Origin of the sequence: Nocardioides sp. zg-1308, from assembly GCF_013155375.1 — a bacterium.
GTDB lineage: Bacteria > Actinomycetota > Actinomycetes > Propionibacteriales > Nocardioidaceae > Nocardioides > Nocardioides renjunii.
The window spans coordinates 2,251,526-2,308,941 of the sequence record NZ_JABJQY010000002.1 but is presented as its reverse complement, the minus strand read 5'-3'; the positions used below and the strand labels follow the sequence as shown (position 1 = coordinate 2,308,941).

Below are 57,416 nucleotides of genomic sequence, written 5' to 3'. Positions count from 1 at the left end.
TGCTGGAGCAGCACGGCGACGACGATGATGATCCCCTTGGCGACCGCCTGCGTGGAGCTGTCCTGGTTGTTGAGGACGAAGACGTTGCTCAGGGTGCTGAAGATGAGGACGCCGAACACGGTGCCGACGATGGTGCCGCGCCCGCCGGTGAGCAGCGTGCCGCCGATGACGACGGCGGCGATGGCGTCGAGCTCGATGAGCGTGCCGTGCGTCGAGCTGCCGGTGGACGTGCGGCCGATGAACATGAGGGCCGCGAGGCCGCAGCAGAGCCCGACCAGCACGTAGAGCATCATCGTGTGCCGGTTGACGTTGATGCCCGCGAGCCGTGCCGCCTCGGGGCTGCCGCCGACGGCCAGGGTGCGCCGACCGAACGTGGTGCGGTTGAGCAGCACCCACCCGCCGACCGACACGACCGCGAAGATGACCACCAGGATCGGGACGCCGAGGATGTCGGCCGTGAAGACGTCGCGGAAACCCTCGACGGTGACGATCTGGGTGCGTCGCTCCGAGATGATCTCCGCCAGTCCGCGCGCGGACGCCAGCATGGCGAGCGTCATGATGAAGGGGACGATCTTGCCGTAGGCGATCAGCACGCCGTTGATCAGCCCGCAGGCCCCGCCCACCGCCATGGCCACGAAGACCATGACCAGCCAGTGGGTGTCGGTGGCCATCGTCTGCGTGGCGAAGGTGGTCGCCCACACGGACGCGAGCGCGAGGATCGCACCGACGGACAGGTCGATGCCGCCGCCGATGATGACGAAGGTCATGCCGATGCTGACGACCCCGACGATGGACGCGAAGCGCAGGATCGTCAGGACGTTGTCGATGCTGGCGAAGCGGTCACCGGTGGTGGCGACGCCGACGACGCAGATGATCAGCAGCGCGACGACGAGGCCGAGGTTGCGCCCGAAGGGGCCGCTCATCAGTCCCGCGCCCCGGTTGGCCGACTCGCTCTCGGCGGCGGCCTGCTCCACCTTGATGGTGTCGCCGGACGGAGCCACGGTGTTCTCCACGGCACCCAGGTCGGGCGCCTCGTGGGCCCCGGGACTCGTGTGGTGCTCGCTCATGCGGCAGTTCCTTTCATGACCAGATCAAGGACACGGGACTCGTCGATCTCGCTCGACGGTCCCTCGTGCACGACTCGGCCCTCGCGGACCACCAGCACCCGGTCCGCGAGCCCGAGCACCTCCTCGACCTCGCTCGAGACGACGACGACGGCGACGCCGGAGTCGGCCAGCGCACGGACGACGGCATAGATCTCGGCGCGGGCGCCGACGTCGACGCCCCGGGTGGGCTCGTCGAGCAGCAGCACCTGGCACTCCCGGAGCAGCCAGCGCGCGAGGACGACCTTCTGCTGGTTGCCGCCCGAGAGCAGCCGGACCAGCCGGTCGACGCCCGCGGGGCGTACGTCGAGCGACTCGGTGACCTCCTTGGCGCGGCGGCGTTCCTCGCCGCTGTCCAGGAAGCTCAGGCGGGCGAAGCGGCCCAGCGTCGAGATGGTGATGTTGCTGTAGACGGCCTGGTCGAGCAGCAGGCCCTGGCTCTTGCGCTCCTCCGGGGCCAGACCGAGTCCGGCCTTCACGGCGGCGGGGACCGACCCGCGGCGCAGCTCGCGCCCGTTGACGCGCACGGTGCCGGCGGAGGGACGGCGTGCGCCGTAGACGGTCTCGAGGATCTCGGAGCGGCCGGCGCCGACGAGCCCGGCGAGGCCGACGATCTCGCCCGCGTGGACGCTCAGGTCGACACCCGAGAAGACGCCGGGGAGCTCGAGGCCGCTGACCTCGAGGACGGGCTGGCCCGAGACCGGCGCGGTGCCGGAGCGCGGGGGGAAGACGTACTCGATCGAGCGCCCCGTCATCAGCTTGATGAGGTCGGCGGTCGGGGTGTCGGCCACCGCGAGGCCCGAGGCGACGGTGCTGCCGTCCTTGAGCACGGTGATGCGGTCGCCGATCTGGCGGATCTCCTCGAGCCGGTGGGAGATGTAGACGACGGCCACGCCCTCGGCGGTGAGGTCGCGGATGACGCGGAACAGGTTGTCGACCTCGCCCTGGTCGAGCACGGCCGACGGCTCGTCGAGGATGAGCAGGCGGGTGTCCTGCGAGAGCGCGCGGGCCATGCTGACGATCTGCTGGGCGGCGGGGGTGAGCCGGCCGACCTCCCGGGTCGCGGGGATCTCGCCGTGCCCGAGGCGCGCGAGCAGGTCGGCTGCCGCGCGGTTGGTCTGGCCGCGCTGGATCATGCCCGCCGAGGACAGCTCGTGGCCGAGGAAGATGTTCTCCGCGACGGTGAGGCCCGGCACGAGGTCGAGCTCCTGGTAGATCGTGGAGATGCCTAGTTTCATCGCCGACTGGGTCGTGGTGAGCGTGACCGGTCGGTCCTCCCAGAGGATCTCGCCCTCGTCGGGCTGGTAGCTGGCGGACAGCACCTTGATGAGGGTCGACTTGCCGGCACCGTTCTGCCCCAGGAGGCAGTGCACCTCGCCGGCGCGCACGTCGAGGTCGACGCCGCCCAGCGCGAGCACGCCCGGGAACCGCTTGACGATGCCGCGCATCTCGAGGAGCGGGGTCGAGGAGGATCGAGGAGCGCCGGCCGACGCGGACGCGCCGCTGACCGGCCCGGCCTCGCCCCGCACAGGCTCATGTGAGGAGGACACGGGCAGAACTGTGGCATGCGTCACCCGCTTTTGTCGAGCACCCGTCAAAAGACTCACCTCTATTGCGGAAAGCGCTGCATGTGCTTGACTCACTCCGTGCGCACGGGTGAACTCTTCGATCTCCTCCGCGACGGAAGACCGTGGACCCGGGCCCAGCTGGCCGAGGCGACCGGCCTCGCCCGCTCCACCGTCACCGCGCGGATCGACACGCTGACGCGGCTCGGGCTGGTCGCGCCCTACGGCGGTGCGCGCTCGACCGGCGGCCGTCCGCCGGCCCTCTTCGCGCTGAACGCCGCCGCCAAGCTGGTCGTGGGCGTCGACATCGGCGCCACCCACGCACGCGCCGCGCTGACGGACCTCAACGACGTGATCCTGGGCGAGGTCGACACCCGCATCGCGGTGGCCGACGGCCCGGACGCGGTGCTGTCGTGGGTGGTCGAGTCGGTGCGCGACCTCGTCGAGGCGAGCCAGCGGCCGATCGAGGACCTCGCCGCGATCGGCATCGGCCTCCCCGGACCGGTCGAGCACTCCACCGGCCGGCCGATCAACCCGCCGATCATGCCCGGGTGGGACCGCTACGACGTCCCCGGCCACCTCCAGCAGCACTACCCCGTGCCCGTGCTCGTCGACAACGACGTCAACATCATGGCGCTGGGCGAGCGGCGCCGGCACCTGCGCGACGTCGACGACCTCGTGCTCATCAAGGTCGCCACCGGCATCGGCGCCGGGATCGTCTCCGGCGGGATCCTCCAGCGCGGCGCGCAGGGCACCGCCGGCGACCTCGGGCACGTCCGGGTGCCCGGCGCCGACGACGTGCCGTGCCGCTGCGGCAACTCCGGCTGCCTCGAGGCCGTGGCCGCAGGGCCCGCGCTCGCCGCAGCCGTCCGCGCCCAGGGCGAGCCGGCCGAGACCGGCAGCGACGTGGTCGAGCTGGTCCGCTCCGGCAGCCAGCCCGCCATGGCCGTCGTCCGCCAGGCCGGTCGCGACATCGGCGAGATCGTGGCCACGATGGTCAACCTCATCAACCCGTCGGTGGTCGTGATCGGCGGCCAGGTCGCCGGCGCCGGCGAGCACCTGCTCGCCGGGATCCGCGAGTCGGTCTACCAGCGCTCCCTGCCGCTGGCCACCGAGCACCTGCGCATCGTGACGTCCCGCGCGGGTGGCGAGGCGGCGGTGCTGGGCGCCTCCGCGCTGGCCATCGAGCACGTCCTGTCCCCCGACGTGGTCGAGGCGGCCAGCGAGGCCCTGGCCGCGGCCGACGCGGCCGCCGGCATGCCCGTCGGTGTGGCCGTCGCCCAGTAGGGCGTGGTGCCCGACCCGGACGCTCAGCGCAGCTGGTAGTCCTTGAGCAGGCTGCGGCCGATGATCATCTTCTGGATGTCGGAGGTGCCCTCGCCGATGAGCATGAACTTGACCTCGCGCATGAGGCGCTCGATCTCGTACTCCTTGGAGTAGCCGTAGCCGCCGTGGATGCGGAACGCGTCCTCGACCACCTCGTTGGCGTACTCGCTCGCGACCATCTTGGCCATGCCGGCCTCGACGTCCATCCGCTGGCCGGTGTCCTTGAGGCGGGCGGCCTTGACCATCATCGTGTGCGCGACCTCGACCTTGGTGGCCATCTCCGCGAGCCGGAACAGCACGGCTTGGTGCTCGGCGATCGGCTTGCCGAAGGTCCTGCGCTGCTGGGCGTAGGCGATGGCGAGCTCGAAGCCGCGCCACGCCAGCCCGCAGGCACGGGCCGCGACGTTGACGCGGCCGACCTCGACGCCGTCCATCATCTGGAAGAACCCCTTGCCGGGCTCGCCACCGAGGACCTGGTCGGCGGCGATCCGGTGGCCCTCGAGGATGAGCTCGGTGGTCTCGACGCCCTTGTAGCCCATCTTCTCGATCTTGCCGGGCACGGTGATGCCCTGGGCGGTCTCGCCGAACCCGGCCTCCTTCTCCACCAGGAAGGTCGTCATGTTCTTGTAGACGCTCTCGGCGCCCTCGTCGGTCTTGGTGAGCACCGCGACGAGCGTGGAGGTGGCGCCGTTGGTCAGCCACATCTTCTGGCCCGTGATGGCATAGGACCCGTCCTCGGCCTTCGTGGCCTTGGTGCTGACGGCGGACACGTCGGAGCCCAGCCCCGGCTCGGACATCGAGAACGCGCCCCGCACCTCGCCGGTCGCCATCCGCGGGAGGTACTTCTGCTTCTGCTCGTCCGTGCCGTGCTGGATGAGCATGTAGGCCACGATGAAGTGGGTGTTGATCACGCCCGAGACGCTCATCCAGCCCCGCGCGATCTCCTCGACCACGAGCGCGTAGGTCAGCAGCGACTCCCCCAGCCCGCCGAACTCCTCGGGGATCGTCAGCCCGAACACCCCGAGCTCCTTGAGGCCCTCGATGATCTCGGTGGGGTACTCGTCGGCGTGCTCGAGCTCCTGCGCCACTGGGATGATCTGCTCGTCCACGAACTGCCGTACGGCCTTGAGGATCTCGATCTGGTCCTCGGAGAGGCCGTCGGTCTGGCAGAGGCGGGGCATGGCGTGGCTCCTGGGCGCTCGCGGCTGGATCGCTCGGAGTCTAGTTACTGGTCGTTCACCTGGGCAGGGCTCGCGTCCGAGACCGTTGTCACACGCCTGCGTGAGACACTCGGGGCATGCGACTGCACCGTGCGATCGGACCGGCCCTCGGCGTCTCCCTCGTCCTGCTCGCCGGCGCGTGCGGCGACGACACCGGCTCCTCGGCCGACGACCCGGCCGCGTCGGAGACGCCCTCGGCGAGCGAGTCCCCCGCGCCGGTGGAGCCCGTCGACTTCGGCGACGAGCCCGCGCTCGAGCCCCGCTACAAGAAGGCCGCGCTCCGGGCGGTCGACGACGACCTCATCACGATGGTCCCGACCGTGTTGCCCGAGGGCTGGGAGACGATGGGCGGCGGCTACACGCCCGACCCGCAGTGGTGGCGCATGGAGTTCACGGCGCCGACCGGCGAGGTGGTCCTCGACCAGATGCCGGGCAAGGCCGCCGACGTCCTCGCCGAGGCGGGCCTCACCGCCGGCGACGACGTGGACCTCTCGGACTGGGGCACCGGTCCCTGGTCCTCGTGGGACCACGACGGCGCGTCCGTCCTGGCCTACGACCTCAAGGGCAGCACGGTGGTGCTGCAGGGGCCCGACCAGGAGACCGTGCGCGGCCTGGCCGAGTCCCTCCTGCCGGCCGAGGACGCGGGCGAGCAGGAGGGCTGAGGGCCGACCCTCAGTCGTTCTCCCAGGTGGAGCCGCCACCGCGGAGCCCGTCGGGCTCGACGGTCACCATCGGGTCCACCCCGACCCGGCGGCCGTCGACCATCCGCCACGACGAGTACGTCGTGGTGTAGGCGTCGCGGCTGAACGGCTTCTTCCACATCAGGTTGAAGTTGTCGAGGTAGTCGCGGACCACGCCACGCCCGTGGATGGTGAAGAGGATCTCGTCCTGCGGCGTGCCGAGGCTCGACCAGTTGGTCGACCCGGTCCACACGATGTTGCTGTCGATGACGCCCTTGTAGGAGCCGCGCAGCACGAAGTACTTGTGGTGGGTGTAGCGCTCGATCGCCTCGGGCATGCTGTCGATCTCGGGGTCACCCGTCGGCACGTCGTCGCGGAGGTTGAAGCCGGTCGACCGCAGCGGCACGCGGCCGCGGGCCGTCGGCGCACCGATGTGCTGCTTGGTGTGGAAGCCCATCAGGCCGTAGTTGACGCGGAGGTTGCACCCCTGCGCATAGAGGTCGCGCAGCTTGTCGGCGATGTAGTTGCCGCGACCGCCGCGCATCGTGTGCATGGACAGGCGCAGCATGGTGCGCTTCTGGAAGCCGCCCGGGTCGGTGTAGACGCACTGCACGTTGTTGAGGATGTCGAGGACGACGTCCTTGGTGGGCGTCGTGTGCCGCGGGAAGACGACGTTGTGGTACTTCTGCATGTCGCCGGCCGGGCACACCCGCCCGCTGTCGCAGAACGTGTAGGACGCGCGGCGCTTGTCCCAGTCGGGGCGCATGTCGTTGAAGAGGGCCTCGAACTGGTCGAACAGGGTCTTCTTGCCGGCCGTCGTCCAGAGGTCGTTCCACTGCCAGCGCACCGCGTTGAGCGTCATGTTCTGCGAGCCCAGCATGACGACGTTGCGGTTCCGGCCGGTGCGGCTGAACAGGTAGAACTTGCTGTGCAGGTTGTTGTACTCGTTCTCGTCAGCGCGGCAGCCGGACACGCAGCGCTTGAGGAAGCTGGACTTCTTGGTGTTGTTGCCGAGCACCCGCTGGATGCGGACCTGCGCGCCGGTGACGAGGTGGTCGTTGAGCAGCACCTGCACCTTGACGCCGCGCTTCTTGGCGCGGATGAGCGCGTCGGCGAACGCGCCGCGGTCGAGGGAGTAGGCCGAGATGATGATCTTCTCGCCGCGCGGCGTGTTGCGGATCGCGCGGAGCAGGTGGCGCTCGATGACGAAGCGGTCCTTCGGGACCATCGGGTTGTTGAACTTGGTCCCGACGGGGACCTTCCACTTCTTGTTGGGCTTCCCGGGCTTGCGTGCCGTCGCGGCGGCCAGGCCGGCGGCGGCCGGCTGCGCGGCCGCGGCGGCGCCCGCCGCAGGACCGGCACCGGCCCACGAGGACCCGCTGACGGGCGCGACCAGCGCGGCCGTCAGGCCACAGGCTGCGATCAGGGCAATGAACTTGGAACGCACGCGACAACTCCCTCGGGGTGCCCCTCGGCACCCGGGTCAGTGACTTCCCCGGGTCCGCGGCGGCACGTCACCCGTGCTCGCGCGGACGTCTGCGACGATATCAGCGACCAGGCGGGAGGCCGATTCGAGAAGCTCCTCGGCGGTGACCGTGCCGGGCAACCGGCCCGCGCCGCCCGGCCCCCTCCCCACCCCCAGGGAGGAGAGGTCGCCCAGGACGTGGAAGCCGCGGTCGGTGACGATCTCGACGGCGGCGCGGTCGAGCTCGGCGAAGCGTGCCAGGTGGTGCTCGGGCAGTCCGCCGCGCTCGCGCGGCTGGCGCGCCAGCAGGTCCTCGGCGAGGTAGCCGCGGATCCAGACGCCGCGGTCGTGCGCGGAGTACGACGGCAGGTGGCGGTTGACCAGCCGCAGCGTCTCGATCTGCACGATGCCGAGCGCCGGGTTGGCGGCCTCGGTCGGTGCGTCGACGGCCTCGGGGTCGACGCCCAGCACCTCGGCGAAGTGCCGCCAGTGCAGGTCGCGGGGCTCCCCCGGTCCGGGCATCACCAGGACGTGGACGCGCTCGCCCGGCAGGTCGGGAGTCCACCGCTCGAGGACGCCCGCGAGGTCCCAGGTGCGCATGCTGAACTCCGGGCCGCCGGCCGCCGTGCCCGCCATCACGGAGTCAAGGTCGACGGTGCTGCCGTTCTTGACCGACTCCTGCCACCCCGCCGACACCACGCTCGCGGCGTCGCGAGCGGTGACCACGAGGTGCACCTCGGCGCCGGGGAAGCTCGCGAGGGCATGCGCCGCCTGCGCCCGGCTGGCGCCGCAGAAGAACTCGTGGGTCAGCAGGACGTCGCCGGGGTGGGCGGACGCCTGGTCGACGAGCCGCTGCCAGGCGCCCGGGGCGTCGGGGTGGCGGCGGGCCAGCCGCGGCCGCTCCTGGAGGTCGAGCGCGGCCCAGAGGTGCTCGCGGTGGCCGAAGCCCGGCACGAGCACGCCGGCCTCGCGCAGCCGCTCGCGGTTGCCCCAGACCACCTGCTGGAGGTACGTCGTACCGGTCTTGGGGAGCCCGATGTGGAGGAACACCCGGCGCGGGCCGCCGGCTGTGCTCACGAGAAGTCCCCGCGGTACTTCCCCAGCAGCTCCTCCAACCTCTCCTCGTCGCGGGCGGCGACGGGCAGCAGCAGCTCGCTCACCACGTCGGTCAGCTCGGCCAGGCGCACGTTGAGCGCCCGGTTCTCCTGCACGGCCTCCTCCAGAGCGGCGACCCTCTGCTCGAGGTCACCGCCCTCGGAGCCATGCCGGTTCCTGCGTCCGAACATGTCTGCTCCCACCTCACGCGTTCCAGTCGATGATCATCCGGCAGACCTGCGATCCGTCCGGGCCCGGCGAGACGCGCTCGCGCACCTGCTCGAGGACCCGGCCACCGGACTCGGCCACCTCGGCGGCGACGACGGCCGGGTCGAGGGCCTTGCGGGCGCCCGTACGACGAGGGTAGCCGTCGCGGCCGCGCTCGCTGAGGAACTGCAGGTGCAGGGCTCCGGAGGTGCCGGCGAGCATCATCCGCGCGGAGCGGAGCATGTTGAGCCTGCCGCGCCGCCCGAGCCGCTCGATGACGTGGACGCAGCCGACGGCACGCGGACCCGGCGTGCGGGCCACCCACGCCGAGACGGCGAGCACGTGGCGCAGCTCGAGCAGGTTGAAGAGCTGGAAGGTGACCCGCGGGTCGTCGGCCCGGCGCTCGGCCTCCTCGGCGTAGGCGAAGGGCTGGAAGTCCAGCCCGATGGCCGAGGTGCCGCGGTCGGCGAACCAGGCCACGTCCGCGCCGCGACCGCAGCCGATGTCGACGTACGTCGCGAGGTCGGGGTGCCGCTCGGCGACCTGGTGGGCGACCGCCGAGACGGGAGCCGGCTGGTTGATCGTGCGCTTGTGGTAGCCGTGCCAGCCGGCACGACCGGTGCGCATGCCGCGGAACCAGCCGTTGAACAGCTCGATGGTGCTGGCCGGCGTGGTGAACTTGTAGGCCGGGTCGGGCACGCGCCAGTGGGGACCGTAGGTCGCGGTGAGGAAGCGGTCGGTGTCGGCCGGCACCGGGAACTCGCGTCCCTCGAGCAAGGCCGTGCCGAGGGGGTGGATCCAGTCGCGCTCGAAGGGGACCGCGATCTCGCCCATGAGGTAGAGGACCCCGTCGCGCATGAAGCCGCCGAAGACGTCGAGGCCACGGTCGAGGCCGTCGCTCTCCGCGACGTGGACCTTGAGCGCGATGGCGGAGTAGCGGGTCACCCGGTAGCCCATGTCGGTGAGCGCCCGCTGGATCCGGAACGACTCGCGGATCACGTCGACCGGGTGGTCGTGGGCGCTGACGTAGCCGAGGTCGGCGTCGCTGTCGTGGCCGATCAGGCCGCCGTCGCGGATGGCGCCGAGGGCGGTGCCGTAGGCGAGGAACGCGTCGAGCCCCACCTCGCGCAGCGCACCGAGCACCTCCTCGATGGCGTCGAGCAGCGGCTCGACCTGGGCGGCGTCGCGGGTGTCGAAGGTCTCGACCAGCTTGAGCGACTTGTCGAGGCTCAACGGCCGGCCGGCCGGGTTGACCACCTCGATGCGACCCGGGTGGTCCCCGAACTGCACCGTCTCCTCGTGCAGGACCGTGCCCGTTCCGGGATCGGTCAGCGTCACCTCGGTGACGCCGTCGAGGAAGGGCCGCAGCGGCTTGGGCCACCGCGCGAGGACGCCGTCCTCGCGTTCCTCGCCGTCGCGGTGCAGCCAGAACGACCAGATGCGCCGGCCGTCGAAGGCGACGTCGACCAGCTGCTCGCGCGGGCTGGCCATCAGGACCCCGTCGACGTCGATGCGGTGCACGTCCAGCCCGCCCGAACGCCGTAGCTGGCCCAGTGACTTCACGCGGCGGAGTATATCGAGCGCGGACCCGCTCACTCGACCTCGGTCAGCGTGGCCTGCGCGTGGACCAGGTTGTGGTCCGAGGCCACGCCGGTGCCGGTCACGGCGTAGCCCTCGAAGGCCACTCCGGTCGACCCGAAGATCCAGTCGACCTGCATGCTGGGCGGCGGGGCACACCCACCGGCGGAGCTGCCGCCCGCCGCTGCGCTGAAGACGCCGCCGGCGGTGAACCGGCAGAAGATCTCCGAGCGCTCGTTGAAGTCGCCGGTGACGATGACGGGATGGCCGTCGCGGGCGTGCAGCTCGGTGAGGTGGGCGATCTCGATGCCCGCCGCCATCGAGCGCCAGTGCGCGTTGTTGCCCAGGCGCGGCGTGTCGGCGGGGTTGTGGAAGTTGGCGAACCAGGCCCGCCGGCCGGTCGTGGTGGACTCGAGCAGCACCACCGGCATGTCGATGCGGCTGCCCCCGGCGTAGGGGATGGACAGCGTGTGCGCCTCGACGAGGCTCCACATGCTCGAGCGCCACGCGATGTTGAAGCGCACGGACTTGTCCCCGAGCGCGAGGCCCGGGTAGAGGGCGTACTCGCCGGCGCGGGAGGTGAACATGTTGTGCTGGGTCGACTCGAACTCCTGGAAGCCCACCACGTCGATGCCGTTGTTGCGCAGCGCCGCGATGGCCATGTCCATGCGCGGTCCGGCGTCGGGGAAGCCGGGCTTGTTGCCGCCCGGACCGGTGTGGGAGTCACCCAGCACGTTGTAGGTGGCGACCCGGAACTCCAGCGTCTGGGCGCGACGCTCCTGGCGCTCGAGCTGCCGGGACACCTGCTGGGCCAGCCGGCGCTGGGCGGCGCGGAAGCGGCGTACGGACCGGTCGAGCGCCGCGGTGGCCGACTTGCCGTCCGCGGTCCCGGGCTCCGCCTCGGGTCCGACGTCGAGGCCGTCGTCGGAGCCGGACTGCCCGTCGCCCCCGTCACCCCCGTCACCGTCCGGTCGCTCGGACCGCGGCACCTCGGTCGGCTCCGCGCTGGTCCGGTCGGTCGCGGTGCTGCCGGGTCCGGGACCCGCGAAGAACGAGGTCCACACGACCACGACCACCAGCACGATCGCCAGGACGGGTGCCCACACGCCGGGCGGGGGCCACCGCAGCCCACGAGCGCTCAGGGAGAACCGACTGACCTTCACGGACACCTTCTGGGGGACGTGAGCCGCACGTCGCGGCCACGTCGCCAGGAGCGCGCGACCGGCTCTGGAGGGGCCAGCCTAACGGGAGCCCACCACCACGTCCCAACCTTTGCTCAGGAGCCGGGCACCGCCAGCGGGTCGAAGGCCGAGAAGCGCTGCTCGGGGTCCATGGTCGCGCCCGGCACCGGCGGGAGCCCGAGGGAGCGCGTCACCAGGTTGGCGAGGTCGCCGACCCGGATGGGCTGGTCACCGGAGTAGGGCACCTGCGCCTCGCCGGGCTCGGTGAACGCCGGGTTGAGCGAGTACAGGCTGCTGCCGGCAGCGACGCCGGGGCCGGTCACCCACATCGGGACGCGGTAGCTCTGCTTCCAGGTGGTCGAGGAGCCCTTCGACCGCTGCGCGCCACCGGTGCCGGTGACGACCAGGAGCGTCGTGCCGGCCATGGCCGGCTGCTTGTCGATGCCGCGACGGATCGCGGCGACCTTCTGGAAGGCCTTGCGGACGGCCTTCTGGTAGGCCGGGCCGTTCCAGCCCTCGGCCAGCGCGGTCTTCGCCACCCCGCCGAGCTCGATGACGCTGAGCTGGCTCGGCTTGCGGGCGATGTTGTCGCGCCACCAGCCGACGGAGGCGGCGTCGTCGCGCTTGACCTTGAACCGGTCGATCTTGGCGGTCCCGTCGTCCTTGCCGTAGGGGTCCTTGCCGCCCGTCTGCTTGTTCCAGCTGCGGCGGAGCAGGTCGGTCTGCGAGCGGCTCGAGACGAACGTCGTGCGGTAGGAGTTGTTGTGGGCGAGGTCGAAGATGCCGGAGACGTACTGCCCGGCCGACTGGTGCACCGTCGAGGGGAGGGCCTTCGTGGAGCCGACGCCGTGGCCGCCCTGCTTGGGGAACACGCGCCGGCCGGTGAGGAGCGAGACGAGGTTGGCATCCGGCCCGGTGTTCTCGGCGACCGTCCTGGCGTTCAGCGTCGAGGCGCCGTTGGCCGACAGGCGGCCGAGCTCGGCGACGTCGGGAGCGAGGCTCCGCGCGACGGTGGACGTCAGTCCCGGCACCGCCACGACGACGACGTGGTCGACGGCCGGCGGGGCCGAGGCCGGGACGACGGCGTTGGCGTAGTAGAGCGGGTGGTCGCTGGTCTGGGAGACGTAGTCGTTCCACAGCCGGGTGTAGCCGTTGAAGTAGACGTTCTTGGTGCCGAGGATCCAGTCGATCGCGCCGCCGGCCGGCGCCGAGCAGCTCGTGCCGTCGGTCCAGCCGCCGCTCGCGGACCACATGTCGGCGGCCATCGCGACCGAGCAGTAGTAGCGGGCGCGGTCGTTCTTGTCGCCCAGGGAGATGAACGCCGCGTCCGGGTGCGTCGCCCGCAGCTCGTTGGCGAGCGCAGCCTCCATCGCGAAGCCGGCGTCGCGCCACTGCTGCGCCGGGCCGCGGACGTCGGCGGGGTTGTGGGTGTTGAAGAACCACACCCGACGGCCGGTCTCGATGTTCTGCAGCAGGACGGCCGGCATCCGGCTGGGCGCGCCGGAGAAGTACGGGATCGGGAGCGTGCGGGACTCGAGCAGCTGCCACACGTCCGTGCGCCACCCGATCGAGTTGACCGAGGGCCCCACCGTCGCGTCGAGGCCGGGGTAGGTCTGCCAGGACGTCCCGGTCAGCTCCTGGAACCGCGTCGCCTGCGGCGGCTGGAACTCCTGGAAGCCCACCACGTCGAGCTCGTGCTCGCCGATGAGGCTGACCACGCGGTCCATCCGGACGACGCCCGGGTCCCAGCCCTTGCGGTTGCCGCCGGGGGCCGTGTGGTCGGCTCCGAGGACGTTGAATGTGCCGACGCGGAACGCCGTGGCCGGCGTGGTCTGGAGGGCATCGTCGGTGACGGCGACGGCGGAGGCGGACGACACCCCGCCGGCGGGGGCGAGGGCGAGCCCGGTCGCGAGCGTCAGGGCCACGGCGCCGAGGCGTCGGGCGGGACGGGACGGGCGCGGGAGGCGGAACAGGGACGAGCCGAACATGACGTGGGGCCTCACAGTCGTCGGGGAAGTGGCGTTTGTCGAGGTGACCCGACCGGGCCCCGGAGCACACGGGCCCGGGCTCGATCGATGTGACAGGAGTGACTCCTGCGGCGCAAGCGTAACATCCGGTGCCCGGTGTGGGCCTGACTCCGCGCGTTGCGCGCACGCTACGGTTGCGGACGTGAGCACCACCCCGACCCGCGTCTTCGTGGCCCGGCTCGTCGGGCTGCCGATCTTCGACCCCCAGGGCGACCAGGTGGCCAAGGTGCGCGACCTGGTCGTCGCGCTCCGCACCGAGACGAGCCAGCCGCGGGTGCTCGGCATGGTCGCCGAGGTCTTCGGCCGGCGCCGGATCTTCGTGCCGATGACCCGGATCACCGCCATCGACAGCGGCCAGGTGCACACGACGGGCCTGCTCAACATGCGGCGCTTCGAGCAGCGCTCGACCGAGACGCTCGTCATGGGGCAGATGCTCGACCGCACCGTGTCGATCAAGGACCCGGGCAGGGGCGAGCCCATCACGGGAGTCGTCTACGACGTCGCGATGGAGCAGGCCCGCAACCGCGACTGGGTGCTGTCCCGGGTCGCCGTCCGCGAGCCGAGCAAGGGCTTCCGGCGCCGCGGCCAGACCCACGTCGTGGAGTGGCGCGACGTCACCGGCCTCACCCGGCAGGAGCCGACGCAGGGCGCCACCCACCTCATCGCCGCGCTCAACGACATGCGGCCGGCCGACGCCGCCAACATGATCCACGACCTGCCGCCCGAGCGGCGTACGGCCGTGGTGGCCGCCCTCGACGACGAGCGCCTGGCCGACGTGCTCGAGGAGCTGCCCGAGGAGGACCAGGTCGAGATCCTCGAGCACCTCGACTCCGAGCGCGCCGCGGACGTGCTGGAGGAGATGTCGGCCGACGACGCCGCCGACCTCATCGCCGACCTCAACCCGGAGACCGCGGCCACCCTCCTCGGGCTGATGGAGCCCAACGAGGCCGAGGACGTCCGGCGCCTGATGTCCTACGAGGACAACACCGCCGGCGCGATGATGACGCCGGAGCCCGTGATCCTCTCCCCCGACGCCACCATCGCCGACGCGCTCGCCCACGTGCGCAACCCCGAGCTCACCCCCGCGCTGGCGGCGCTGGTCTACGTCTGCCGCCAGCCGCTCGAGACGCCGACGGGCAGGCTGCTCGGCGCCGCCCACATCCAGCGGCTGCTGCGCGAGCCGCCCTCGACCCTGGTCGCGGCGGCGCTCGACGACTCGATGGACCCGCTGCGCGCCGACGCCTCGATGGACCAGGTGGCCGCCCACCTGGCGACCTACAACCTCGTCGCCGCCCCCGTGGTCGACGACGAGGGCCGGCTGATCGGCGCGGTCACCGTCGACGACCTGCTCGACCACATGCTGCCCGAGGGCTGGCGCGACCGCGCCCCGCGGCCCGGGCCCATCGCCGGGGGCACCCGATGACCGATCGCCGGGTGCGCCTCGACACCCCCCGCGAGAGCCGGCGCCAGATCGTGCGCCGCCCCACCGTCGACGCGGACACCTTCGGCGTCTTCGCGGAGTCGTTCGCCCGCTACATGGGCACGGCGAAGTTCCTGCTGTGGATGACGATGTTCGTCGCGGCCTGGGTGCTGTGGAACGTGCTCGCGCCCGCGGACCTGCGCTTCGACGAGTTCCCGTTCATCTTCCTGACCCTCATGCTCAGCCTGCAGGCGTCGTACGCCGCTCCCCTGATCCTGCTCGCCCAGAACCGCCAGGAGCAGCGCGACAAGGTGGTGGCCGAGCAGGACCGCCAGGCCAACGCCCGCGCCCACGCCGACATGGAGTTCCTCGCCCGCGAGGTCGCCTCGCTGCGCATGGCCGTCGGCGAGGTCGCGACGCGCGACTTCCTCCGCTCGGAGCTGCGGGGCCTGCTCGGCGACATCGAGGAGCTCTCCCGCACCGAGCCGGAGGACCCGGCCCAGGCTCCGCCGGACCGGGTGCAGCGGCCGGGACAGTGATCCTTCGGGGTCGGCTCGTAGACTGGACCATCATGAGCACCCCCACGCAGCAGCAGGTGATGGACGCGCTGGCGACCGTCGACGACCCGGAGATCAAGCGCCCCATCACCGAGCTCGGGATGGTGGACTCCGTCGAGGTCGGGCCGGACGGATCGGTGCAGGTCCACGTGCTCCTCACGGTGGCGGGGTGCCCCCTCAAGGACACGATCAACCGCGACGTCACCGCCGCCGTCACCAAGGTCCCCGGCGTCGCCGCGATCGACCTCACCCTCGGCGTGATGAGCGCCGAGCAGCGCGCCGGCCTCAAGGAGATCCTCAGCGACGGCCGTGCCCAGCGCGAGATCCCCTTCGCCCAGCCCGGCTCGCTGACCAAGGTCTACGCGATCGCCAGCGGCAAGGGCGGCGTCGGCAAGTCGTCGGTCACGGTCAACCTCGCCCTCGCACTGGCCCACCAGGGCCTCAAGGTCGGCATCGTCGACGCCGACATCTACGGCCACTCGGTCCCGGCGATGCTGGGCATCGCCGACGCCCGTCCGACGCAGGTCGACGACCTGATCATGCCGGTGCCGACGGCGAGCGGTGTCTCGGTCATCTCGATCGGCATGCTCAAGCCGCGTCGCGACCAGGTGGTCGCCTGGCGCGGCCCCATGCTCGACCGGGCGCTGGTCCAGATGCTCGCCGACGTCTACTGGGGCGACCTCGACGCCCTGCTCCTCGACCTGCCCCCCGGCACCGGCGACGTCGCCATCTCGCTCGGCCAGCACCTGCCCAGCGCCGAGGTCATCGTGGTCACCACCCCGCAGGAGGCGGCCGCGGAGGTCGCGGAGCGCGCCGGGACGATGGCCTCGATGATGCACCAGCGCGTCATCGGCGTCGTCGAGAACATGAGCTACCTCCCCTGCCCCCACTGCCCGCCGGAGGACGACCACCGGCTCGAGGTGTTCGGCACCGGCGGCGGCACCCGCGTGGCGCAGACGCTGTCGGAGCGCTTCGGCTACGACGTGCCGGTGCTCGCACGGATCCCCCTCGACATCTCGCTGCGCGAGGGCGGCGACGTCGGCAAGCCGATCATCGAGGCCGACCCCGCCGCCCCGGCAGCACGCGAGCTGGCCTCGGTCGCCCAGTCGCTGTCGGGCCGCGGTCGCGGGCTCGCGGGCATGCAGCTAGGCCTGACGCCCTCCAGCAAGTTCTGACCCAGTAGGTTCTGGGGCATGTTCGACGTCGGGCTCCTCGAGCTGGCCGTGATCGCCCTGGTGGCGGTCGTCGTGCTGGGTCCGGACAAGCTGCCCGACCTCGCCCGTCAGGCGGCCCAGCTGCTCCACCGCGCGCGCGGGCTGGCGCACAACGCCCGCGACGAGCTCCGCAACGAGCTCGGACCGGACTACGCCGACCTGCAGCTGCGCGACCTCGACCCGCGCACGATCGTCCGCAAGCACATCACCGAGGCGATGGCCGAGGTCGACCGGGAGCAGGCCAGGAAGCCGACGCTCCCCGAGGGCCAGGTCCCGCCCTACGACGTCGAGGCGACCTGATCCTCGCGGCTCTGCACCGCGACCAGCGCCGAGAAGGGCACCAGCAGCACGCCGGCCGGCGCGTCCCCGGCGGTGCGGCAGTCGGCGAAGTCCGCGCCCACGCGGTCGACGTACGCCTCGTGGCGGGTGCCGTCGGTCAGGTGCACCAGGCACCGCTCCCCGGCCTCGGCCAGGCGGCGCAGCGCGGCCCGGAGCCCGAGCCGGTCCACCGGTGACCACGCGACCTCCGGCACGGATCGCGCGCTGGCGCCGCGGACGCCGACCACCGCGCCCAGCGGCACCAGCCAGTCCTGGCCGGTGCCGCTGAGCAGGCACCACTCCGACGCCACCCGGTCGAGCCGGCCCTCGATGCGGCCGAGGTGCGGGAGGTCGAGGGCGACCACCTGCCCCCGGGACGCCATCAGCCGGCTGGCCAGGGTGACCGCGCCGTACTCGCTGCGGGCCCGGTCGGCGAGCTCCGCCTCGCGGTCGGCCTCCCACGCCGCTGCCGCCTGTCCCTCGAGGTCGTCGAGGAGGGCGAACAGCTCGTGCTCCCAGGGCATGCAGGGACTGTAACGACGCGGGAGGTCGGTCGGGAGGCCTGTCGCGAGGACGGCCGGGTGGAGGGGGTCAGAGGTTCACGGGCCGGAGCACGAAGGTGATGCCGTGCGCGATCTGTGCGTTGCCCCGGTTGATGTCGAGCGCGAACGGGTTGACGATCGGGTCGGCATCGTCGGGGTCCTGGTCGCGCAGGCCGATGAGCGGCAGGTAGCGGCTGTAGACGCGGACACCGATCACGGGGCCGAGGGCGGTCGTCAGCTCCGCCCCGTCGGCGCGGACGGCGTCACGGGCGGTGATCGTCGCCCCCGGCACGACGTGGTAGAGCAGCACGTCCTCCACCGTCTCGACCCCGAGCCCGGCCGTCGCGGCGAACACGTCGGCCTCGCTGCGCACCCACTGCCCGGTGAGGTCCTTGACGAGGAGCTGGAAGGCCCGGTCGTTGGGCAAGAAGGCGGTCAGCGGGACCGTGCCGTCGGTGAGCAGTCGCACCGGGCTGTCGGCATCGGCGTCGGCCGCGATCACGGCCAGCACGGCCTCGGTGACGATGTCGTAGTCGTGCCAGTTGCGGTCGAACTGGTTGCCGTCGGACGTCAGCACGGCGGCGAGGCTGCGAGTACCAGGAGGCCCGTCGCCGGTGGCGCCGGCAGCACCTGCGGGTGCGACCAGCGCGGCGGCGAGGGGTACGGCCAGGCTCACGGCGAAGCGGCGGAACAATCTCATGGTCTCGTCCTCTCGTCAGTGACCGCGATCTGCGGCACACCTGCTTCTCCGTCCGAAGTGCGCGGGTGGATGCACTCCGGGTCGGCTCAGGACGCCCTCGTGTGCTGGCCCTCCCCCTCCACAGGCCACGCGCAACCGTTGACCGGCTCATGCTGTCGGGCGTTGAATGATGCAAACACACGCAAACGAAGGGTTCGGCGGTGTCTCGGGACAGCAGCAGCAAGGGACGACCCGTGGTCGTCTGGGGCGCGGTGACCGCCGCGGCGGCCATAGCGGCCACCGTGCTGCCCGGCTCGTGGCACGCGGCCGCGAGCGGCGTGGGTGCCGGCCGCGTCGTGGACGTCGTGGTCGCCGGGTGCGCCCTCGCGCTGTGCGCAGCCCTCGCGTGGCTGTGGGCGGTGACCACCGCGACCGTCGTCGGGCTGCTGACCGGCCGGCTCCGCGAGGACGCAGCCGGCGCGACCCGGCGCCTCGTGCTCGCCGCGTGCGGTGTCGCCGTCGTGGCCGGCACCGCGACCCCGGCCGTCGCCGACGGTCCCGAGCTGCTCGTCGGCCTGGCGCTGCCGGAGCGCGCGGTCGAGCCAGCGCCGCCGACCCCGTCGATCCGCCCGTCGCGGCGGCCGGGCCCGGCGGTCCACGTCGTCCGGTCCGGTGACTCGCTGTGGTCCATCGCGCGGGCGCACCCGGACGGCGGCTCCGTGGAGGCGCGGTGGCGCGCGATCTGGCGGGCCAACCGCGGCGTCGTGGGCGACGACCCCGACCTGATCCTCCCCGGGCAGGTGCTGCGCCTGCCCGACCAGCAGCCCCGCCAGCAGCCCGACGACAAGCCCGACGAGAAGGACGGAGCACGATGATGAGCACACCCGACACCGCTGACGCCGAGGTCATCGTCCTCAGGCCGCCGGCCGCCCTGGCCAGCGTGCAGGGGTCGCTGGCCCTGGACCTGACGCCGCGCACCGCTCCCCCGCGACCCCGGTTGCGCAGCGCCCACGCCGTCGACCTCGTCGACGTCGCGGCCGCCGAGCGCCTCCAGGTCGACGCCTTCGTCGGTCGGTGCCTGCAGGCACTGGTCGAGATCGCCGCCGGCGACCGGCCGGTGAGCCAGCTGCTGCGCCACACCGTGCCGGACGTCTACGAGGACCTGTCCGAGCGCGCCCGGACCGTCCGCGCCGCCGCCGGTCTCACGGCCGGGCAGGTCCGGGGACCGAACTCGGCCCGGCCCGTCGTGGTGGGCGTCCGGACCGCGCTGATCCGCCGCGACGCGGTCGAGGCCAGCGCGCACGTGCGCTACGGCCGTCGCTCCCGGGCGGTCGCCGCACGGTTCGAGGTCGTGCGCGACCGCTAGCAGTGCGTCGCGATCAGCTGGGGCTGACCGCTCGCACCGACCGCCGGGTCAGCCGCCGACCGTGGCGCGACCGCTCGCGCCGCCGGGAGCGCCGTGGCAGCGCTTGAACTTCTGCCCCGAGCCGCACGGGCACAGCGAGTTGCGACCGACGCCGGCGAACGGGTCGTCGCTGTCGGCCTCGGGAGCGGCGTGCACCTCGGCCTCGCCGTCCTCGGACGGAGCGCTGTAGGACAGGTTCTGCGTCCGCTTGGGCTTGTCGAGCCCCTTGGCCCGGATGGTGGGCTGCTGCGGCTGAGCCGGCTGAGCCGGCTGTGCCGGCTGGGCCCCCGGTGCGTGGGCGGCGGCCTTGGCGAAGTCGATCTGCGGGGTGGCCACGGAGATCTGGGGCGCCTGCGGCGTCGTGACCTGGGCCTCCGGCTGCGCGTCGACGGCGGCGGCGTCGTCGTCGCCCTCGTCGTCGACCTCGACCTGGAGGTTGAACAGGAAGCCGACCGACTCCTCCTTGATGCCGTCCATCATGGCGGTGAACATGTCGAAGCCCTCGCGCTGGTACTCCACGAGCGGGTCACGCTGGGCGTACGCACGCAGCGAGATGCCCTCACGGAGGTAGTCCATCTCGTAGAGGTGCTCGCGCCACTTGCGGTCGAGGACCGAGAGCACGACGCGGCGCTCGAGCTCGCGCTGCACCTCCTCGCCCATCTCGTCCTCACGGCGGTCGTAGGCCTCCTGCACGTCCTTCTGCAGGTCCTCGATGAGCTTCTCGCGGCTGATGTTCTCGAGGCCGCCGGCCTCCTTGATCACGCCGTCCTTGGTCAGCCCCACCGGGTAGAGCTGGCCGAGGGCGGTGAACAGGGCGTCGAGGTCCCAGTCCTCGGCGTAGCCCTCCGTGGCACCGCGGACGTAGCCGGTGATGACGTCGTCGATGAAGCCGCGGATCTGCTCGCCCAGGTCGGCGCCCTCGAGCACGCGGCGGCGCTCGGCGTAGATGACCTCGCGCTGCCGGCTCATCACGTCGTCGTACTTGAGCACGTTCTTGCGCGACTCGAAGTTCTGCGACTCGATGTTGGCCTGCGCGCCGGCGATGGCGTTGCTGACCCGCTTGGCGTCGATCGGCACGTCGTCGGGGACCTTGAGCACGGTGAGGATCCGGTCGACCCACTCCGACTTGAAGAGCCGCATCATCTCGTCCTGCAGCGACAGGTAGAACCGGGACTCCCCCGGGTCGCCCTGTCGGCCGGACCGACCGCGGAGCTGGTTGTCGATGCGGCGCGACTCGTGGCGCTCGGTGCCGACGACGTAGAGGCCGCCGAGGTCGCGGACCTCGTCGTGCTCGGCCGCCACCTGGGCCTTGATGCGCTCGACGGTGGCCGGCCAGGCCGCGTCGTACTCCTCCGGGGCCTCGACCGGGTCGAGGCCCAGCTGGCGCAGCTCCTGGTCGGCGAGGAAGTCGACCGACCCGCCGAGCATGATGTCGGTGCCGCGGCCGGCCATGTTGGTGGCGACGGTGACCGAGCCCTTGTGGCCGGCGAGCGCGACGACCTTGGCCTCGTCGGCGTGCTGCTTGGCGTTGAGGACGGTGTGCGGGATCCCGCGCCTCTTGAGCAGGTTGGAGAGGTACTCGGACTTCTCGACCGACACGGTGCCGATGAGGATCGGCTGGCCCTTGTCGTGGCGCTCGGCGATGTCGTCGGCGACGGCCTCGTACTTCGCCTCCTCGGTCCGGTAGACCAGGTCGACGTTGTCGACGCGCTGCATCGGGCGGTTCGTGGGGATCGGGACGACGCCGAGACCGTAGATCTTGTCGAACTCGGAGGCCTCGGTCATGGCCGTGCCGGTCATGCCGGACAGCTTGGAGTAGAGGCGGAAGTAGTTCTGCAGGGTGATCGTGGCGAGGGTCTGGTACTCCTCGCGGACGGTCACGCCCTCCTTGGCCTCGATGGCCTGGTGCAGGCCGTCGTTGTAGCGGCGGCCGGCCAGGATGCGGCCGGTGTGCTCGTCGACGATGAGCACCTCGCCGTCCATGACGACGTACTCCTTGTCGTTGCGGAACAGCTCCTTGGCCTTGATGGAGTTGTTGAGGAACGAGATGAGCGGGGTGTTGACCGAGTCGTAGAGGTTGTCGATCCCGAGGTGGTCCTCCACCTTGGTGATGCCCGGCTCGAGCACGGAGATCGTGCGCTTCTTCTCGTCGACCTCGTAGTCGGTGTCGCGGACCATCGAGCGCGCGATCTTGGCGAACTCGGCGTACCACTTGACCTCGTCCTGGGTCGGGCCGCTGATGATGAGCGGGGTCCGCGCCTCGTCGATGAGGATGGAGTCGACCTCGTCCACGATCGCGAAGTTGTGGCCGCGCTGCACGCACTCTTCGACCGAGTCGGCCATGTTGTCGCGCAGGTAGTCGAAGCCGAGCTCGTTGTTGGTGCCGTAGGTGATGTCGCAGCCGTAGGCCTCGCGGCGCTCGGCCGGGCGCATCGACGGCAGGATCACGCCGACGGTCAGGCCGAGGAAGTGATGCACCCGGCCCATCTGCTCGGACTGGAACCTCGCGAGGTAGTCGTTGACCGTGACGACGTGCACGCCCTTGCCCTCGAGGGCGTTGAGGTAGGACGGCAGCACGGCGACGAGGGTCTTGCCCTCACCGGTCTTCATCTCGGCGATGTTGCCGAGGTGCAGCGCGGCGGCACCCATGATCTGCACGTCGAAGGGGCGCATGCCGAGCACCCGCTTGCTGGCCTCGCGGACCGTGGCGAAGGCCTCCGGCATGATGTCGTCGAGGGTCTCGCCGCCCGCCAGCCGCTCGCGGAACTCGTCGGTCATCGAGCGGAGCTCGTCGTCGGTCATCTTGACGAAGTCGTCCTCGATGGCGTTGACGGCCTTGGAGATGGCTTCCAGCTCGCGGAGGATCTTGCCCTCGCCGATGCGGAGCAGCTTGTCGATGATGGCAGGCACGAGTGGTAACTGTACCTACCGCTCCAACGCTCGACCCAATGCGTGCGACAGCGGCCCGGACAGGTTCCCGCGCTCGCCCACCGTCACGTCGTCGAGGCCGAGCCAGCCGGCCAGTCGGCGCAGCTCGGCGGCGAGCTCCTCGGCGGTCTCCGGGGGCGCGGCCTCCTCGGCGAAGGCGCCGCGGACGAGCAGCACGCGGCCGGCCCGGTCGGCCTTGAGGTCCACCCGGGCGACCAGCCGGTCGCCCAGCAGGAAGGGCAGGACGTAGTAGCCGTGGAGCCGCTTCTCGGCCGGGACGTAGATCTCGATGCGGTAGAAGAAGTCGAACAGCGCCTCGGCCCGTCCGCGCTCCCACACGACGGGGTCGAACGGACTGAGCAGGGTGCGGGCCACAACCCGTCGCGGGACCTTTGCGTCGCGGTGGAGGTAGGCCGGGCGCTTCCAGCCCTGCACCCGGACCGGCACCAGCTCGCCGGACGCGACCAGCTCGTCGACCGCGACCCGGGCGCTGGCCCGGCCGGACGGGGGCTGCAGGCGCAGCCGGTAGTAGTCGGCGAGGCAGGTGGCGCTGGCGACACCGTGCGAGCGGGCGGCCAGGCGCACCAGCTCGGTCACCGCCTCCTGCGGCGTGGGCGTGGGGGCGGCGAGGACGTCGGCGGGCAGCACACGCTCGGGGAGGTCGTAGACCACCTCGAACTGGCTGGTGCGCCCGGCGATCGCGACGTCGCCGACGAGGAAGAGGTAGTCGAGGACCTTGCGCGCGTCCGACCAGTTCCAGCCCCAGTGCTCCCGGGTGCGCGGGCCGGTGCTGAACTCCTCCTCGAGGTCGCGCGCGGTGACCGGCCCCCGCTCGGCGACGGCCGCCAGGACCCGCGCCTCGAGCCCGGGGTCGGCGGCGACGAAGCCCCACTTGCCGCGCTCGGAGCGGTAGTGGTCCATGCGGTGCCGCATCAGCGGCCACAGCGCGACCGGCATCAGCGCCTGGACGTGCGCCCAGTACTCCACGAGGCGGCGCGGTCGCCGCTCGGCCGCGCGCCGCAGCAGGTCGACGTCGTAGGGGCCCATCCGCGAGTAGAGCGGCATGAAGTGGGCGCGCTGGAGGACGTTGACCGAGTCGACCTGGAGCACGCCGGTGCGCGAGACCGTGCGCTCGAGCGTGCGCATGGACGGGGTCGTGTGGGGCCGGTCGGTAAACCCCTGGGCGGCGAGCGCGATGCGGCGCGCCTGGAGCTTGCTGAGGGTCTCCGTCACGGGACGAACTCAACCAGAGCGCGCCAACAGCCGCCCGGCCCCAGGGCCGGCGCGGGGTCAGGGCAGGTCGAGCAGCTTCTCGCGCATGGCGTACATGACGGCCTCCATGCGGGAGTGCAGCTGGAGCTTCTCCAAGATGTTGCGCACGTGGTTCTTCACCGTGTTCTCGGAGATGAAGAGCTCCTTGGCGACCTCACGGTTGTTGAGGCCCTTGGCCACCAGCCGCAGCACCTCGAGCTCGCGCTCGGTCAGGCGCAGCGCCGGACCCTGCTCGCGCTCGGGCTTGGACATCTGCTTGAACTCGTCGATCAGCTTGACCGCCATCGACGGGCTGATGAGCGACTGGCCCTCGTTGACGACGCGCACGGCCTGCGCGACCTCCTCGATGGAGGAGTCCTTGAGGAGGTAGCCCGAGGCGCCGTTCTTGACCGACTCGTAGAGGTCGGCCTCCTCGTCGGAGACCGTGAGCATGATGATCTTGGCCGAGGGCACGGCCTCCTTGATCGCGCGGCACGCCTCGACGCCCGTGCGCCGGGGCATGCGGACGTCGAGCAGGATCACGTCGGGAGCCGTCGAGACCGCGAGGTCCGTCGCGGTGATGCCGTCGGCGGCCTCACCCACGACCTCGATGTCGCTGTCGCCACCGAGGAGCATGATCAGCCCGCGGCGGAAGAGCTCTTGGTCGTCCACCACCAGGACGCGGACGGGTTCGGTCCCTGTTGCCTCGGTCACGCGCGCATCATGTCATGCGCGCGTGACCGGGGGCGCCTCACTGGGTCAGCGCTGGTCAGCGGTGCTCAGCGCTGGTCGACGGCGGCCACGTCGGGCGCCGGCGCGTCGTCCAGCTCGGCGACGTCGAGCGAGATCACGCCGTAGTCGTAGCCGCGGCGGCGGTAGACCACCGCGGGGCGCTCGCTCTCCTTGTCGACGAAGAGGTAGAAGTCGTGCCCGACCAGCTCCATCTCGTAGAGCGCCTGGTCGAGCGTCATGGGTGTGGCGCTGTGGGACTTCTCGCGCACCACCAGCGGTCCGTCGCCGGTCACGGTGATCGGACCGACCTTGCGCTCGATGACGGCGTCGTCGGGCTCGGCCGCCGAGTCCGGCACCTCGGGCATCCCCGCGAGGGCCTCGCCCACCGAGACGTGGGCATTGCGGCCCTTGTGCACCCGGCGCCGGTCGGCCGCGCGACGCATCTGCGCCTGCATCTTGTCGAGGGCCAGGTCCAGCGCGCCCATCTTGTCCTCGGCCGCCGCCTCGGCCCGGATGACCGGGCCCTTGGAGAAGGCGGTCAGCTCGACCTTGGTGGACCGGTCGTGCTGTCGGGGGTTCTTCTCGAGCTCCACCTCCACCTGGACCCGCATGATCCGGTGGTCATGCTTCTCCAGACGGGTGAGCTTCTCGGACACGTGCTCGCGGAACCGGTCGGACACCTCGCAGTGCCGTCCCGTGACCACAACCTCCATGTGAACCTCCTCAACTAGCGAACGGTCCGCACCCCTCCATTTCGCCGCGGCGGCACACCCGCCGGGGCAGGGTGGGATGGAGCCCGCCCGGCCGACCTGGTCTTCGACCCCACAACCGCCTGCTGAAGCGTTCGCGACTTCTCCGTCACTACTGGCCTTCTCCCGGCCACCGACACATCTGGTGTCGGCGCAGAGGCAGGACTTACTTCTAAGCCGCACCGTGATCGTCCGACGGGCCCTGTGCTGCTGGGCAGCACCGCGCTCGTGGACTTACGTGGACCGTTTCGCCTGCGACTGGCATCGGCTAGCCACGGTTCGGATCGCGCGCCGCACCTCGCGGTGCCGCGCACACCCGTCCCCGTGACGCAACCACGGACCCGGGCGGACTCCATGCACCGACGCTAGCCCCTCCATGGCTGCGGGCCAACTGTCAGGCCACCAGTCGGTCGCGTCCTGGCCCGTCGCTCCCGCCACGCCTGCGCGTGGCGGCGACGGCGGCGATCGCGAGCGGTGGCAAACCGACCGCCTCGAGGGCGCGCTGCGCCTCGCGCGCCGTCGCGCCGGTGGTCAGGACGTCGTCGCAGACCACCACGTGGCCCCGCGGCCAGCGGCGTGCCACGCGGGCCAGCGCCCGCGACGGGCAGTGCATCGAGCGGTGCACGTTGGCGGCCCGTCCGCCGGCGTCGAGGCCGGCCTGGTCCGCCGCCCCGCGCGAGACCAGGAGCGGCGCGGTGACGACCACCCGTCGGCGCTGCTCGCGCCGCAGCCGGGCGGCCGCGGCCCGCACCAGCGCGGCGGTCGCCTCGTAGCCGCGCTGCCGGCCGGCTCCCGGCCGGGAGGGCACGGGCACCAGCAGCAGCGGCTCGCGGCCAGGGTCCTCGAGGTCGCTCACGGCGGCGCGGACCGCCTCGGCCAGCAGCTCGCCGAGCACGCGCCGGTGGCTCCACTGGCCGCGGTCCTTGTGACCCACGACAAGCGCCCGCACGGCACCGTCGTAGGTCTCGGTGGCCCAGGGCACCACGAGGCCGTCGGGCACCGGCGTCGGCCAGGCGACCGCGGCCCGGCGCGACAGCGCGGTGCGGCAGCTCGGGCAGAGCATCCGCCCGGGCTCGTCGCACCCGACGCAGCGGCTGCCGAGGAACAGGTCGAGGGCCTCGTCGAGCACCCGCCCATGCCAGCAGGTGCGGCGCCGCGGCCGCAACCGGACGGCGTACGCCCTGTGGAGGGCGGTCAGCCCACGTAGGTCAGGGACGTGAGGCCGCGCGGCAGGTCGGGCACCGCGCGCTCCGGCGTGGTCAGGCTCAGGACGGCTCGACCGGCGAGTGCGTAGACCTCGCCGCCCTCCACCGGGGAGGAGACGAGGAGCCGGTTGGGGCCGCGCAGGCGGGTGTTGCCGCCGGTCGTGATCTCACCCGGCGCGCCGTCGACGGAGATGGTGTTGACCTGGGAGCCGGCCGTGATGTCCCTCAGCACCGAGATGGCGGTCGTGCTGCGCCAGGCGATGTCGCGGATGCGGGGGCTGCCCTCGTCCGGCAGCCACAGCATGCGGAGCGAGGAGAAGCCGAGGATCGCGCCGGACGGGTCGTGACGGACCCGCGACGAGACGACCTGGTCGCTCGTGCGCCCGCGCACGAGCGCGACCAGCCGGGTTCCGTCGCGCGAGACGAGCAGGTCGGTCACGGCCCGGCCGCTGATGCCGGGTACGGCGACGATGCGGGCGGAGCCGTCCACGACGACGATGACCCTGGCCCGGCCCGCGTTGCGGTCGAGGACCCACGTCCGGTCGCGGACGTCCCAGTGGGGATCCGCCAGGTCCACCCCGCCCACCACCGGCCGGGTCACCTCACCCGTGGGCGACTCGGTCGGCGCGACGAAGAGGTCCGAGCCCGTCCTGGAGACCGCCGCCACGCGCGAGCCGTCGATGCTGACCCCGATGCCGCGCAGGGCGTAGCCCGGCTGGCCGAGCGGGCCGGAGGTCTCCTCGAACGCGCCGATGGTGCCGGACACGACGCGGTTCCGGTCGAGGGCGAAGAGGTCGGGGCTCCTCGGGTCGCCGGTGGGGTCGTAGGCGCTGCCGACGTTGAGCCGGACCTGGGTCGATCCCCCCGAGCCGTTGAACGCCCGGTCACCGATGCTGAGCTGCACGGCGTTGATCCGCTCCTCCTGGCGGAGCGTCCAGGCCAGCTGGGCGCGCATGAGGTCGGCGGTGGTCGCGTCGACGGCGTCGGGATCCCCCGAGAGGGCCACCTGGGCGATCCCGGACTCGATGGGGACGGAGAGCTCGAGGTCGGTGTCGGGTGGGAAGTAGGTGACCGCGACGTCCTGCAGCTCACCGCTGGGCGGCGTGAGCAGGCCCCGCACCAGCGAGGAGGCGAGCTGCTCGCCGCGCGGCACGTGGACCGGCTCAGGCACCAGCACCTGCGCCGAGGGGTCGAAGTAGTAGAGGGAGACGCGCTGGTACCAGTCGTCGAACCACGAGTCCGGCACGATCAGCGCGTTGGGCACCTCGCTGATGCGCCACTCACCGTCCTCCTGCACCATCCCGAGGACCAGCTGGCCGGCGGGCTGGGTGCGCTGCCAGGCACCGCGGGCGTCGTAGAGGCTCACGTCGGCCAGCGGCACCTGGACCGTCATGTCGCCCACGACGGTGCCGAGGTCGGAGTACGTCATGACCTGCTGCTCCGGTGCCCAGGCTTCGGCCGCCTCGCGGGAGAGGAACTGGAGGGCGACCGTCTGGCTGATCGGCGTCGCCTTCATCGCCTCGAGGAACCCGGACACGATGTCGACCGGCGGGTCGCCGGCCTGCGGGGGGCGCGGGTCGAAGGAGATGCCGGGCACGTCGTCGGCGCCGGTGGTGACCGGCGGCTCCACGACCGGGCCCGACGTGGGCATCTGGACGCACGCCGCCAGCAGGGCGCACGTCACCACCGCCACCAGGGCGTTCACGACGGACCGCGAGCGGGTCGTGGGGCGCGTCGTCATGCGGTCTCCCGGGCGTCGTCGGGGACCAGCGGGAGCGGGGAGTGGCGCAGCTGGGTGCCGAGGGTGCGGGGCAGGGTCAGCCGGAACTGCGCACCCTCGCCCGGGCGTCCCCACGCCTGGAGCCAGCCGCCGTGCAGGTGGGTGTCCTCCAGCGAGATGGACAGGCCGAGACCGGTGCCGCCGCTGGTGCGGGCCCGGGCGGGGTCGGCGCGCCAGAACCGGTTGAAGACCATGGCGGACTCGCCGGGCCCCAGCCCGACGCCGTGGTCGCGGACCGCGATCGCGGCCGAGCGGCGGTCGGAGCCGACGAAGATCTCCACGTCGCGGCTCTCGGCGTGGTCGATGGCGTTGGTGACCAGGTTGCGCACGACCCGCTCCACGCGGCGTACGTCGGCCTCGGCGACGCAGGGCGTGCCGGGGTCGTGCAGCACGACGCGGGTGTCGCGCTGGGCGGCGAGGACGGACGTCATGTCGACGACCCGTCGGGCGACGTCCACGAGGTCGACGTCCTCGGCCTCGAGCACGGCGGCGCCGGCGTCGAAGCGGCTGATCTCCAGGAGGTCGGCCAGGAGCGTCTCGAAGCGGTCGAGCTCCTTCTGGAGCAGCTCGGCCGCCCGGCCGGTGACCGGGTCGAGGAACGGCTTGGCGTCGTGGATGACGTCGCTGGCCATCCGCACCGTCGTGATCGGCGTGCGCAGCTCGTGGGAGACGTCGGAGACGAACCGGCGCTGGAGGCGGCTGAGCTCCTCGAGCTGGCGGATCTGCTTCTGCAGGTTGGAGGCCATCTGGTTGAACGACGTCGCCAACCGGGCCAGGTCGTCCTCGCCGCGCACGCGCAGGCGCTCCTGGAGCTGGCCCGCCGCGAGCCGCTCGGCCACCCGGCGTGCCATCCGGATCGGGGTGACCACCTGGCGGGTGACCAGCCAGGTGAGGCCGGCGATGAGGAGCAGCAGCGGGACGGCCGCGACGAGCATCGCGCGGGAGACGAGCGCGAGGGTCTCCTGCTGCTCGGCGAGCGGGTAGAGGTAGTAGAGCGTGTAGGCGTTGTCGTCCGCCGGCAGCCGCACCTGGCTGCCGACCACGATGCCGGGCCCCTCCGGCAGGCCGGTCACCTCCCGCGAGGTCCTGATGTCGGTGAAGGTCCAGGCGGTCGGCCTCACCGAGTCGAAGCGCGCCTCCATCGTCTCCGGGACGCTCGCCAGCTCGAGGCCCTCGGTGAACTTGGCGCCGCCGTCGGCGAGCCGGACGCCCTCGCTGATCGGCGGCGACAGGACGACACCGAAGCCGCGGGTCGCGCCGCGCGCCTGGATGAGCTCGACGAGGGCCTGCTGCTGGGCCGACTCGTCGGCGTCGAGGACGGGGATCGCGGCCAGCGCCGCGCGCGCCGTCTCGGTCTCGCTCTCGGCCTCCTGGACCACCGCGTCGACCCGGTTCTCCAGGAGCCCGTCGCGGGTCTGCTGGATGAGGAACCAGCCGACCACCCCGACGACGGCGGCCGAGAGGAGCACCGTGCTGACCACGACCCGCGCCTGCACCGAGCGCCGCCAGAAGGCGGGGCCGTGGCGCAGCACCGCCGGCACGCGGTCGAGGAGGCGTCGGGGCCCCGAGGATCCCGCTGGGCTGGTCATGGTGTCCTCTGGTCCGTCAGGACTTGCCGGCCTTGTAGCCGACGCCGCGCACGGTCACCACGACCTCGGGGTTCTCCGGGTCGTGCTCGACCTTGGAGCGCAGTCGCTGGACGTGCACGTTGACCAGCCGGGTGTCGGCGCTGTGCCGGTAGCCCCAGACCTGCTCGAGCAGCACCTCGCGGGTGAAGACCTGCCACGGCTTGCGCGCCAGGCACACGAGCAGGTCGAACTCGAGCGGCGTCAGGTTGATCGGGGCACCGGCGCGGGTGACGGAGTGGCCTGCGACGTCGATGGCGATGTCGCCGATCGTGAGGCCCTCGTCGAGCGTGACGTCGTTGCGCCGCATGCGGGCGCGGATCCGGGCGACGAGCTCCTTGGGCTTGAAGGGCTTGACGATGTAGTCGTCGGCCCCGGACTCGAGGCCGACGACCACGTCGATGGTGTCGCCCTTCGCCGTGAGCATCACGATCGGCACGCCCGACTCGGCGCGGATCTCCTTGCAGACGTCGATGCCGTCCTTGCCGGGCAGCATCAGGTCGAGGAGGACCAGGTCGGGCTTGTAGTCCCGGAACGCATCGAGGGCCACGTCACCGCGGCCCACGATCCGGCTGTCGAACCCCTCCTGGCGGAGGACGATGGAGAGCATCTCCGCCAGGGAGGCGTCGTCGTCGACGACGAGCACGCTGCCGCGCGCGGGTTCGGCGAGGTCGTTCATGGCGCCAGTGTAGGGACAGCCCCCGCGACCGGAGGCCGTACGCAACTGGTCAGTAGCGGTAGTGGTCCGACTTGTAGGGACCCTCCACGTCGACGCCGAGGTAGGCGGCCTGCTCCTTGGTGAGCTCGGTCAGCTCGACACCGAGGGCGTCGAGGTGCAGGCGGGCCACCTCCTCGTCGAGGTGCTTGGGCAGGACGTGGACACCGAGCTCGTACTCGTCGGCCTTGGTGAACAGCTCGATCTGCGCCAGCACCTGGTTGGTGAAGGAGTTCGACATCACGAACGACGGGTGGCCGGTGGCGTTGCCCAGGTTGAGCAGGCGGCCCTCGGACAGCACGATGATCTTCTTGCTCGGCTTGTCCTCGGTCGCCGGGAAGATCCACTGGTGGACCTGCGGCTTGATCTCGTCCTTGACGATGCCGGGGATCCGGGCGAGGCCGGCCATGTTGATCTCGTTGTCGAAGTGACCGATGTTGCCGACGATCGCCTGGTGCTTCATCTTGTGGAAGTGCTCGACGGTGATGATGTCGAAGTTGCCGGTCGTGGTGATGAAGATGTCGGCCGTCTCCACGACGGACTCGAGGCGCTTGACCTCGTAGCCGTCCATCGCCGCCTGCAGCGCGCAGATCGGGTCGATCTCGGTGACGATGACGCGAGCACCCTGGCCGCGCAGCGACTCCGCGGAGCCCTTGCCCACGTCGCCGTAGCCGCAGACGACGGCGACCTTGCCGCCGATCATCACGTCGGTGGCACGGTTGAGGCCGTCGATCAGCGAGTGGCGGCAGCCGTACTTGTTGTCGAACTTGGACTTGGTGACCGAGTCGTTCACGTTGATCGCCGGGAAGAGCAGCGTGCCCTCGCGGAAGCGGTCGTAGAGGCGGAGGACGCCGGTGGTGGTCTCCTCGGAGACGCCCCTGATGCCCTTCGAGATCTCGGTCCAGTGCTGCGGCTTGCTCTCGACCGAGCGGGCCAGCACGCGCAGCACCTCCTTGAACTCCTCGTTGTCGGTGCTGTCCTGCGACGGCACGACGCCGGTCTTCTCGAACTCGACGCCGAGGTGCAGCAGCATCGTGATGTCGCCACCGTCGTCGAGGAGGACGTTGGGGCCGATGACGTTGCCGTCGGCGTCGGTGAAGTCGAAGACCTTCTCGGCCTCGTCCCAGTACTCGGCCAGCGACTCGCCCTTCCAGGCGAAGACGGGCGTGCCCTGCGGGGCGTCGGCGGTGCCGTCGCGGCCCACGACCACGGCCGCGGCGGCGTGGTCCTGGGTCGAGAAGATGTTGCACGTGGCCCAGCGGACGTCGGCACCGAGGTGCACGAGGGTCTCGATGAGCACGGCGGTCTGGATCGTCATGTGCAGCGAGCCGGCGACGCGGGCGCCCTTGAGGGGCTGGTCCTTGCCGTAGCGCTCGCGCATGGCCATGAGGCCGGGCATCTCGTGCTCGGCGAGCTCGATCTCCTTGCGGCCGTAGGCGGCGAGGGTGAGGTCAGCGACCTTGAAGTCCATGTGGTTGTCTCCCGGATTCGGTGGAGGCCGTCTGCGCCGCACATCTGTGCATCGTCGGGATCTCCCGCGCGGACCAGAAGAGCGTAGGACCGGGCTCAGCGATTCGGGGAATCCTCGGCGGTCGCCCCTCCGGGCTGCTCACCGGCGTGCTCGTCGGCGTGCTCATCGGTGTGGTCCGACCCGTTCTCGGACCCGTGCTCCGACCCGTGCTCCGACCCGTGGCCGCCGCCGATCCCGAAGGCGTGGAGGACCGCCAGGACGATGCCACCGACGACCAGACCGACGAGGGCGGAGACGACCGTGTTGAGCAGCCACCCGACCAGGCTGCCGAGCGCCCCGCCGATGGCGTGGTGCACGTCCTCCTCCCAGTGGTGCAGGAGGTCGTACGGCGCGTGCAGGGCGTCGCCGACCGCGGTGCCCTCGAGGAGGCCGTCGTGGCCGCCGATCTCGTAGAGGCTAATGAGGAAGATGTGGCCGCCGACCCAGAGCATGGCGAGGGTGCCGATGAAGGAGATCGCGGCGAGCAGGCGGGGCATCGCGGAGACGAGCGCCAGCCCGACGCGCTGCGAGCCCTTGGACGGCTTCTCGGCGAGGTGGAGGCCGACGTCGTCCATCTTCACGATCAGCGCGACGACGCCGTAGACGAGGACGGTGATCAGGACCGCCACCACGCCCAGCACGATGGCGCGCATCCAGATGCTGGCGTCGGGGTCGGAGCTCACCACCTCCTTGAGCGCGATGACCATGATCTCGGCGCTGAGGATGAAGTCGGTGCGGACGGCCTGCGCGATCGTGCGCGCCTCGTGCTCGGGGGTCAGCTCGCCGTGGGGGGAGATGTCCTCCTCGGCCTCCGTCGCGTGGCCGGTCACGCGCTCGTAGACCTTGTGCGCGCCCTCGTAGGCGAGGAACCCACCACCGAAGATGAGGATCACCGGGAGCAGCCAGGGCAGGAACTGTCCGAGCAGCACCGCGGCCGGGAGGATGAAGAGCAGCTTGTTGCGCAGCGAGCCGATCGCGATCTTCTTGATGATCGGCAGCTCGCGGGCGGCGGCGGACCCGTGGAGGTACTGCGGCGTCACGGCCGTGTCGTCGACCACGACGCCGGCGGCCTTGGCGCTCGCGCGGGCCGCGGCGGCACCCACGTCGTCCACGCTGGCGGCGGCGATGCGCGCGAGTGCGGCGACGTCGTCGAGGAGGGCGAACAGTCCGCCGGCCATGGGCGATCCTTCGGGTCGTGGGTCGGGTGGGGTCCAACAGGTCGTGCTGCAGCCTATCGGCGCTGCGTCTGCCACACTCCGTGCCCATGTCGGGGGTCTCGATGCGCGACCCAGCCCACCATCGGCGGCAGTAGCCTCGCCCGGTGACCCCGCCACCGGACCTCGACGACGTCGCCGACCACGACTGGTTCGTCGAGGAGCGCGAGTACGCACGCCACGAGGCCCGCCGGGGCCGGCGGCACGCGTACGAGCACCTCGACCCGCGTCGCACCGCGCTCGTCGCCGTGGACATCGTGCCGTTCTTCGTGCGCGAGTCGGTGTACGTGCGCGGCATCGTGCCCCGCGTCAACGCGCTCGCGGCGGCCCTCCGCGCCGCCGGCGGCGTGGTGGCGTGGGTGGTGCCCGGCTACACCGAGCCGACGGCGAAGGACCGCGAGTTCTTCGGCGACGAGGTGGCCGAGGCCTACGCCCGCTCGGGCGGCGAGGGACCGGTGGCCTCGCGACTGCACGACGGGCTCGACGTCGACCCGGCGGACCTCGCGGTCGAGAAGACGATGCGGGGCGCCTGGTCCCCCGGCTCGTCTCGGCTGCCCGAGCTGCTCGCGGCGCGCGGGATCGACACGGTGGTCGTGACCGGCACCGTCACCAACGTCTGCGTCGAGGACACCGTCCGCGGCGCGAGCTCGGCGGGCCTGCGGGTCGTCCTCGTCGCCGACGCGTGCGCGGCCATGCGCGACCGGGACCACAACGCCACGCTGCACGTCGTGCACCGGTCCTACGGCGACGTCCGCTCGACCGACGACGTGCTGGGCTTGCTGGCTGCCGCGCGCTGAGCCGCTCAGCCGGCGAGCTCGTAGGTGAGGAGCTCCGCGTACGGCGGCAGGGTGCCGCGGGCGGTCTCCCCGGTCGGCCGCCAGCCGAGCTTCTCCCAGAACCGCCGACCCCGGGCGTTGCCCGCGTAGACCCGCAGCCACGGACGCTGCACACCGCCCGCCCGCATCACCTCGAGCAGCTCGTCCTGCGCCGCGGCCGCGACACCTGTCCCCCACTGCGCGACCTCGACGCCGAAGTGCACGACCTCGTCGCCGCGTACGGCCGCGAAGCCGACGACCCGGTCGTGCCGGACGATGACGAAGCAGGACGTGGCGGCATCCTCGATCTCGGCGAGCCAGCGATCCGCGATCGTCTGCCGTGGGAACGGGTGGAGGTCCTGCGGGAACACCTCCGACAGCCCAGCCACAGCCGCCGGCTCCTGGCCGGCGAGCACCGCCGGGACGTCCTCGGGGCGCATCTCGCGGAGGAGCGGGGCGGCATGCTGGAGGTCTAGCGGATCGGGGGTGGGCTGGCGAAGTGGAGGAGGCGGCAGCTCTCGCTGGTCTAGCAGCCGAGCCAGGCACGAGCAAGGCGTGTCGAGACCCCCGCCTCGGTGGTCGAGTAGCCGAGGAACGAGGCGTATCAAGACCCTTCCACGGAACTTCTCCAACACCGTCCATTGTCGGTGGTCGCCCGTAGAATCGAACACATGATCGAGACGCTGGCAGCGGCACCCGGAGTAGAGGTCGAGGACCTCTCCCCCTCCGAACTGCTGCGAGCGCTCCGCGAGCGCAAGGCGGTCGAGGACCGGGCCGCGGCCGATCAGCTCGACCTCGCTGCCCGGTGGGCCGACCTGCACCCGCCGGAGTCGATCCACTCCGCCGCGGTGTTCAGCGACGGCGGGCGCTACGGCCTGCAGCACGAGGAGCCCATCGCCGGCGAGGGCTGTCCGGCGGTGGCTGAGTTCTGCATCGCCGAGCTCGGAACAGTGCTCGGGATCTCGTCGACGTCGGCGAAGCGGCTGATCGGTCACGCCCTCGAGCTGCGTCACCGACTGCCACGCCTGTGGGCTCAGGTCCAGGCCGGTGCGGTGCCGGCGTGGCGGGCCCGCACGGTCGCCGAAGCCACGATCCATGCCACCCCGTCCCTCACGGTCGAGGCAGCGCGGTGGGTCGACACCCAGGTCGCGGCCGTCGCCGGCCGGGTCGGTCCCGCGCAGCTCGACCGCCTTGTCGCCGAGACGATCAAGCGCCACCACCTCGACACCCACGACCCCGCGACTGATCCCGATGACGGCTACCTGTCGGTGGACCCGCGCCACGCCACGGTGCACGACCAGGACGTGCACTACGCCGGGACCATGCGGTTCGAGGCCGAGCTCGACATCGCCGACGCCCTCGACCTGGACCGGGCTCTTGCCCACGGCGCCGAGACGCTCGCGGCGTTGGGATCAGTCGCACCCTTGGATTCCCGCCGTTCGCAAGCGCTGGGCGACCTGGCGCGCACCCAGACCGCGCTCGACCTCCACACCCAAGGCTCGACCGCCGCCAGGAGCGAGGACGGCCTGCCCATCGCCCGGGAAGTCGTCCTGCACGCCCACTTCGACGCGTCCCTCGACGGGCGCGACGGGCTGGACACCGTGTTTGGTCCCACCGGCCGCCTCGAGGAGGGCCAGCGGCTGGTCCTGTTCGAACAGGTGAAGGACTGGTGCGGCGACTCCCGCACCAAGGTCACCGTGAAACCGGTCATCGACCTCACCACCGAGCTCACCGCGCCCGGCTACGACATCCCCGACCGGATCCGCGAACAGGTCATCCTCCGTGACCGCACCTGCGTGTTCCCGTGGTGCAGCCGACCAGCGCGCGCCTGCGACATCGACCACGTCATCGCTTACGACCACGACGCCCACACGGAGGGCCGTACGCAACCCGGTCCGACAGTCAGCTCCAACCTCGCCCCGGAATGTCGCTGGCACCACCGACTCAAGACCCACACCGCCTGGCGCTACGACGTGGCCGGACCCGGTGTCTACGAGTGGACCAGCCCGCACGGCCACCGCTACCGACGCGACCACACCGGCACCACCCGGATCAGTGGCGCTGCTGCTGGGGCCGACCCGCCCGTTCGACCATGACCCCGCCCCACACCCCGCCGACCTGACCTCGACGGGGCCATGAGCACGCCCGGATGTCTCAGGTCGATCGGGTAGCACGGCAGAAGGCTCAATCGACGCCCATCCGTGCTCCAACGGAAGAAGGTCCGCCAACGAGTCGCGGAAGCCGCGCTGCAGGTGCCTGCCGCCGGCGTGCGGGAAGAGCGGTGGACATGGTCGAGCGAAGCCATTGCCGGCCCACCGGGTCGCATCAGCGGCGCATGGGCCCACACGCCAGGTCCGAGTGAATGGTCTGCACGGTCGGCCAGGCTCCTCGACAGTCCGTGGCACCGGGTCGGTTGAGCCAGTCCGGAGCCACCTCTCGCCGCATCGTCCCCTGCACCAGGAGGGCGACCTCTGCGACGCTGCCCTCGTGACTGCTCCCGACTACGACGGCACCGACTTCTACTGCGACGTCGCCGTGCCCCGGGCCGTGCCGCTCGACGTCGTCCACGAGGACGAGCTCGTGCTGGCCTACCACCACACCCGGCCCTTCTGGGACGTGCACGTGGTGGTCGTGCCCAAGCGGCACATCGGGTCCCTGACGACGGTCACGACGGAGGACGAGGCCGACGTGCGCGCGCTGCTGCGGGTGGTGCAGCGGGTGGCGCGGCAGGTGGAGGAGGAGCACGGCGCGGCCGCGGTCCTGACGAACCTCGGGGCCTACCAGGACTCGAGGCACCTCCACGTGCACGTGCACTCCGGGCCGCAACGGTCACAGACGGCTGTCGGTGCCCACCAGCACACTGGCGGCATGGACGCCGCCGCCCTGCTGACCCGCCTCGCCGAGGTCATCGACGCCCACGACTGGGACGCCCTGCCCGACCTGCTGCACCCCGAGTTCACCTGCCGGCTCGTGCACACCGGCGAGGTGTTCGACCGCGACGGCTGGGTGCGGCTCAACGCGGACTACCCCGGCTTCCAGCGCCTGCACCTCGAGGACCTCGTCGCCGATGGCGACCGCGGTGACCGCGGCGTGCTGCGCGCGCGGGTCGTCGGCACGAGCGGGACCGGCGGGGAGCTGGTGTTCGCCGTGGCGAGCTTCGCCACGATGCGCGACGGCCTGCTCTCCGAGCTGACCGAGGTGTGGACGGACGTCGACCAGCAGGCGCCCGAGGGCACCCGCCCCCGGCAGGGCTGAGCCGTGCTGCCCGAGCCGACCGCGCGGCTGCGGTTCCGCCCGATGACGATGGCCGACCTCGACGACGTCACCGCGCTGCTCACCGCACCCGACCCGGTGCCCGTGGACCGCCCGGCCCGGACCCCCGACGACGCGGTGCGGTGGATCGAGTGGCAGGAGCGCAACTACGCCGCGCACGGCTTCGGCCTCTGGGTGATCGAGACCCACGACGGCGTCTTCGTCGGCGACTGCGGGCTGACCGTGCAGGACGTCGAGGGCACCGCCGAGGTCGAGGTCGGCTACCACGTCCTGCCGGCGCTGCGCCGCCGTGGCTACGCCGTCGAGGCCGCGACGGCCGTGCGCGACTGCGCCGCCGCCCACGGCATCACGCACCTCGTCGCCCTGGTCCGGCCCGACAACACGCCCTCGCAGGGCGTGGCCCGCGCGCTGGGCATGGAGGTCGAGCGGACGGCGTACGTCCACGGCGGCGACGCGTTGGTCTTCGGCTGCCGGCTGCCGCTGGGCTCGTGACCGCCGGCGTCAGTCGTCGACGAGCCCGACCCGGAGGTACTCCGCGGCGTAGGTACCGGTGAGCAGGAGCGAGGCGTAGCGCGCGACCTCGGCGTCGGCGTCCGTCTCGAGCGTCTCGACGCGGACGCCGTGGCGGGCGGCCGCGGCCTTCAGCATGCCGGCCTGCTCGCGCACGACCGGGTCGTCGGCGCGGTCGTCGAGGACGAGCAGCAGCGGCCGGATCTCGGCCACCTCCTCGGCGAACGGGTCGGCGAACACGTCCTGGGGCCTGGTCGCCTCGATGACGGGCAGGAGGTGCTCGGCGTCGCCGGCGATCGCGGACCGCCCGCTGGTGCGCCGCAGCGACTCCGCGAGCCGTCGGGCCGCCCGCGCGGCGAGCACGGAGCCGCCCCACACGAGCGGGTTGGTGTCGGCCATGGCGATCGCCAGCATCTTCGCCGGGTTCACCGCGAGGTCGCGGTGGGGCGAGCAGCTGGTGGCCACCTCGTCGAGCGACTCGGCGACCGAGTCGGCGTCGGCCCGCGGGCCGAGGTGGACGTGCGCGAGGTAGTCGAGCATCACGACCGCGGTGGCGAGCTGGTCGCCGGTCACGGTCGGCAGCACGGTCACGTCGCGGCCGGCCGCGTGCTCGCCGACGAGGGACCGCTGCGGGCAGGCCACGACGACCTGTGCGCCGCGGCGTACGGCCTCGGCGACGGCGGACGCGGACCCGTGGTCGTTGCCCTCGGGCGCGAGCATGACGACGAGGTCCAGTGACCCCGCCCAGCCCGGCAGGCCGGGACTCGGCCACGCGACGAAGGGCACCGGGCACCACGGCTCGAGCACGGCGCGCAGCAGCCGCGAGTCGGGGCCGGCGGCTATGACCGCGCGCGGACGCTCGCCGTCGCGGCCACGGGCGATCAGCTCGGCGGTCGCGGTGGCCGCCTCGTGCGCCTCGCGGCGCACCCGCGACCCGCTCTCGGCGAGCGTGCGCAGCCGGAGGTCCACCGACTCCAGCACGCCGGGGTCGTCCAGGCGGGACTCGTCGAACCAGGTCGGCACGGCCGCGACCTCAGGCCGGCTTGCGGGCTTCGTCGACCAGGAGCACGGGGATGTCGTCGCGCACGGGGTAGGCGTTGCCGCACCCCTGGCACACGAGCTCCTCGGCCTCCTCGACCAGGGTGCCGTGGCAGGCCGGGCAGACGATGATGCTCAGCAGCTGCGGGTCGATGTTCACGCCGATGATCCTAGGGGGTGCGCGGACCGGTCAGTCAGTGGGCGTGAGCACGCGCAGGTGCCCGCGCTTCGCGCCCCGGGTCGGGTCGTCGGTGGAGTGGAGCGGTGCCGGCGCGGGAGCCGGGCGGGCCGCCTCGCGGACGGCGTCGGCCAGCGCGAGCAGGTCGTCGCTGCTCGGACCCTGGGCGCGCGGGTCGGGCGCCAGCCGGATGACCTCCCAGCCGCGCGGCGCCGAGAGCCGCTCGCTGTGGGTGTCGCAGAGGTCGTAGGCGTGGGGCTCGGCGTAGGTGGCGAGCGGACCCAGGACAGCGGTCTGGTCGGCGTAGACGTAGGTCAGCGTGTTGACCGCACCACGGCCACACGCCGTACGCGAACAACGACGGGCAGGACTCACGGCGCCGACGCTACCCGCCCCACGCACGAGCGGCGCTTAGGCTCGCGGCGTGGACGACGTCAGCACCCCGGCCGAGGCTCCCGGGACCCGGCGCAGGACCCGCGACCGCCGCGGTCGCGGGATGCGCGGACCGGGCATCCTGCCCCCGGAGCCCGGCACCCCGGCCGTGCGCACCGCGCGGCAGCGCTTCGACCAGCTCGTGCTGGACGTCGTCACACCGCTCGACGAGCGCTGGCAGCGCCACCTCGGGCTCGTGGAGTACGCCGTCGAGGACGCCCCGATGCTGCCCGACGACTGGGGCGACGAGACCGTGCCGCTGTCGTCCCTGGTGCGCGGCAAGGGCACCGACCCGACCCGGCTGGTGCTCTTCCGACGCCCCATCGAGCACCGCGCCACCAGCCGTGACGAGCTCGAGGCGATGGTGCACACGGTCGTGGTCGAGCAGCTCGCCGAGCTGCTGGGGCTCACGCCCGGGCAGGTCGACGAGCGCTACACCGACTGACGTCTCCCGGCGCCGGGCTCAGCGCCGTGCCGGTCGTACGTCCGGCACCTGGCTGGTCGTGACCAGCTGCGCCATCGGCAGCACGGACAGCCCGCGGTCGCTGACCTCCAGCGACACGACCGCCTCCGTCCGCTCGAGCGTCACCTGCGCCAGCACGGCCTCGTCGGGCATCCGGATGCGCGCCGCGGTGGCGGGCGCCAGCTCGACGCGCCGCTCCCGCACCACCGGGTCGCCGTCCTCGTCCCACGCCCGGAGGGTGAGGACGCCCGCTGCGGTCGCGCCGGCCACGACGAGGCGCTTCGCGCCGGCCGGCACCGCGACGGCCGTCTCGCTCGCCACCGCATCACCCGCCACGGCGAGCGCGAGGTCACCGTCGGTGCGGTTGCGCAGGGCGGCCGTGACCGGACCGGTCGCCTCCAGCCGCAGCGCCTGCACGCCGCGGGCCGTGCGGCCGCGCAGCACGCCGCCGAGGTCCACCTCGGTGACCGACGCCGGCGCCAGGGTCACCTCCTCGAAGCCCGACGGCGCGAACTCGCTCTCCTCGCTGACCAGCTCCAACGCCACCCGCACCTGTGAGTCGCCCGGGTTGGCCAGCGTCAGCGTGCGGTCGGCCGGCGTCGTCCCGACGCCGAGGACGTACGACGTCGTGGCGGGCGCGGCCTGGCCGGGCAGCCACTCGCGCACCGGGCGGTCGCGGCCGACGGGGTCCAGCACGTCGACCACGCTCGCGCCGAGCCGGCCACGCGACACGAGGACCTGCATCGCGAGAGCGTCGCGGTTGGGCGCGACCTCGGACAGGTCGAAGGTGGCCGAGCCGCCCCCGGGCACGCGGACGCCGCGCAGGGCGGGGACGTCGACGACGCCGCTGCCGTCCCACACCGTCACGTCGGCGACGGCGGGTCCCCGGTCGGGGTTGACCAGCGTGAGGGTCGAGGCGTGCTCGGCCGACGCGCCGAGGCCGGTGAACCAGCGCTCCGGCTCCGGCGGGGCGCAGCCGATGGCCGACCCGGCGGCCGAGCGCGAGACGACGAGGCCCGCGGCGAGGTCGCCGGTGGCGCCGACGACGACCGCGGACCGCTCGCGCCGGGAGGCGACGCCGTCGGTGAGGGCCTCGGTGTCCTCCTCGCGGCCCACGCGCAGGGTGAGGTCGCCGGACGCGAGGCCGGTGCTGCCGAGGCGCAGCTCGTCGGCGCCGGGCAGCCGGGCCGGGCACACGGCGGTCGACCGGTCGAGCGGTGCGCCGGCGGGGTCATAGGTCGTCGCGGGGGTCTGCGCGGGCCGGACCAGGGCGAGCGCCGCCACCGTGAGCAGCGGGATCAGCACGGCGAGCAGGGTCACCGGCGACGGGCGGCGGCTCGCCTCGGCGACGCGACGCCGGCCGCCCGGAGTAGGCGCGGGATCGGGAGTGGGCTCAGACATCGCTCCCCCTCTCGCGGCGCTGCCGCACGGTCGGGGCGGCGAGGACGAGGGCGACCACGACGGCCAGTCCCTGCAGCACCATCAGCGCGGTGCGCCACCAGGACCGGGGCCGGTCGAGGGTGGTGGCGTCGAGCGGGCGGTCGACGCGCCAGGCCCGCATGCTGCGGTCCTCCGCGCTGGCCTGCTCGAGGCCGGCGGTGGCGTCGAGGAGGGACGACACCGAGCCGTCGGCCGGCGAGCTGAGGACGACGTACTCGACCCCGCGGTCGCCGAGCGCGGCGACCACGGCGGGGGTCGGCGAGGAGACGAGCGCCCGGACCTCCTCGGTCATCTCCTCGTCCTCGTCGGCGAGGGTCAGGATCTCGTCCTCGCCCACGGTGGTGCCGTCCTCGCGCCGGATCCGGTAGGTGATGCCGTCCTCCACCGAGCCGGAGAGCACGAGCACGCCGTGCTCCTCGCCGGTGAGCGAGCTCTGCTGCATGTAGACCGGCACCGCCTGCTCGGCCTCGCGGGCCATCGCGTTGTCGGGGGTGGTGAGCCACCAGCCGAGCCCGCCGAGCGGGACGGCGGCCGCCACGACCGCCAGCGCGGTGGCCAGCACGCGCTGCCAGACCGGGTGGTGCTCGTCGAGGCGGCGCAGGTAGGCGTCTGCGCCCAGCACGACCGCCACGACCGAGGTGCCCTGCAGGATGACCACGAAGAGGCCCAGGCTGGGTCGCGTGGTGACCGAGGGCAGGTCGAGGGTCACGTGCGAGAGGGCGCCGGAGACCACGGCGGCGGCCAGCGCGACGAGCCAGCAGATGACCACGGGCACGCGCGTACGCCGCGGCACGAGCGCGGCGAAGGCCAGCAGGCCGAGCACCACGCCGAGCCACCACGGCGCCCCGAGGTCGTTGAGCCGCCCGGTGACCAGGCCCTCGAAGGTGACCCGGTCGACCGTCAGCCGGCCGGCCTCCAGGAGCAGGCCCGCCGCGGACCCCGTGGTGAGCAGCGGCACCAGCCACGGCGCGAGCAGCACCGGCGTCGCCGCGACCGCCACCACCGGTGGTCCCCAGCTGTCCCGCTCCCGCAGGAGCCGTGGGGCGATGACGGCGGCGCCGCCGAGCACCACGGCGGTGGCGAGCAGGGCGAAGAGCCACAGTCCCGGCACGAAGGCGGCACCGAGGGCGAGGAGGAGAGCGGTGCGCCACGCGGCGCGCCAGCGGCGGTCGCGGTCGGGGTCGACGAAGCCGAGCGCGGCGTGGGCGGCCCACGGCAGCAGCGCCGCCACGGCGACCGTGCCGAACCGTCCCTCGCTCCACGCGCCGGAGGTGACCGGCACCAGCGCGTAGGTGAGCGCTCCCCACACCACCAGCCAGCGCGGCAGTCCGAGCGGGTCCACGAGGTGCCCGACGACCTTGAGCAGGCGCCACGCGCCCCAGGCGGCGACGGGCACGGCCAGCAGCATCAGTGCGGAGACCACCGCGCCGGTGTGGCCGAGCAGCACCGAGGCGGCCACCGCGAAGGGCAGGACGTAGGCCGGGGCGGGGACGTCGGTGCCGGTGCCGAGCGGGTGCCAGGTCGCGGTGTGCAGCCGCCACCAGTCCCCCGCCGCGGAGGGCACCGGGGACAGCGCGCCGCCCGTGATGGAGCCGAACGCCTCGCGCCCCGCGACCAGCGCGAGCACGCCGAACAGCACGAGCACCACGGCCACGGGGTTGGTGAAGAACCGGGCGACCAGCCCCGTGTCGGTGAGGTAGGCGTCCTCGTCGTCCTCGCCCGAGGACGCGGAGCTCCCGCGCTCCTCGCGGCTGGTCGAGGCCTGGGGGTCCTTCGCCAGCCGTCGCCGCTCGGCCACGTCGGCGGCCTGGCTCGTCGCGGCGGAGGCCAGGTCGGTGACGAAGTCGAGGCCGTGGCGGTAGGGCAGCCACGTCGGCGCCAGCAGGCGGCGTACGTCGGACGGCTCGCCCTCACGACGGCGGGCCCGTTCGCGCCGGGCGGCGAGCACGTGCCGGGGACGGCCGTGCACGGACAGCACGGCGGCCAGCTCGTCGAGCGCCTCCCCCACCGAGCGCACGGCGAGGAAGCCGAGCACCCGCAGCAGCGAGCCCGTGAAGAGCCGGACGTACTGCCAGGCGAAGCCGCGCGAAGACACGTTGGCCAACGAGGTGAACAGCGCGGCGCGCCGCTCCTGGTAGTGGGTGTGGCGCCCGGTGAGCGGGGTGCGGCGCACGCCGCGGTGTGCAGCCTCCGCGTGGAACACCACCGCCTGCGGCACCACTAGCGTGCGGTGGCCGGCCTGGGCGGCGCGCCAGCCGAAGTCGATGTCGTTGCCGAAGATCGGCAGCTCCTCGTCGAGGCCGCCGAGCGCCTCGAGCACGCGTCGTCGTACGAGCATGCCGGCGGTGTTGACCGCGAGGACCTCGCGCACGGCGTCGTGCTGGCCCTGGTCGTACTCGCCGCGCTCGAGGCCGGTCTCGCGCCGGCCCGTGCCGCTGATCGTGAGGCCGACCTCGAGGAGGCGGCGCAGCGAGGGCCACTCGCGGAGCTTGGGCCCGAGGACGGCCGCCTCGGGGTGCTCATGCGCCGCGGCCAGCAGGGCGGCCAGCGCGGTCGGCTCGGGGTTGCTGTCGTCGTGGAGCAGCCACACCCACTCGTCGAGGTCCTCCCCCGCAGCCGCGGTCGGCACCATGTCGAGGCCGTGGCGCACGGCCGCGGGATAGCTCGTCGAGCCGGGGACGACGTCGAGGGCGACCTGCGGGCCGGCGGGACCGACGCGGTCGAGCGCCTCGCGGACGAGGGTGACGCTGTCGTCGCGGCTCGTGGTGTCGACGGCCACGACACGGTCCACCGGGTGGGTCTGCCCGATCAGACCGGCGAGGACCGCCGGGAGCCACCGCGCCCCGTCATGGGTGACGAGGAGCGCTGTGACGGACACCGGAGCACCTTAGCGAGGGGCTCGGCACCGCCAAAAAGCCGCGGAGGGGGCGGCCGGGAGGTCGGTCAGACCGCGCGCTTCTTGAGCTTGCGGCGCTCGCGCTCGGAGAGCCCGCCCCAGATGCCGAAGCGCTCGTCGTTCATCAGGGCGTACTCGAGGCAGTCGTCGCGGACCTCGCACGTCAGGCAGACCTTCTTGGCCTCCCTGGTGGAGCCGCCCTTCTCGGGGAAGAACGCCTCCGGGTCCGTCTGCGCGCACAGGGCGCGGTCCTGCCAACCGAACTCCTCGCCCTCGGGCTCGAGGAGAAACAGTTCTGCTCTCATGGCTGACGCCCTTTCGACCCTTGTCCAGAACTGGATGACACTGTGGGAATTACATGCCTGTCGTACCCCGCAAGTCAAGCCCGGATCTGATATGGCCATTCCCCTTCCGGCAGGCTGTTCCTATGCCATCATCCGCGTCCACGCTCCGTCGCGTCACCGTCCTGTCCGGCGGTGTCGGCGGTGCCCGCTTCGTCCAGGGACTCCTCCACGGCCTGCGCTCGGGGGTCGTCCCGGGCGGCTCGGCCGCCACCGAGGTGACCGTCGTCGCCAACACCGCGGACGACTGGTGGATCCACGGGCTCAAGGTCTGCCCGGACCTCGACACGCTCATGTACACCCTCGGTGACGGGATCGACGTCGAGCGCGGCTGGGGCCGGCGCGACGAGACCTGGAGCGCGAGGACCGAGCTCGAGGCGTACGGAGTGGAGCCGACGTGGTTCGGCCTCGGCGACCGCGACATCGCCACCCACCTCGTGCGCACGCAGATGCTCGAGGCCGGCTTCGCGCTGTCGCAGGTGACCGAGGCGCTGTGCCGCCGCTGGCTCGCCGACGTCCACGGCGGCCTGGTCCGGCTGCTGCCCATGAGCGACGACCGCGTCGAGACGCACATCGCCGTCGCGGACCCCGCCAGCCCGAGCGGCCGCCGGGTCATCCACTTCCAGGAGTACTGGGTGCGCCTGCGTGCGGAGGTGCCGGCCGAGGCGGTGCTCGTCGTCGGCCAGGACGCCGCGACGCCGGCGCCGGGCGTCCTCGACGCGATCGCGGGCGCCGACCTGGTGGTGCTGCCGCCGTCGAACCCGGTGGTCTCGGTCGGCACCATCCTCGGGGTCGCCGGGATCCGCGACGCCGTCCGCGCCACGGAGGCGCCGGTCGTCGGGGTCTCCCCCATCATCGGCGCCTCCCACGTCCACGGCATGGCGCGGCAGATGCTGACCAGCATCGGCGTGGAGGTCAGCGCCGGAGCGGTCGGCGAGCACTACGGCGCCCGGTCCCGCGGCGGCGTCCTCGACGGCTGGCTGGTCGACACCACCGACGCCGCGCACGTCGGGCGGCTCGAGGGGGCCGGCCTCCGGGCCCGCGCGGTGCCGCTGCTCATGACCGACCACGACGCCACCGCGGCGATGGCGGCCGAGGCCGTGGCGCTGGTGGCGGACGGGCCGGCATGACCGGCCCCGGTCGCCTCGTTGTGTGGGCACCCGACGGCCTCCCGGAGGTGCGGGCGGGCGACGACCTCGCCGGCCTCGTGCTGGCCGGACTGGCCGGCGGCGCCGACCTCGCCGACGGCGACATCGTCTGCGTGACCAGCAAGGTCGTGAGCAAGGCCGAGGGCCGCACCCGGGTCGGCGACCGCGAGGCGGCGATCGACGACGAGACCGAGCGGGTGGTGGCCCGGCGCGGCGCCACCCGCATCGTGCGGCACCGGCTGGGGCTGACGATGGCGGCCGCCGGCGTCGACGCCTCCAACGTCGCGAGCGGCGTGGTCGTGCTGCTGCCGCTCGACCCCGACGCCTCCGCTCGCGAGCTGCGCGCCGAGGTGCACCGCCGCGCGGGGACCAACGTCGGCGTCGTCGTCACCGACACCGCCGGCCGGGCGTGGCGCGAGGGCCAGACCGACATCGCCGTGGGCGCCGCCGGGCTGGTCGTGGCCGAGGACTTCGCCGGCCGCACCGACACCCACGGCAACCCGCTCGCCGTCACGCTCCCGGCCGTGGCCGACGAGGTCGCCGGTGCTGCCGAGCTGGCCCAGGGCAAGCTCGGGCGCCGCCCCGTCGCGGTGGTCCGCGGCCGCGGCGACCTGGTGCTGCCGCCCGGCGAGGACGGCCCCGGCGCGCGGTCGCTGGTTCGCGCCGAGGGCGGGGACCTCTTCGGCTGGGGTGCCCGCGAGGCCGTCGTACGCGCGCTCGCCGGCGCCGAGGAGGACCGGGTGCCGTTCGGCCACCCCGCTCCGCCCGCGGAGCTCGCGGCCGCGCTCGACCGCCTCCCCGAACGCGCGGACCGCACGGCCGTCGCCGCGGTCTGCTTCGCCCACGGCTGGCGCACCGAGGACTGGGAGCGAGAGCGCCCCGAGGGCTGACCAGCGGGCCCGATGTGACCGTCGTGTGCGACGTCTCACCCCTGACTACGTAGACTCTGCCCGCGCAGCCCCGTCGTACCCCGATCACCCAGCCCCGACCGAGAGACACCGAGCACCGTGGCCAAGAAGGCAAAGACCGACCGGCAGGCGGTCATCGACTCCATCCGCTCCCAGCAGTCCCGCTCCGAGAACCGGCGCGGCATGGCCATCGTGGGCATCTGCGTCCTGGTCGCCGTGGTGATCGTGGGAGCGGCCGCCTTCAAGCCGGTCAAGGACTGGTACGACCTGCGGGCCTACTCCTCCGCCTCCCTGTCGGAGATCGGCGCCGAGGCGTCGGTGTGCAAGAAGGTCACCACCAAGCCGGCCGAGGGCAACCAGGACCACGTCGACGTCGGCACGCCGATGAGCTACCCCGACGCGCCGCCGGCCTTCGGCACCCACTGGAACATGTGGGACACGATCGACCGCAAGCTCTACACCGCCTCGGACCGTCCCGACCTCGGTGAGCTCGTGCACAACCTCGAGCACGGCTACACCATCCTCTGGTACGACGAGACCGTCGCCGACAGCTCCGAGCAGATGGACCAGCTGCGCGCCATCGCCTCCAAGCTCGACAGCACGACCAACCTGCGCGACAAGTTCAAGGCCGTGCCGTGGACCTCCGAGGACGGCAAGGCCTTCCCGAAGGGCCAGCACGTCGCCTTCACGCACTGGTCCGTGGGCGGTGTCGGCGAGACCGACCCCACCAAGCAGGTCGGCGTATGGCAGTACTGCTCCGACGTCAGCGGTGCGGCGCTGGACACGTTCCTGCAGGACTACCCCTACATGGACTCCTCCGAGCCGACGGTCCTCTGAGCGCCGCCCACCGGCCGCCGAGGTCCCGCCCGTGACGACCTTCGCCGAGGTGCTCGCCGCCCAGCTGCGGCGGGACCCCGGGCGTCCGCTGGTCACGTTCTACGACCACGCCACCGACGAGCGCGTCGAGCTGTCGGTGACGACGTACGCCAACTGGGTGGCGAAGGCGTCCGGACTGCTCACCGACGTCGCCGACCTCGAGCGCGGCATGTCGCTGCGCATCGACCTCCCGCCGCACTGGCTCTCGACCGTGTTCCTCGGCGCCGCCTGGACCGTCGGGCTGCGGGTCACGACCTCCGACGAGCCGGCCGCCGTGGTGTGCGGCCCCGAGGGGCTCGCGACGTGGGCGCCGCTCGCGGCCGACGTGCCGGTGCTCGCCTGCAGCCTGCGCCCGCTCGGCGTGCGGTTCGCCGAGCCGCTCCCGCCGGCCGTGCACGACGTGGGCGTGGAGATCTGGGGCCAGCCGGACGGCTTCACCGCCTGGGACCCGCCGACCGACGACGACCCCGCCACCGACACGCTGACCCAGCGCGAGCTGTGGTCGCCCCGCGACGACCGGACGGCCGCCGTCGGGAGCTCGCTCACCGACGGCGGCCGTCTTCTCTCGGTGGCCGACCCGGCTTCCCCACCGGGAACGGCCACCTTCACCGAGCCCCTCGGACGAGGCGGCTCGCTGGTCCTTGTCCGCAATCCCGACCCGGATCGCCTCGACGCCGTCCACGACGCCGAACGGGCGACTGCCCGGGCCTGATCGCGCTGCTTCCTGACCGGCCTCACCCGGCCAGGTCGAAGGCCCCCAGTCCCTCGCCGAGCACGCGGGGCGTCGAGACGCCCGACCTGCGCCCGGGGAAGAGGTAGACGACCCCGCTCAGCCGGTCACGGACCACGTAGTCCCCGCCGCCCTTGAGCTGCATCGCCTGCACCTGGAGCACCCAGTCGTAGCTGGACAGGTCGGACGGCAGGCCCGACCGGGTCGGGACCGTGCCCTTCACCGGCGAGGGGGCGTTGAAGGAGGACCCGTTGCCCGGCCACACCGACAACGCGCCACCGGCGGGCGTGCCCATGAGGTCGGGGATGCCGTCGCCGGTCACGTCGCCCACCGCGTCCAGCCCGGCGACGCCGCCCCAGCCGCCACCGAGCAGCGTGGCGGGCTGCAGGGCACCGGTGCCGTTGCCGGCGAAGAGGAACAGCTGCCCGGAGGTGTCGCGCGCCAGCACGTCGCCGGCCCCGTCGCGGTTGACGTCACCGGCGTTGAGGAGGGTGTCCATGCCGGCGAACGAGACGCCGGTGTCGACCGGCGCGCCCAGCTCGAAGGTGTCGCGGTTGGCGACGACCACCAGCTGCTTGCCCGAGACGCCGACGAGGTCGGCCCCCGCGCCACCCACCAGGTTGGCCGCGGTGAGGAAGCGCATCGTCTTGAGGTTGGCGGCGGGACCCAGCGCGGCGCCGTACGTCGCGTTGCCGCGGCCGGGCAGCATCACGACCTTGCCGCTGCTCGTGCGCGCCACCAGGTCGGACTGGCCGTCGCCGTTGAAGTCGCCGGCCACGAGGCGGTTGTAGGAGCTCCAGGAGCCGGCGACGCGCTGCGGGGCGGCGAAGCGACCCGTGCCGTAGCCGGTCTGGAGGAACAGCCGGTTCTTCGTGCGCAGCAGCAGGTCGGCCCGGCCGTCCGCGTTGAGGTCGCCCGCACCGATGAGCTGGCGGTAGTTGCCGTAGCCCTTGCGCGTCACCTTGCGAGAGAAGCCGCGCTCGGTGGTGCCGAGCAGGGTGGCCAGCTTGCCCTTGAACCGCGCGACGAGGTCGTTGCGACCGTCACCGTTGAGGTCGCCGACAGCGGTGATCAGGGAGTAGCCCCTCAGCCTGAGCTTGCGGGTCGTGTCGCCGAACTTGCCGTTGCCCCGGCCGGCCCGGACCCGGACGATCCCGGAGGCGTCGGCGGTGACCAGGTCGGGGACGCCGTCGCCCGTCAGGTCGGGCGAGACGACCACGTCGGCGCGCTGGTCCCAGCCGGACTTGCCGACCACGAGGCGCTTCTGGAACGACGTGAGCCCACCGGTCGGGAGCACGAGGCCCCGGCCGTCGGAGGCGCGGCGGACGACCAGGTCCGGGTAGGGCGAGGCGTCGAGGTTGTTCTGCGGGTTGGGCTCCGACACGGTGACCGGCTGCACGACCGGGGTCACGGGCGCCGCGGTGCTGGCGTAGGCCCGGATCTGCGGCAGCCGGGCGTAGAGGTACTTGCCCGGGCACGCCGTCGAGCCGGCGTCGCGGTGGCCGTTGATCGCCGGGAAGGTCGAGCGGCCGACCTTCTGCGCCGTCGAGGCCGGGTTCACCCCGTGCAGCGACAGCTTCCAGGCGAAGAGCTGGCCGTAGGCCTGCACCATCACCTCGGGCGGCTGGACGACGTCGAAGTTGCCGATGGCCGACATGGCGAAGGCGTAGTCGTTGTAGTTGAGCGTGTGGGCACCCACGACCGGCTTGTCGATGCCGCCGTAGCGGCCCTCCCAGATCCGGCCGAACCGGTCGACGAGGAAGTTGTAGCCGATGTCGCTCCAGCCCCGCGACTTCACGTGGTAGGCGTAGATGCTGCGGAGGATGGCCGGCACCTGGGCCTCGGTGTAGTCGTTGGCGTTGACCGTGTGGTGCACGAAGCCGGCGCTGATGCTGCCGTAGCGGAGCGCGCCCTTGTCACGGATGCTCTCGTCGGCGCCCCACTGGGCGCGGGAGAAGATCGTCGGCTGGGCGGCGGTGCGCTTGCCGGTCCGGGCCGCCTGCAGCACGAGGCCCGACCCCGACGAGGCCGAGGACTCCTGCGCCATCGAGCCCTGCTCGGCGTAGTCCTGCTCGTAGGACGCGGTGCCGTCGGCGTCGCCGCGGTCGGCCGGCGCCTCGGTGCGGCTGCCGCCGGCCGAGCCCGGGTCGACCAGCGCGAGGGAGAGGTCGTCGGGCAGCGTCGCACCGTCGGTGCTGGCGGCGACCTGCACGTCGTCGACCTCGCCGACGAACATCGGCTCGGTGCCCGGACGGGCGGCCGCGCCCTCCGCGCTGTCGGCGTCGGGGCCGTGCTCGTCGTGGTACTCGAGGGCCTCCCAGTCGCTCCAGTCGTCGCCGGTGCGCGTGCGCACCCGCAGGGAGATCTGGTGATCCTCGAGCTGCTCGCCGTGCTGCCAGGTGACGCCGACCGCCGCGAAGCCGCTCACTTCCTGCGGCGTGCTCTGCACGCGGGCCGGGGTGGCGGCACCGGCGACCGTCCGGCCGCGCAGGCCGGCGAAGCCACCGGCGGCGCCGGTCAACGGCACCTCGGTCACCTCGGGGGTCACCGGAGCGGTCGGCACGGTGGCCGAGACCAGCTCCACCGGTCCGCCCTGCGCAGTCGCGGCGCCGGGGTGCTTACCGACGATGTCGAGGGACACCACACCGGAGGCCGGGGTGAGCACGACGAGGACGACACCGAGCGCCAGCACCTGCTGGCAGAGGGTGACGAGACGGGCCTGAAGGGGTCGCATGAAGATCTCTACTCCTGTGTGGGGGAAGGTCACACAAGGCAGAAGTTCACACCAGTCACATCAGTCACGGAAGGGTTTCTGAGTAACTACACGACTGTAATTTCCAGTCGACACGCCGTTACACGGGTGTCATTCTTCGCGGATGTCGTCCGCAAGCCCCTAGACGTCGGTTCCGAGGCCGTCGTCCTCGCCGCTGTCCTCGTCGGTCTCGTCGTAGTGCAGGTAGTGGATGCCCTCCTCGACGTCGCCGTCGAAGCCGAGCCTGCCGTTCTCCATCACCAGGACGCGGTCGCACAGGTTGCGCACGGCGCCCGGGGCGTGCGAGACGTAGAACATCGTCACGCCCGACTTCACGATCTGGTCCATCCGCTTCTTGCACTTGCGCTTGAACGGACGGTCCCCCACCGCGAGGGCCTCGTCGGCGATGAAGATGTCGGCGTCGACGTTGACCGCCACCGAGAAGCCGAGGCGCGCCTTCATGCCGGAGCTGTAGTAGGCCACGTCGGTGTCGAGGAACTTGCCGAGGTCGGCGAAGTCGACGATCTCGTCGAACTTGCGGTCGGTCTCGGCCCGCGACATCCCGAGGATGGCGGCGTTGAGGTAGAGGTTCTCGCGCCCGCTGAGGTTGTTGTCGAACCCGGTGCCGGTCGCGATCAGGCCGGCGATCCGGCCCCGGGTCAGCACCGAGCCCGAGTCGGGACGCATCACGCCGCTGACGAGCTTGAGCAGCGTGGACTTGCCCGATCCGTTGAGCCCCATGAGTCCGACCGACTCCCCCTCGCGCACACTGAACGTCACGTCGTCCACCGCGTTGAAGGAGTCGTGGGTCTTGCGGCCCCTCGCCTTGGCCAGGACCGTCTGCTTGAGGGACCGCTGGTAGGACAGCGTGAACACCTTGGTCGCGTTGTCGACCTTGATCATCGTCGTCATCAGAGCCGCTCCGGGACCTTGGCCTCGAGCCTGGCGAAGACCCGCTGGGCGAGGACGAGCAGGAGGACGGAGACGGCCGTCATGGCCAGGCCGCGCGTGAAGAGGTGGTCCGGCAGGTGCACCTCGGCCGTGGCCGCTGGGTCGCTCGTGGTGCCGGTCCAGAAGCCGCGCTGGATGAGGAGCACCGCCTCGGCCATCGGGTTGTAGAGGTAGAGCTCGGCACCGGTCGCCCCGAACCGCTCCTCCACGAGGGTGTAGGAGTACATCATCGGCACGCTGAAGGTGACGAACATCGTCAGGGTCTGGGCGATCTTCCCGACGTCGCGCATGAAGACGTTGCCGACGCTGAAGAGCAGGCCCAGCGCGAGGCCGAGCGCCGCGGCGAGGCTGAAGCCGAGCAGGGCCGCGGCCATCCCCACCGGGTCCGGACGCCAGCCCAGCAGGATGCACGGGATGACCAGGATCACCAGCATGGGCACCGTGTGCCAGGCGGCCACGAGCATGCGAGCCACCGGGAACATCTCCCGCGGGACCGGCAGCTTGGTGATCAGCGACCGGTTCTGCACGAGCGACTGGGTGCCGCCGTTGAACGTCTCGGTGAAGAAGTGGACGATCACCATGCCCGCGAACAGGTGGATGGCGAAGTTCTCGATCGTCCCCGCCCCACGGCCGATCATGACCTGGAACAGGAAGTAGAACATCAGGAACCGGGTCGCCGGCTGCAGGTAGCTCCACAGCCAGCCGAGGACCGTCCCCTGGTAGCGCGACTTGATGGTGTTGCGCACCAGCATGCCGAGCAGGTAGCGACGGCGTACGACCTCGCGCAGCCCCGTCGCGGCCGGCGGGGCCAGCGGCAGGGCCTCGAGCTCCGCGGTGGTGGGCCGGGCCGGGCCCTTCGACGCCGTGCTCACGACCCGCTCACTGGTCACCGTCGGCCCGCTCGTCACCCGTCCACGGCTCGAACGTCTTCTCCCAGGCCTCGGGCGAGGTGATGTCACCCAGTGCCTCGCGGTACTGGCGGGCGAGCTCGGGCCACTCGCGGTGGAAGCGACGGTGGATGTCGATGGTGCGCTTCATCAGGTCGCGGTAGCGCGCCGGGTCGCGCCGGTAGAGCGCGACCGACGCACCGTCGTTCATCGACACCACGGCGGAGTCGTACTTGACGAGGTTGTACCAGGCCGAGTCCATCGCCGGGAGCTCCGCCTCGGGGTAGTGCCGCGACATCTCGCGCACCGGGCGGAGCTGGCGCAGGGGCGCCAGGCCGGCGGCGACCAGCGTGCCGAGGCGGCTGGGGATCTCGATGTCGCTCTTGCCCTTCTTGGGCGGCTTGTTGCGCCGCACCGGGGGCAGGTCGTCGCGGTCCTCGACCAGCTGGGCGTCGATGAACTGCTTGCGGAACGCGTTGACCTCGGCGAGCTTGGTCGCGAGCTCGCCGTGCAGGGCGTGCGGCCCGCGCAGCACGTCCTCCATCGCGAGGTGGCGCAGCTCGGCGGTGGAGTACTGCAGCGAGGCGAGGTGCTTGACCTGGTGGTTGAAGCTCTCGCGCACCATCCGGCCACCGCGCTCGTAGGGCGAGTGCAGCAGCGCCGCGATGATGCGGTTGCGGTGGTGGAAGTAGGACTGCCAGTCCACGCCGTCGTTCTTGTCGGTCCACGGGATGTGCCACACGGCGGCGCCCGGGAACGACACCGTGGGGTAGCCGGCGTCCTTGGCGCGCAGGCCGAACTCCGAGTCGTCCCACTTGATGAAGACCGGCAGCGAGAGCCCGACCTCCTCCAGCACCACGCGCGGGATGAGGCACATGAACCAGCCGTTGAAGTCGACGTCGGCGCGCTTGTGCAACCAGCGCGAGGAGCGCAGGTTGCGGGCGGCGAAGTCCCACTGGCTGTAGCCGTCGAGGCGGGTCTGCCACCAGAACCGCCACGGCTGGACGATCTCGCCGAACGAGTGCAGCTGCGAGCGGCTGTAGAGGTTGAACATGTGGCCGCCCACGATCGTCGGCCGCTTGGCCAGGTCGCCGAACGTGACCGCACGGATCACGCCCTCGGGCTCGCAGACGACGTCGTCGTCCATCATGAGCGCGTACGTCGCGGTGCCCTTGCGGACGCTCTCGAGCTGGCCGCGGGCGTAGCCGCCGGAGCCGCCGAGGTTGCCCTGGACGAGGACCCGGAGCCGGTCGCCCAGCGCCGCCTGCGCCGCGGGGAAGAACTCGGACTCGGACACGAGGTCCTTGCCCTGCTCCATCACCATCACGGTGTCGAGGTAGGGGGCGACCTCGTCCTCGCCGAGCTGGGCGAGCAGCTTGGCGCAGAAGTCGGGCCGGTTCATGGTGGTGATGCAGATGTCGACGGTGCCGTGCTCGGCGCGGTCGGCGGGGACCTGGGCGGTCCACTCGGCGCCAGCGACGCTCGCACCGTCGTCGCCCGCGACGACGTCGTACCAGTACCAGCCGCCGTCGACGAAGGGCTTGAGCGGCAGGCTGAAGGTGAAGGCGCCGGAGTCACCCTCGACGACGCCCGCGTCGACGCGCTGCGAGTGGCCGCGCGCCATCGACTTGTAGACGGTGACGACGGATCCGGCACCACTGACGCGGACGGTGAGCTCGACGTCGGTGACGACGGTGTGGCGACGCCAGTAGGAGGCCGGGAAGGCGTTGAAGTAGGTGCCGAACGAGAGCAGCTGCGACGGCTCGAGCTGCAGCTCGGTGCGCGAGCGGATTTGGTCGGGGTGCAGCTTGCGGCCGGTCGAGGTCGACTGGCGGATGACCGCGTTGTTGAGGTCCTTGGCCGACTTGTTGCCGCCGACCTCGTGGCGGTCGGTGTCGAGCCTGGCCTCCTCGAGGTCGACGTAGAGCGGGAAGACGTCGGTGTCGCGGTCGATCGGCAGGATCTGGCGCTGCAGGAGGCGCGTGACGGTGCCGGCGGGCACCGCGTCGGTCGTGCTCGGCGCGCTGCTGGTGCTCGCGCTCGTCGGGGTGGTGGTGGTCATGCGTCGATGCCTCCGCTCGTCAGCTCGGCGCCCTCGGTGAAGTGGGGCTTGAGCTTGTTGTCGTACATCGACAGCGCCGACCCGATGGCCATGTGCATGTCGAGGTACTTGTAGGTGCCGAGGCGCCCGCCGAACAGCACCATCGGCTCGGCCTTGGCCAGCTCGCGGTACTTGAGCAGCTTGGCGCGGTCGTCGGCGGTGTTGACCGGGTAGTAGGGCTCGTCGCCCTCCTGGGCGAAGCGGCTGTACTCGTGGACGATCACGCTCTTGCCCGGCAGGTGCGTCTTCTCCCGCTCGGGGTGGAAGTGCTTGAACTCGATGATCCGGGTGTAGGGCACCTCCTGGTCGTTGTAGTTGACCACGCCCGTGCCCTGGAAGTCGTCGGTCTCCACGACGCTCTCCTCGAGGTCCACCGTGCGCCAGGACAGGCGGCCCTCGGAGTTGCCGAAGTACTCGTCGACCGGCCCGGTGTAGACGATCGGGACCTTGCCGCGGTAGTCGTCGGCGACCTCGAAGAAGTCGGTCTCGAGGCGCACCTCGATGTTGGGGTGGTCGGCCATCTTGGTGAGCCAGGCGGTGTAGCCGTCGACCGGCAGGCCCTCGTAGGTGTCGCTGAACCAGCCGTTCTCGAAGGTGTAGCGCACCGGCAGCCGCGTGATGATGTCGGCGCTCAGCTCGGTGGGGTCGGTCTGCCACTGCTTGGCGGTGTAGCCCTTGATGAACGCCTCGTAGAGCGGGCGGCCGATCAGGCTGATCGCCTTCTCCTCGAGGTTCGTGGCGTCCTCGGTGGCGACCTCGCTCGACTGCTCGGCGATGAGCGCGCGGGCCTCGTCGGGGGTGTGGGAGGTGCCGAAGAACTGGTTGATCAGCGCGAGGTTGAGCGGCAGGGAGTAGACCTGCCCTTGGTACTTGCCGAAGACCCGGTGCTTGTAGTCGGTGAACGACGTGAAGCGGTTGGCGTACTCCCACACGCGCTGGTTGGAGGTGTGGAAGAGGTGGGCGCCGTACTTGTGCACCTCGACGTTGGTCTCGGGGTCGCGCTCGGAGTAGGCGTTGCCGCCGAGGTGGTGGCGGCGCTCGAGGATGAGCACGCGCAGACCGAGCTCCTCCGCGCAGCGCTCGGCGACGGTGAGACCGAACAGTCCGGCGCCGACGATGACGAGGTCGGGAAGCTGTGGTTGACCCTGGGACAAGGGAGGAACTCCTGTAGTGAGATGCGCTGACTGAGTCTAACGAGGGGGCTGAGCGGGGTCGGGCAGGCGGCGCATGCCCCGCGCGGAGGCCATGGCGCGGATCACGTTGCGCGCCTCGGCGCGCCCGCCGCGCGCCGGGCTGAGGAGCACCACGGCGAGGGTGATCAGCCACGGCTTGAGCCGGACCAGCGCGTTCTCCCCGTGGCGCAGGTGCACCACGAAGAGGTTGCGGTACATGTAGAAGCCCTTCCACCCCGACAGGTCGTGCTGCTGGTTGAAGTCGAGCTGGCGCACCAGCACGGCGTCACGCACGGCCCAGACCCTGCGGCCGGCGCGCCGGGCGCGGACGGCGTACTCGGCGTCGTCGTAGAAGATGAAGAAGGTGGGGTCGGGGAAGCCGATCTCGGTGACGACGTCGCGGCGGACCATGAAGCCCTCGAAGGCGACGTTCTGCACCTCCACCAGCGCGGGCATCGAGGCGCGGTCACGGTAGACGCCGTCGACGGTCGAGCGCTTGGGGTGGATGGAGAGCGGGTTGCGCAGGTCGAACTCGACGGCCGCCTTCTCCACGAGGGCCCCGGACAGGTCCTCGCGCACCGCGATGAGGCAGTCCTCGTCGACCGCCACCAGCCGCTCCAGGCAGTCCGGCGCCGGCACGACGTCGTCGTCCATCAGCCAGATGCGGTCGTGGCCGCCGTCGTAGGCCGCCTGCACCCCGCGGTGGAAGCCGCCGGCACCGCCGAGGTTGGCCTGCGTGATCACCTGCAGGGGCAGGTCGGAGCGGGCGCCGAGCACGTCGGGGGTGTGGTCGGTGCTGGCGTTGTCGACCACGATGACCGTGTCGGGAGCCCGGGTCTGGGCGGCCAGGCCGTCGAGCATGCCGGACAGCAGGTCGGCGCGGTCGTGGGTCACCACGACGACCGCCACCGTCTCGCGACCGGCCCCGTCCGCGGTCGGGTCGGTGGTCCCGCTCACGAGAGGAACCTCCGGTGGCCGTCGAAGTCGCCGGCGATCCCGGCGCGCATGGCCCGGAGGCTGAGCCGCAGCCGCGACAGGCTCGGCCGGGTGAAGGTGTAGAACCACGCGGTCTTCACGACGAAGGCGGCGGCGTGCGCGGGGCCGCGGTAGTCGCGCAGGTTGACGAGGTTGTTGCGAGCCATGCAGTAGTGCTTGAGGTCGCTCGGCGAGTCGTTGTAGGTCGTGCGGCCGAACATCATCGGCGAGCCCAGGTT

The 57,416-nt window shown here is 72.1% G+C and carries 52 protein-coding genes (2 of these 52 running past the window's edge); 17 read left to right on the top strand and 35 right to left on the bottom strand.

The window, feature by feature from the left end; all coding sequences use genetic code 11:
- A protein-coding gene (locus tag HN031_RS12865; protein ID WP_172270464.1) for an ABC transporter permease crosses the window boundary here: on the bottom strand, positions 1-1,067 show its 5' portion. Its footprint begins 31 nt before the window's first position; only the first 1,067 of its 1,098 coding nucleotides appear in the window; the start codon lies at positions 1,065-1,067; the stop codon falls past the left edge of the window.
- The gene (locus HN031_RS12860; RefSeq protein WP_367650753.1) at positions 1,064-2,653 is read right to left on the bottom strand and encodes a sugar ABC transporter ATP-binding protein; all 1,590 of its coding nucleotides are present in this window, start codon (positions 2,651-2,653) and stop codon (positions 1,064-1,066) included. Before HN031_RS12860 ends, HN031_RS12865 begins: the two co-directional genes overlap by 4 nt.
- Positions 2,654-2,749: 96 nt before the next feature.
- On the opposite strand from HN031_RS12860, the gene HN031_RS12855 reads away from it, so the two are divergent.
- Positions 2,750-3,955 (top strand): ROK family protein, encoded by a 1,206-nt coding sequence (locus HN031_RS12855; protein ID WP_322424725.1) that lies wholly within the window; start codon positions 2,750-2,752, stop codon positions 3,953-3,955.
- Positions 3,956-3,978: 23 nt separating this feature from the next.
- On the opposite strand, the gene HN031_RS12850 is transcribed toward HN031_RS12855, so the two are convergent.
- Entirely contained in the window at positions 3,979-5,175 is a 1,197-nt protein-coding gene (locus HN031_RS12850; protein WP_172270460.1) for an acyl-CoA dehydrogenase family protein, read from the bottom strand.
- 116 nt (positions 5,176-5,291) lie between these two features.
- Here HN031_RS12850 and HN031_RS12845 point away from each other — a divergent pair, with 116 nt between their 5' ends.
- The gene (locus HN031_RS12845; protein ID WP_172270458.1) at positions 5,292-5,876 is read left to right on the top strand and encodes a hypothetical protein; all 585 of its coding nucleotides are present in this window, start codon (positions 5,292-5,294) and stop codon (positions 5,874-5,876) included.
- Between the two features lie 10 nt (positions 5,877-5,886).
- On the opposite strand, the gene HN031_RS12840 is transcribed toward HN031_RS12845, so the two are convergent.
- From HN031_RS12840 to HN031_RS12815, 6 genes are all read right to left on the bottom strand, one after another.
- Complete coding sequence (locus HN031_RS12840; protein ID WP_172270456.1) at positions 5,887-7,341, bottom strand: phospholipase D-like domain-containing protein; 1,455 nt, start codon at positions 7,339-7,341, stop codon at positions 5,887-5,889.
- 36 nt (positions 7,342-7,377) lie between these two features.
- Positions 7,378-8,436: a hypothetical protein gene (locus HN031_RS12835; RefSeq protein WP_172270454.1), complete on the bottom strand. Its 1,059-nt coding sequence runs from the start codon at positions 8,434-8,436 to the stop codon at positions 7,378-7,380.
- Entirely contained in the window at positions 8,433-8,645 is a 213-nt protein-coding gene (locus HN031_RS12830) for a DUF6752 domain-containing protein (protein ID WP_172270452.1), read from the bottom strand. Before HN031_RS12830 ends, HN031_RS12835 begins: the two co-directional genes overlap by 4 nt.
- A gap of 13 nt (positions 8,646-8,658) precedes the next feature.
- Positions 8,659-10,224 (bottom strand): hypothetical protein, encoded by a 1,566-nt coding sequence (locus HN031_RS12825; RefSeq protein WP_172270450.1) that lies wholly within the window; start codon positions 10,222-10,224, stop codon positions 8,659-8,661.
- A 29-nt stretch (positions 10,225-10,253) separates the two neighbouring features.
- Positions 10,254-11,402, bottom strand: coding sequence for an endonuclease/exonuclease/phosphatase family protein (locus tag HN031_RS21580; protein ID WP_172270448.1), 1,149 nt, complete (start codon positions 11,400-11,402; stop codon positions 10,254-10,256).
- A 113-nt stretch (positions 11,403-11,515) separates the two neighbouring features.
- Entirely contained in the window at positions 11,516-13,408 is a 1,893-nt protein-coding gene (locus HN031_RS12815; protein ID WP_172270446.1) for an endonuclease/exonuclease/phosphatase family protein, read from the bottom strand.
- A 181-nt stretch (positions 13,409-13,589) separates the two neighbouring features.
- Here HN031_RS12815 and HN031_RS12810 point away from each other — a divergent pair, with 181 nt between their 5' ends.
- From HN031_RS12810 to HN031_RS12795, 4 genes are read left to right on the top strand one after another with little or no spacing between them, the layout of a single operon-like run.
- Positions 13,590-14,870: a CBS domain-containing protein gene (locus HN031_RS12810; protein WP_172270444.1), complete on the top strand. Its 1,281-nt coding sequence runs from the start codon at positions 13,590-13,592 to the stop codon at positions 14,868-14,870.
- Positions 14,867-15,406: a DUF1003 domain-containing protein gene (locus HN031_RS12805; protein ID WP_172270442.1), complete on the top strand. Its 540-nt coding sequence runs from the start codon at positions 14,867-14,869 to the stop codon at positions 15,404-15,406. Before HN031_RS12810 ends, HN031_RS12805 begins: the two co-directional genes overlap by 4 nt.
- Positions 15,407-15,438: 32 nt before the next feature.
- Entirely contained in the window at positions 15,439-16,599 is a 1,161-nt protein-coding gene (locus tag HN031_RS12800) for an Mrp/NBP35 family ATP-binding protein (RefSeq protein ID WP_172270440.1), read from the top strand.
- Between the two features lie 18 nt (positions 16,600-16,617).
- Entirely contained in the window at positions 16,618-16,938 is a 321-nt protein-coding gene (locus HN031_RS12795; protein ID WP_172270438.1) for a sec-independent translocase, read from the top strand.
- On the opposite strand, the gene HN031_RS12790 is transcribed toward HN031_RS12795, so the two are convergent.
- A complete protein-coding gene (locus HN031_RS12790) occupies positions 16,917-17,480 on the bottom strand; it encodes a hypothetical protein (RefSeq protein ID WP_172270436.1) in 564 nt (187 codons plus the stop codon). The two genes, HN031_RS12795 and HN031_RS12790, sit on opposite strands and share 22 nt — an antisense overlap.
- A gap of 67 nt (positions 17,481-17,547) precedes the next feature.
- Positions 17,548-18,198, bottom strand: coding sequence for a fasciclin domain-containing protein (locus tag HN031_RS12785; protein WP_172270435.1), 651 nt, complete (start codon positions 18,196-18,198; stop codon positions 17,548-17,550).
- Between the two features lie 200 nt (positions 18,199-18,398).
- Between HN031_RS12785 and HN031_RS22355 the strand changes: the two genes are divergently transcribed.
- Together HN031_RS22355 and HN031_RS12775 are read left to right on the top strand one after the other, a co-directional pair.
- Positions 18,399-19,052 carry a LysM domain-containing protein gene (locus HN031_RS22355; protein ID WP_216652126.1) on the top strand — a complete coding sequence of 218 codons (654 nt, stop codon included), beginning with the start codon at positions 18,399-18,401 and terminating at the stop codon, positions 19,050-19,052.
- Positions 19,052-19,543, top strand: coding sequence for an Rv3235 family protein (locus HN031_RS12775; RefSeq protein WP_172270433.1), 492 nt, complete (start codon positions 19,052-19,054; stop codon positions 19,541-19,543). Before HN031_RS22355 ends, HN031_RS12775 begins: the two co-directional genes overlap by 1 nt.
- A 48-nt stretch (positions 19,544-19,591) precedes the next feature.
- On the opposite strand, the gene secA is transcribed toward HN031_RS12775, so the two are convergent.
- From secA to HN031_RS12725, 10 genes are all read right to left on the bottom strand, one after another.
- On the bottom strand, positions 19,592-22,492 hold the full coding sequence (secA, locus tag HN031_RS12770; protein ID WP_172270431.1) for a preprotein translocase subunit SecA: 2,901 nt from the start codon (positions 22,490-22,492) through the stop codon (positions 19,592-19,594).
- A 15-nt stretch (positions 22,493-22,507) separates the two neighbouring features.
- On the bottom strand, positions 22,508-23,743 hold the full coding sequence (locus tag HN031_RS12765; RefSeq protein WP_367650752.1) for a winged helix-turn-helix domain-containing protein: 1,236 nt from the start codon (positions 23,741-23,743) through the stop codon (positions 22,508-22,510).
- 57 nt (positions 23,744-23,800) lie between these two features.
- Positions 23,801-24,475: a response regulator transcription factor gene (locus HN031_RS12760; RefSeq protein ID WP_322424735.1), complete on the bottom strand. Its 675-nt coding sequence runs from the start codon at positions 24,473-24,475 to the stop codon at positions 23,801-23,803.
- Between the two features lie 65 nt (positions 24,476-24,540).
- On the bottom strand, positions 24,541-25,206 hold the full coding sequence (gene raiA / locus HN031_RS12755; RefSeq protein ID WP_172270429.1) for a ribosome-associated translation inhibitor RaiA: 666 nt from the start codon (positions 25,204-25,206) through the stop codon (positions 24,541-24,543).
- Between the two features lie 430 nt (positions 25,207-25,636).
- Complete coding sequence (locus HN031_RS12750) at positions 25,637-26,371, bottom strand: ComF family protein (protein WP_367650751.1); 735 nt, start codon at positions 26,369-26,371, stop codon at positions 25,637-25,639.
- A 65-nt stretch (positions 26,372-26,436) separates the two neighbouring features.
- Entirely contained in the window at positions 26,437-28,188 is a 1,752-nt protein-coding gene (locus HN031_RS12745; protein ID WP_172270425.1) for an LpqB family beta-propeller domain-containing protein, read from the bottom strand.
- Entirely contained in the window at positions 28,185-29,816 is a 1,632-nt protein-coding gene (gene mtrB / locus HN031_RS12740) for an MtrAB system histidine kinase MtrB (RefSeq protein ID WP_172270423.1), read from the bottom strand. Before mtrB ends, HN031_RS12745 begins: the two co-directional genes overlap by 4 nt.
- A gap of 16 nt (positions 29,817-29,832) precedes the next feature.
- Entirely contained in the window at positions 29,833-30,531 is a 699-nt protein-coding gene (gene mtrA / locus HN031_RS12735; RefSeq protein WP_172270421.1) for an MtrAB system response regulator MtrA, read from the bottom strand.
- A 49-nt stretch (positions 30,532-30,580) separates the two neighbouring features.
- On the bottom strand, positions 30,581-32,038 hold the full coding sequence (gene ahcY / locus HN031_RS12730; RefSeq protein ID WP_172270419.1) for an adenosylhomocysteinase: 1,458 nt from the start codon (positions 32,036-32,038) through the stop codon (positions 30,581-30,583).
- Between the two features lie 95 nt (positions 32,039-32,133).
- A complete protein-coding gene (locus HN031_RS12725; protein WP_172270417.1) occupies positions 32,134-33,255 on the bottom strand; it encodes a DUF808 domain-containing protein in 1,122 nt (373 codons plus the stop codon).
- Positions 33,256-33,398: 143 nt separating this feature from the next.
- On the opposite strand from HN031_RS12725, the gene HN031_RS12720 reads away from it, so the two are divergent.
- Positions 33,399-34,088, top strand: coding sequence for an isochorismatase family protein (locus tag HN031_RS12720; protein WP_172270415.1), 690 nt, complete (start codon positions 33,399-33,401; stop codon positions 34,086-34,088).
- 5 nt (positions 34,089-34,093) lie between these two features.
- Here HN031_RS12720 and HN031_RS12715 read toward each other — a convergent pair whose 3' ends face one another.
- A complete protein-coding gene (locus tag HN031_RS12715; protein ID WP_172270413.1) occupies positions 34,094-34,546 on the bottom strand; it encodes a GNAT family N-acetyltransferase in 453 nt (150 codons plus the stop codon).
- A 231-nt stretch (positions 34,547-34,777) separates the two neighbouring features.
- Here HN031_RS12715 and HN031_RS12710 point away from each other — a divergent pair, with 231 nt between their 5' ends.
- The 3 genes from HN031_RS12710 to HN031_RS12700 all read left to right on the top strand — a co-directional run bounded on the left by HN031_RS12710 (position 34,778) and on the right by HN031_RS12700 (position 37,871).
- Complete coding sequence (locus HN031_RS12710; RefSeq protein ID WP_172270411.1) at positions 34,778-36,202, top strand: HNH endonuclease signature motif containing protein; 1,425 nt, start codon at positions 34,778-34,780, stop codon at positions 36,200-36,202.
- Between the two features lie 391 nt (positions 36,203-36,593).
- Positions 36,594-37,361 (top strand): HIT domain-containing protein, encoded by a 768-nt coding sequence (locus tag HN031_RS12705; RefSeq protein ID WP_172270409.1) that lies wholly within the window; start codon positions 36,594-36,596, stop codon positions 37,359-37,361.
- A 3-nt stretch (positions 37,362-37,364) separates the two neighbouring features.
- Entirely contained in the window at positions 37,365-37,871 is a 507-nt protein-coding gene (locus HN031_RS12700; RefSeq protein WP_367650750.1) for a GNAT family N-acetyltransferase, read from the top strand.
- 9 nt (positions 37,872-37,880) lie between these two features.
- Here HN031_RS12700 and HN031_RS12695 read toward each other — a convergent pair whose 3' ends face one another.
- Genes HN031_RS12695 through HN031_RS12685 form a run of 3 tightly spaced genes read right to left on the bottom strand, consistent with a single transcriptional unit; the run spans position 37,881 to position 39,480 of the window.
- Positions 37,881-38,912, bottom strand: a complete 1,032-nt coding sequence (locus HN031_RS12695; RefSeq protein WP_172270407.1) for an SIS domain-containing protein — start codon at positions 38,910-38,912, stop codon at positions 37,881-37,883.
- A gap of 10 nt (positions 38,913-38,922) precedes the next feature.
- The gene (locus tag HN031_RS12690; RefSeq protein WP_367650776.1) at positions 38,923-39,081 is read right to left on the bottom strand and encodes a Trm112 family protein; all 159 of its coding nucleotides are present in this window, start codon (positions 39,079-39,081) and stop codon (positions 38,923-38,925) included.
- A 36-nt stretch (positions 39,082-39,117) separates the two neighbouring features.
- Positions 39,118-39,480, bottom strand: coding sequence for a DUF3499 domain-containing protein (locus HN031_RS12685; protein WP_172270403.1), 363 nt, complete (start codon positions 39,478-39,480; stop codon positions 39,118-39,120).
- A 49-nt stretch (positions 39,481-39,529) separates the two neighbouring features.
- Between HN031_RS12685 and HN031_RS12680 the strand changes: the two genes are divergently transcribed.
- On the top strand, positions 39,530-39,982 hold the full coding sequence (locus HN031_RS12680) for a metallopeptidase family protein (RefSeq protein WP_367650749.1): 453 nt from the start codon (positions 39,530-39,532) through the stop codon (positions 39,980-39,982).
- Between the two features lie 18 nt (positions 39,983-40,000).
- Here the strand turns inward: HN031_RS12680 and HN031_RS12675 are convergent, their stop codons facing one another.
- From HN031_RS12675 to HN031_RS12665, 3 genes are all read right to left on the bottom strand, one after another.
- Positions 40,001-41,401: a DUF5719 family protein gene (locus HN031_RS12675; RefSeq protein WP_172270401.1), complete on the bottom strand. Its 1,401-nt coding sequence runs from the start codon at positions 41,399-41,401 to the stop codon at positions 40,001-40,003.
- Entirely contained in the window at positions 41,394-44,318 is a 2,925-nt protein-coding gene (locus HN031_RS12670; RefSeq protein WP_172270399.1) for a glycosyltransferase family 2 protein, read from the bottom strand. The genes HN031_RS12675 and HN031_RS12670 overlap by 8 nt, the downstream gene beginning before the upstream one ends.
- 65 nt (positions 44,319-44,383) lie before the next feature.
- Positions 44,384-44,641: a WhiB family transcriptional regulator gene (locus HN031_RS12665; protein ID WP_056605988.1), complete on the bottom strand. Its 258-nt coding sequence runs from the start codon at positions 44,639-44,641 to the stop codon at positions 44,384-44,386.
- Positions 44,642-44,763: 122 nt separating this feature from the next.
- Between HN031_RS12665 and cofD the strand changes: the two genes are divergently transcribed.
- The 4 genes from cofD to HN031_RS12645 all read left to right on the top strand — a co-directional run bounded on the left by cofD (position 44,764) and on the right by HN031_RS12645 (position 48,321).
- Positions 44,764-45,807 (top strand): 2-phospho-L-lactate transferase, encoded by a 1,044-nt coding sequence (gene cofD, locus HN031_RS12660; protein WP_172270397.1) that lies wholly within the window; start codon positions 44,764-44,766, stop codon positions 45,805-45,807.
- Positions 45,804-46,715, top strand: coding sequence for a coenzyme F420-0:L-glutamate ligase (locus tag HN031_RS12655; protein ID WP_172270395.1), 912 nt, complete (start codon positions 45,804-45,806; stop codon positions 46,713-46,715). The genes cofD and HN031_RS12655 overlap by 4 nt, the downstream gene beginning before the upstream one ends.
- Before the next feature lie 117 nt (positions 46,716-46,832).
- Positions 46,833-47,570, top strand: a complete 738-nt coding sequence (locus tag HN031_RS12650) for a DUF3105 domain-containing protein (RefSeq protein WP_172270393.1) — start codon at positions 46,833-46,835, stop codon at positions 47,568-47,570.
- A gap of 31 nt (positions 47,571-47,601) precedes the next feature.
- A complete protein-coding gene (locus tag HN031_RS12645) occupies positions 47,602-48,321 on the top strand; it encodes a TIGR03089 family protein (RefSeq protein WP_172270391.1) in 720 nt (239 codons plus the stop codon).
- A gap of 22 nt (positions 48,322-48,343) precedes the next feature.
- On the opposite strand, the gene HN031_RS12640 is transcribed toward HN031_RS12645, so the two are convergent.
- The 7 genes from HN031_RS12640 to HN031_RS12610 all read right to left on the bottom strand — a co-directional run.
- A complete protein-coding gene (locus HN031_RS12640) occupies positions 48,344-51,073 on the bottom strand; it encodes an FG-GAP-like repeat-containing protein (RefSeq protein WP_172270389.1) in 2,730 nt (909 codons plus the stop codon).
- A 159-nt stretch (positions 51,074-51,232) separates the two neighbouring features.
- The gene (locus tag HN031_RS12635) at positions 51,233-52,003 is read right to left on the bottom strand and encodes an ABC transporter ATP-binding protein (RefSeq protein ID WP_172270387.1); all 771 of its coding nucleotides are present in this window, start codon (positions 52,001-52,003) and stop codon (positions 51,233-51,235) included.
- Positions 52,003-52,914, bottom strand: coding sequence for an ABC transporter permease (locus HN031_RS12630; protein ID WP_172270385.1), 912 nt, complete (start codon positions 52,912-52,914; stop codon positions 52,003-52,005). Before HN031_RS12630 ends, HN031_RS12635 begins: the two co-directional genes overlap by 1 nt.
- A 7-nt stretch (positions 52,915-52,921) precedes the next feature.
- Positions 52,922-54,991, bottom strand: coding sequence for a glycosyltransferase (locus HN031_RS12625; RefSeq protein WP_172270383.1), 2,070 nt, complete (start codon positions 54,989-54,991; stop codon positions 52,922-52,924).
- Positions 54,988-56,184, bottom strand: coding sequence for a UDP-galactopyranose mutase (gene glf, locus HN031_RS12620; protein WP_172270381.1), 1,197 nt, complete (start codon positions 56,182-56,184; stop codon positions 54,988-54,990). Before glf ends, HN031_RS12625 begins: the two co-directional genes overlap by 4 nt.
- A 36-nt stretch (positions 56,185-56,220) precedes the next feature.
- Positions 56,221-57,159 (bottom strand): glycosyltransferase family 2 protein, encoded by a 939-nt coding sequence (locus HN031_RS12615; protein ID WP_172270379.1) that lies wholly within the window; start codon positions 57,157-57,159, stop codon positions 56,221-56,223.
- On the bottom strand, positions 57,156-57,416 hold the final stretch of the coding sequence (locus HN031_RS12610; protein WP_367650748.1) for a glycosyltransferase family 2 protein. 666 nt of this gene lie beyond the right edge of the window; 261 of the gene's 927 nt are visible here — the last part of the coding sequence; its start codon lies off the right edge, out of view — the gene reads right to left on this strand; its stop codon occupies positions 57,156-57,158. Before HN031_RS12610 ends, HN031_RS12615 begins: the two co-directional genes overlap by 4 nt.

Excerpts from the sequence above, each read along its gene's own strand:
- HN031_RS12845 (WP_172270458.1), top strand. The coding sequence starts at position 5,292 with ATGCGACTGCACCGTGCGATCGGACCGGCCCTCGGCGTCTCCCTCGTC.
- HN031_RS12830 (WP_172270452.1), bottom strand. The coding sequence starts at position 8,645 with ATGTTCGGACGCAGGAACCGGCATGGCTCCGAGGGCGGTGACCTCGAG.
- HN031_RS12805 (WP_172270442.1), top strand. The coding sequence starts at position 14,867 with ATGACCGATCGCCGGGTGCGCCTCGACACCCCCCGCGAGAGCCGGCGC.
- HN031_RS12675 (WP_172270401.1), bottom strand. The coding sequence starts at position 41,401 with ATGTCTGAGCCCACTCCCGATCCCGCGCCTACTCCGGGCGGCCGGCGT.
- cofD (WP_172270397.1), top strand. The coding sequence starts at position 44,764 with ATGCCATCATCCGCGTCCACGCTCCGTCGCGTCACCGTCCTGTCCGGC.
- HN031_RS12795 (WP_172270438.1), top strand. The coding sequence starts at position 16,618 with ATGTTCGACGTCGGGCTCCTCGAGCTGGCCGTGATCGCCCTGGTGGCG.
- HN031_RS12815 (WP_172270446.1), bottom strand. The coding sequence starts at position 13,408 with ATGTTCGGCTCGTCCCTGTTCCGCCTCCCGCGCCCGTCCCGTCCCGCC.
- HN031_RS12665 (WP_056605988.1), bottom strand. The coding sequence starts at position 44,641 with ATGAGAGCAGAACTGTTTCTCCTCGAGCCCGAGGGCGAGGAGTTCGGT.
- HN031_RS12775 (WP_172270433.1), top strand. The coding sequence starts at position 19,052 with ATGAGCACACCCGACACCGCTGACGCCGAGGTCATCGTCCTCAGGCCG.
- HN031_RS12640 (WP_172270389.1), bottom strand. The coding sequence starts at position 51,073 with ATGCGACCCCTTCAGGCCCGTCTCGTCACCCTCTGCCAGCAGGTGCTG.
- HN031_RS12800 (WP_172270440.1), top strand. The coding sequence starts at position 15,439 with ATGAGCACCCCCACGCAGCAGCAGGTGATGGACGCGCTGGCGACCGTC.
- raiA (WP_172270429.1), bottom strand. The coding sequence starts at position 25,206 with ATGGAGGTTGTGGTCACGGGACGGCACTGCGAGGTGTCCGACCGGTTC.
- HN031_RS12715 (WP_172270413.1), bottom strand. The coding sequence starts at position 34,546 with ATGCGCCCCGAGGACGTCCCGGCGGTGCTCGCCGGCCAGGAGCCGGCG.
- HN031_RS12725 (WP_172270417.1), bottom strand. The coding sequence starts at position 33,255 with ATGGCCGGCGGACTGTTCGCCCTCCTCGACGACGTCGCCGCACTCGCG.
- mtrB (WP_172270423.1), bottom strand. The coding sequence starts at position 29,816 with ATGACCAGCCCAGCGGGATCCTCGGGGCCCCGACGCCTCCTCGACCGC.
- HN031_RS12785 (WP_172270435.1), bottom strand. The coding sequence starts at position 18,198 with ATGAGATTGTTCCGCCGCTTCGCCGTGAGCCTGGCCGTACCCCTCGCC.
- HN031_RS12850 (WP_172270460.1), bottom strand. The coding sequence starts at position 5,175 with ATGCCCCGCCTCTGCCAGACCGACGGCCTCTCCGAGGACCAGATCGAG.
- HN031_RS12710 (WP_172270411.1), top strand. The coding sequence starts at position 34,778 with ATGATCGAGACGCTGGCAGCGGCACCCGGAGTAGAGGTCGAGGACCTC.
- mtrA (WP_172270421.1), bottom strand. The coding sequence starts at position 30,531 with ATGAACGACCTCGCCGAACCCGCGCGCGGCAGCGTGCTCGTCGTCGAC.
- HN031_RS12790 (WP_172270436.1), bottom strand. The coding sequence starts at position 17,480 with ATGCCCTGGGAGCACGAGCTGTTCGCCCTCCTCGACGACCTCGAGGGA.
- HN031_RS12655 (WP_172270395.1), top strand. The coding sequence starts at position 45,804 with ATGACCGGCCCCGGTCGCCTCGTTGTGTGGGCACCCGACGGCCTCCCG.
- HN031_RS12625 (WP_172270383.1), bottom strand. The coding sequence starts at position 54,991 with ATGACCACCACCACCCCGACGAGCGCGAGCACCAGCAGCGCGCCGAGC.
- ahcY (WP_172270419.1), bottom strand. The coding sequence starts at position 32,038 with ATGGACTTCAAGGTCGCTGACCTCACCCTCGCCGCCTACGGCCGCAAG.
- HN031_RS12745 (WP_172270425.1), bottom strand. The coding sequence starts at position 28,188 with ATGACGACGCGCCCCACGACCCGCTCGCGGTCCGTCGTGAACGCCCTG.
- HN031_RS12635 (WP_172270387.1), bottom strand. The coding sequence starts at position 52,003 with ATGACGACGATGATCAAGGTCGACAACGCGACCAAGGTGTTCACGCTG.